A 53,809-nucleotide genomic window follows, 5' to 3' on the forward strand; every position below is an offset into this window, starting at 1 on the left:
CGCGCCCAGCATCGCGCGCGGCACGCCGTCATTGCCGAGGGCGAGCGACAGGTCGTTCTTCACGGTCAGGAAGACAGGCGTCTCCGGCCGCGGCTGCGGCTGCGCGTTGGAGACCGGCAGGTCGACGGCGACGTCCACGGTCGAGAGCGGGGCGGCGACCATGAAGATGATCAGCAGCACAAGGATCACGTCGATGAACGGCGTGACATTGATCTCGCTGACCTCCCCGAGGTCGTCGGCCTGCGAATCCTTGAGCGAAACGGCCATGGCTCACTCCGCCGGGATGCGCGGCGGCAAGGCCGCCTGCGCCGAGGCCGCCTGCGTCGCAGCCACCGCATGCAGCATGGTGCGCCCCGGAGCCGCCGCGACCGCGGCGGGCGGGCGGTGCAGGCGCTCGAGGTCGCGCGAGAGATGCTGCAGGATCTCGGCCGAGGCGTCCGCGAGCAGGGCGCGGTAGCCGGTGATCGAGCGGGCGAAGACATTGTAGATGATCACGGCGGGAATCGCCGCCACCAGGCCGATTGCGGTCGCCAGCAGCGCCTCGGCGATGCCCGGCGCCACGACGGCGAGATTGGTGGTCTTGGCCTGGCTGATGCCGATGAACGAGTTCATGATGCCCCAGACCGTGCCGAACAGGCCCACGAACGGCGCGGTCGAGCCGATCGTGGCGAGCAGCCCGGTCCCCTTGGCCATGGCCCGCCCTGCCCGCGCCTCGATCCGCGACAGCGCGATCGCGACGCGCTCCTTGATCCCCTCCGGCTCCAGATCCGCAGAACGCTTCGTCTCGTCGAGCGCCGCCCCGAGCAGGGCGCCGACGGCCCCACGCATCCGGCCGCCCTGGCCGGCGATCGCGCCGGCGGCGTCCGTCAGGCTCTGCGCCTCCGAGAGCCGTCGCAGCGCCCGCCCCGCCCCGGCCTTGGCGGTGCCGAGTTCCAGCGCCTTGGCCAGCCAGATCGTCCAGGTCACCACCGAGGCGAAGGCCAGCCCGACCATCACCGCCTTCACGACGATGTCGGCGGCCATGAACATGCCCCAGGGCGACAGGTCGTGCGGCATCGCCGGCAAAGCCGCCGGCTGCGCGGCCTGCGCCGGGAGGCTGGGCATCGGTGTCTGCGCGATCGCAGGGGCCGTCGGATGGGCCGCACTCGGCGGCGCGATGCCGAATTGCGGCAGGGTCGGCGGCAGCGCGGTCGTCGGCGCGCCCGGCGCCGCCGCAGCAGGCGGCGGCTCGGCCGGCTGGGCCCGCGAGGGGGTCTGGACCGCAGCCAGGCCGATCACGGCGACGCCGATGGACAGCAGACCGATGCACAGGCGCGATGCTGCCCGACGCAGAAGCTTGGAAGACACCGCCTTCTCCTTGGAATAATTCAAAAAAAGCTTTGAATTCAATGTGATGCGCGGCGTTACGCCTCGTCCAAGCGTCTGCCGATGTCAAGGCGCTCGGCTTGGAGATCGTCGTCGCGGCCCGTGGCCTGCCTGTCTAGCCGTCGCGCTGGGCCAGGCCGCTGCGTGCGGGCTGGTCTGCGTTGTCACAACCATGTTCTGCAGGCATGAGAGGCCCGCGAAGGCTGGCACGGCGGGGCTCGACGATACATGGAACGCGCGACATCGATCGAGTCGGCCGATGCCGCTGCGATTCCGCTGAGGTACCGGCGCTGGAAGAACCATCCTGCGCCGGGCACCGATTTTCCCGACATCACGCCTGCGGCGACCGACGGCGCCACGGTGCGACAGGTGGTCGAGGCGCTGGCCCGGCAGCTGCCGGGCGATACCGAGATCATCGGCGGCATCGATGTCGGGGGTCTGGGCCTCGCAGGCGCGCTGGCCTATCGCAACGCGCTGGGCATGCTCGACATCCGCAAGGTCGGGTCGATCCGGGTCGAGGTCATTCGCACCATCATGGCGAATTACGAACTGGGCGACGGAGTGGCGATCTCCCGCGCGCACGGGATCGCAGGTCGCAGGCTGACGATCGTCGATGATTGCCTGATGACGGGAGGCCACGCCCTGGCCGCGATCAGGTTGATCCGCCGTCTCGGTGGCCACTGCGACACCGCGATGTTCGTCTTCGAACTGGACGGGATGGGGGGGCGCAGCCTGCTGGCGGGCGCCGGCATCCGCGTCCACAGCCTGCGGCCGCTGCCGCAGGCGGAGCCCGAAGCGCCGGAGGGCGGGCTGCCGGGCCCGCCCGCCGCATCCGCCTAGTCCAGAAGCTCTCGGATCCGCACCGCCAGTTCCAGGGCGCTGTAGGGCTTCTTCAGCCAGCTCGCCTCGGCGGCGAGTTCGCGCACCGCGACGCTCGGCTCGGCGAAGCCTGAGGTCAGGATGATCTTGAGGCCGGGCCGCAGGCGGCGCGCCGCGCGGGCCAACTCGTCGCCCGACATCCCCCCCGGCATGACGATATCGGTAAAGAGCAGCGCGATCTGCGGATCCGCCGCCAGCCTCTCCAACGCCTGGGCGGCATTCTCGGCCTCGAGCACGCGGTACCCGGTATCCTCGAGCCTGGCCACCGCGACCCGGCGCACCCTGGCGTCGTCTTCGACCACGAGGATCGTCTCCGACCCGCCCGGCAGGGCCGGCGGCGGCGCAGGCGCGTCGGAAGCAGCCCGCGGGGCCTCGACCGGCGCCATGCTGGCCGCTGGCAGGAACAGGCGCACGCTCGTGCCCTGCCCGACCTCGCTGTAGAGCTGGACATGGCCGCCGGACTGCTTGGTGAAACCATAGACCATGCTCAGCCCGAGGCCTGTGCCCGCCCCCACGCCCTTTGTGGTGAAGAACGGCTCGAAAGCATGCTGCCTGACCTCGGCCGACATGCCGCTGCCGGTGTCGGTGACCGAGATCAGCACATAGCTGCCGGTCCGAACCTCGGGATACATGCTGGCATAGTCCGAATCGAGCTTGGCTGCGGAGATCTCGACCGTCAGCCGGCCGCCGCGCGGCATTGCATCGCGGGCATTGAGCGTGAGGTTGAGCAGGGCGTTCTGCAGCTGCGACGCATCGACCAGCGCCGTGACCGGCGAACCCGACACGATGGTGCGCAGCTCGACCGTCTCCCCCAGCGCCCGGCGCAGCAGCGGCACGAATTGCGACACGAGCTGGCCGACATCGGCGAGCTTGGCGTTCAGCGGCTGCTTGCGCCCGAATGCGAGGAGCTGCGCGGTCAGCTTCGCGCCATCTTCTGCCGCGCTTTGCGCCTCGCGCAGCAGCGCGCGCGACCGGTCGTCGGTCAGGCGCCGCTCGATCATCTCCAGATTGCCGCTGACAACGGTGAGCAGATTGTTGAAATCATGGGCGATTCCGCCCGTCAGCTGGCCGACGGCCTCCATCTTGTGGGCCTGGCGCAGCTCCTCCTCGATGCGGTGGCGGCTGGTCAGGTCGCGGATGAAGCCGGTGAAGATCCGGCGGCCCGCCGCGCGCGCCTCGCCGATCGCCAGCTCCATAGGGAACTGCGTGCCATCCTTCTTCTGCCCCGTCACGACGCGCCCATAGCCGATGATGCGGCGCTCACCGGTGTCGAGGTAGCGCGACATGTAGCCGTCATGGGCGTCGCGGTCGGGCTGCGGCATCAGGATGCGGACATTGCGGCCGACCGCCTCGTTGGCGGCGAAGCCGAAGAGCCGCTCGGCGGCGGCGCTGAAGGAGGTGATCGTGCCCTTGTCGTCGATGACGACCATGGCCTCGGGCACGGTGTCGAGGATCGAGCGCAGATGCGCCTCGCGCGCGACGAGATGCGCCTGCATCGTCCGCAGATCGCTGACGTCGACATTGGTCTCGACGATCGCGAAATCGCCGTCTCCACCGGAATCGGCGACGACCCAGCGGCTGGCGACGAAAATGATGGCGCCATCCTTGCGGCGCTGGGTCAGCTCGCCCGTCCAGACCCCATGTCGGCGCAGATGGGCGGCGATATCGGCCAGGGGTTGGGGGAAAACCGTCTCGAGCAGATCGTAGGCGACTTGGCCGAGGGCTTCCGCCCGTGTCCAGCCATAGAGCGCCTCGGAGCCGCTGGTCCAGCGCGTGATGACACCGTCATAGCCGTGGACGATGATGTTGGCACTGTCGAGAATTCGCGCGAAATCGTCGAGGCTGAACTCGCTGGTAACCGTCACTCCCATGCTCGTTCAGACCTCGGCGCGATGTTGACTATTGCGGCCAGACAGCTTGCTGGACCGCACCGACCCCGGCTGCGCTTTTATCGTCGGCATCGATCTCGCCTGCAAGAGCGGCGAGTTTGCCGAGCTTGCGGACGACCATGGCATGGCGGCTGCTGGGTGCGATGACGCCGCAATTGGTCAGCCGGGTCATCGTCCGCGACACCGTCTCGATCGTCAGGCCGAGATAATCGGCCATGTCCAGGCGGGTCATCGGGATCTCGATCACCGGCTGGCGGGCGTCGTCGCCAAGGCGCCGTGCGATCACCAGCAGGAAGCTGGCGACGCGCTCCTCGGCGCTCTTGCGCGCCAGCAGCACCATCTGGTCCTGGGCTGCGGCCATCTCGTCGCAGAGGCAGGCGAAAAGCTGGGGCCGCAGCTCGGGCGAGCGGTTGATCTCGTCCTGAAAGCGCCCATGCTCATAGCGGCGCAGCTTCGTGCGGGTCACCGCCTCCGCGGTGTAGAGATACTGGTCCTTCAGCGAGACGCCGAGCAGATCGCCGGGATAGATGAACCCGGTGATGATCCGGCGACCGTCGCTCAGGATGCGGAACACCCGCAGGACGCCCTCGACGACCTCGAAGACATGGCGGGCGTCGTCTCCCTCCCAGAAAACGGCTGTGCCGGGCTCGAAGGTTTCGATCGGCTGGCCGCCGAACAGGCTGTTCAGGCTGGCGGGCTGGGGCGGAACCGTCGCGAATGGCCTGACAGCTCCGCGCGGCTGTGACATGGTGGCTTGCGAAAGCATCGGCTTATCATCCCTGATTGATCGACAGGCCGAATTGAAACGATTCCGGTAACGGCCGAACGCCGCCACAGTGACACTCCGTGCGAAGTTGTGACGGTTTGTAACAGCCGCGGTGGCGAGGGAGCTGAACTGCCTGACATGACCGAGCCTGCAGCCCGCAACGAACACATCCTCGTGGTGGATGACGATGTTCGCATTCGGCAGATGCTGATCCGTTATTTCGAGGATGAGGGATATCGCGTCACCGGCGCCGCCGACGGTGCGGCCATGCGCGACTGCCTGCAGCGGACCCCCATCGACATCATCCTGCTCGATCTCGTCCTGCCGGGCGGCGAGGACGGCCTGATGCTGGCGCGCGAGGTTCGCGCCCGCTCCGACGTCCCGATCATCATGCTCACCGGGCGCGACGACGTCGTCGACAGGATCGTGGGTCTCGAGGTCGGCGCCGACGATTACATCCCCAAGCCGTTCCACCTGCGCGAGGTCCTGGCCCGGCTGCGGACCGTGCTGCGCCGACGCCAGCCCGCCCCCGTGCAGCGGGCCGAGGCCGGCGACACGATCCATTTCGACGGCTGGCGGCTGGATCTCGGCTGCCGGCAGCTCATCACCGCCGCCGGGACGGAGATCATCCTCACCACCGGCGAGTTCGAGATGCTGGCGGCGCTGGCGCGCCATCCGGGCCGGGTGTTCTCGCGCGACGTGCTGATGGATCTCACCCATGGCCGCAGTCTCGAAGCGTTCGACCGGACGATCGACGCCCAGATCGCACGGCTGCGCAAGAAGATCGAGCCCGACCCGAAACAACCGACGCTGATCAAATCCGTTCGCGGCGTCGGCTACGTCTTCACCGGCAAGCTGTCGTCCTGAGGGCGCCCCCAGGGCGCGTCGAGGAGCGGACTCGGATCGAGGATCACGACGACGCCCCGGCCATCGCGCCGCTGGGGAGCCCGCAACTGCGGCAGCACCTTCGGCGAGGCCTCGCTGCGGATACGGATGGCCGCGCAATCCATCCGCCCGGCGATCGCGCACAGATCGTCGACGAGCGCAGAGGCGACGCCGGCCTCGTCTGCGGCGCTGGCGACGATGAAGACGGGGACGTCCAGAATCGGCCCATGGACAGCATGACGGCCCCGCGACCACAGGCAGAGGCCCTGGACATGACCGCGCGGATTGGTGGCGACGAGGACCTGCCGCTGCGGCGCATCCCGCTCCTGCCGCTTATGTAGCCCGTCGCAATAAGCCCGCCAGCGCTCGATCTCGAGCCGCGGCGTCAGCGCGCCAACCAACGGGAAAGCCGCATCCACGGTGTCTGGCGTGATCGGCGAAACGGTGTAGACCGCTGGCATGGCGAGGCTCCTCACCTGCGAGGGGACGGCTGCGACGTCACGCAGCCGCCCGGCCGCCGGCCGCCCCCCTGGCCGGGGCCATCGACGTGATCGGCAGCGACAGGTCGAGGACCATCCGCCCCTCGATGGCGCCCTGTTTCAGCCGTTCGAAAATCCGGTTGATGTCGCCGAGCGGGGCGGTGGCGATGCGGGCGGTGACCTTGCCCTCGGCCGCGAATGCGATGGCCTCGTCGAGATCCCGCCGCGTACCGACGATCGAGCCGCGCAGCGTGATGCGCTTGAGTACGACGTCGAAGATCGGGGTCGGGAACTCGCCGGGCGGCAGGCCGACCAGCACGACGGTGCCCTTGCGTCGCCCCATCCGCACGGCCTGCGCGAAGGCAGGCGGCGAAACCGCAGTGACCAGGACGCCCTGGGCGCCGCCGCCGGTCGCCGCGACGACGTCGTCGATCGCGCTCGGCGAGCGGGCGTCGATCACGACATCGGCCCCGGTCTCGCGGGCGAGCGCGAGCTTCTCGGCGGCGATGTCGAGCGCCACGACCTTGAGCCCCATCGCCTTGGCATATTGGATGGCGACCTGGCCGAGACCGCCGATGCCGGAGATCGCGACCCATTCGCCCGGCCGCGCCTCGGTCTCCTTCAGCCCCTTATAGGTGGTGACGCCGGCGCAGAGGATCGGGGCTATCGCCGCGAAATCCACCCCTGCGGGCAGACGGGCGGCGAAGGCGGCGGTGGCGATCGCATATTCGGCGAAGCCGCCATTGCAGCTGTAGCCGGTGTTGTGCTGGTGCTCGCACAAGGTCTCCCAGCCGGTCTCGCAATACTCGCAACGCAGGCAGGAATCATGCAGCCAGGCGACGCCGACCGCATCCCCTGGGACGAAGTCGCTGACGCCGGGCCCGAGCGCGGCGACCACGCCCGCGATCTCGTGACCGGGAATGAAGGGCGGTACCGGCTTCACCGGCCAATCGCCGTCGGCGGCGTGGAGATCGGTGTGGCAGACGCCGCAGGCCAGCACCCTGACGAGCAATTCCCCGGGCCCGGGCACGGGAATCGGCACATCCTCGACGACCAGCGGCTGGCCGAACGCCCGCACCACCGCCGCCTTCATCGTTGTCGCCATGAGCCGCTCCATCTGCCGCGACGCCGATGTTACGGCGTCGCTCGGACCGGACCTTGAGCGAGATCAAGCGATGGGGGGGATCATCGCCCCTGCGACGAGGCGGGCAGGCCCAGATGCCGGCGCGCCTCCTGGCAGACCGCTTCGCGCCCCCCCTCGGCGGCGATCTGCGCCCAGGCGACGCCTTCGGGGCGGTGGAGCGCCTGCGCGCGAACGACGTCGGGCGTCGCGTCGGAGGCATCGCCCGTGCGGGCATCGACGCGCGAAACCAGCGTCTCGATGCCCGCTTCGAGCCAGAGACCCTGGAACGCGGCGCCCGCGGCAGCGCCCACGGCCGCGATCTGCTCCCGGTCGGGCGCGCGGTCGAACACGGCGTCGGCGACGACGCCGTGGCCAAGGCGCAGAATCGCCGCAGCACCTGCCATCAGCTCGGCATAGACCGCCGCCGAGACCTCCGGACGATAGGCCTCGGACGGCAGACGGGTCTCCGCCGCCACGCCGAAGCGGCGCTTGCGCAGCCGGTCGCTGGCCAGGATGCGGGCGCCGGGCACCGGTCCGATAGCGGGCGCAACCGCCGCCGCGACCGTCGATTTGCCCGAGCCGGACAGGCCTCCGACCGCGACCAGCCGGGCCTCGCGCGGCGCCAGACAGGCCAGGGCGAGCCCGAGATAGGACCCGGCTTCGGCCTCGCTGGCCGCGCTCGGCGCGCCGGCGGCCTTGTCCTCTTGCGCCTGGAGCGCCACGACATGCGCCCGGACCGTGGCTCGCACCGCCATGAAGAAGGGCAGGAGCGGCAAACCCGCCTCGTCGCCGGTGGCATCGAGATAGCGGTTGAACAGCGTGTTCGCGAGACTGTCCAGCCCGCGATGCCAGAGGTCCATCAGGACGAAGGCGAGGTCGTAGAGGACATCCGTCGTCGCCAGCGCCTCGTCGAATTCGAGGCCGTCGAACAAGGTCGGCACGCCGTCGATCAGGCAGATGTTGCGCAGATGCAGATCGCCATGGCAGTGGCGGATCTTCCCGGCGCGCCCGCGGGCATCGAGCAGGGCGCCGTGGCGGGCGAGCGCCGCGCGGCAGGCGCCGTTCAGCGCCGCGACCTCGGCCGTGGCGAACAGATCGGTCAGCGCCAGCCCGCGCGCGTTGATGTCCAGGACCGACGCCATCGCCCGGGCGCCCGCCCCGCTGACATCGATCTCGGCCGCCCCGTGGAAGGCTGCGATCTGGCCAGCCAGCGCGGTCATCAGGGCCGGCGTCAGCCGCCCCTCCCCAGCCATCGCCTCGAACAGCCCGTCCGCGTCGAAGCGGGCCATCTCGACCGCCGCCTCGACCAGCGCGCCGGGGCCATCGAGCGCCAGGCGGCCGTCACTTTCGCGCGTGATGCGGCGCACGCCACGGTAGAGCATCGGCGCGGTGCGGCGGTTGAGCCGCAACTCGCGCTCGCAGGCGGCCAGCCGCAGCTGCGGCGTCGAGAAATCGAGATAGGGCAGACGCACCGGCCGTTTCAGCTTGTAGACCCGCCGGCCGAGCAGCAGCACCAGCGAGATATGCGTGCCGATCGTCGTCGCCTCGGCCGGCGCGACGCCGGCCTCCGCGCCCAGCAAGGCGATGATCTCGTCCTGAAAGTCGATCGTCATCGCGGCCGCCGGCATCCCCCGAGCACCCATCATCGGGCGACCGTGCCGCGATCCCGGCGCTGCATCAACCCCGCGGGAAACTCCGACCCGCCGGGCCTGCTCCCCCGGCATCTCCGGGCGGCCCGATGGCCGGAACCGCAACCGCGCCGGCCATCGCGGGAGAGGCTTGCCTAGAACCCTTCTAAATCATTGTTCTTGAACAGGAATTCTGGCTTCGCTATGTCCGGCTGCTCCCGGCGTCGCGGTTCGTCGTAGGCGACCGTTGCCGCCACTTCCCCTTGGCCCCCTCATGTCCCCGCCCCCGATCAACCTCGCGGCTCTCTATGCAGACGAGCAATCGCGCCTGCGCCGGCACCTCGTGCGACGCGGCCTGTCGGCCGCCGCCGCGGCCGATATCGTGCAGGACGCCTTCGTGAAGCTGTTGCGGGCCCCCCGGGACGAGATCCGCGACATCCGCGCCTATCTGCAGCGCGCCGCCGAAACCCTGGCGATCGACGCCTGGCGTCGCCAGAGCCGCAGCACCCTGGTGATCGCCCCGCTCGAACTGGCCGATGACGCCATCGCCGATCCCGGCCCCTCCGCCGACATGGCGATGATGGCGCGCGAAGACATCGACGCTCTCGCGGCCGCCATCGACGCCTTGTCGCCACGCTGCCGCGAGGTCCTGCTGCTGCACCGCTTCGATGGCCTGAGCTATGCCGAGATCGCCGCCAGGCTGGGCATCTCGCGAAACACGGTCATGGTCCATCTGGCCAACGCCATGACGGCGTTGCGGCGCCGCCTGCGCGAGAATGCAGCGGCGACCGGCTAATTCGTTTTGCCGGTCCGATCGTCTACAGAGGCAGGTGCAGGGACGCGACCGCCGTCGCCTCGAACCGCGAACCGGAGCGCGACGCTTGCCGCAGGCGACAGGACCGAGACCATGCCGGCAACGAGCGGGCCGATGACGCCGGAGGCGAACCCGGTCGATGACGCCGCCATCGCCTGGTTCGTCAGACTGCAGGACGAGCAGGCGACGGAGGCCGAGCGCGCCGGCTTCGCCGCCTGGCTCGCGGCGGACCCGGCCCATGCCGAGGCCTGGCGCGAGATCGAGCACCTCTGGGGCAGCCTCGGCCAGATCGCCCGCCCCATGCCGGTGGACGCGCCGGGGCGGGTGAAAGACGGACGCGCGCGCCGGCCTGCGGCCCGCAACTGGCGTCCGCTCGCCGCCGCCGCCGCCATCCTGCTCGCGATCATCGCCGGCTGGCAGTTCGTCCCGCCAGGCCTGATGGCCGATCATCGCACCGCCATCGGCGAGCGGCGCCTGATCGGCCTGACGGATGGATCGACGGTCGAGCTCGGTCCCGACAGCGCCCTCGACATCGCCTTCGCCGCGGATCGCCGGCGGGTCCGGCTGATCGCCGGCGAGGCCTTCTTCACGGTGGCGCCCCAGCCGGGACGCCCCTTTCTGGTCGAGGCAAGGCAAGGCCGGATCGAGGTGCTGGGAACGGCCTTCGACGTCAAGCTGGGGCAGGATGCGGTGTCGGTCGCCGTCGCGCATAACGCCGTTTCGGTCAGCGCGGCGGGCGGCCAGCCGGCCCGCCTCGATCAGGGACAGACCGTGAGCTTTGACGGCGGCGGCCTCTCGGCCATCGGCGCGGTCGATCCCGACAGCGTGGCCGCCTGGCGCCAGGATCTCCTGATCTTCCACGATGCGCCGCTGTCGCAGGTTCTGACCGAGCTTGCCCGCTACCGCCGGGGCCGGGTCCAGCTCCTGGGCACCGATCTCGGCGCCCGTCGCGTCACCGCCGTGTTCGACGCGCGCCGCCCCGACGCCGCGATCGAGACGATCGCCCGCAGCCTCGGGTTGCGGATGCTGCGGGCGACGAACCTCTTCATTGCCCTGGCCGATTGGTGAGCGCGAAAAAAATCGCAGCCCCGGCCTAATGACTCTGCGCCGCGCCAGCGTCTTCAGGACCGGGAGCCGGCTCGCCTGCCGCGTCTCCGCACAGTCTTGGGACAGGGACCAGGTGAACATGAGCGCCGACATCGCTATCGCAACGAGGCCCGCGCGGCCGGCCACGCTGACGCTCATGCTGGCGGGCACCGCGCTGATGGGCTGCATGGCCATGACGCCGGCGCTCGCCCAGTCGCAGCCAGCCGCGGCGGCGCGCGGCATCATCGCCATTCCCTCCCAGCCGCTGAGCGCAGCGCTGATCGCCTTCTCGCGGCAGACCGGCATCGAGATCGTGGTGCCCTCCTCGGTCGCAGCCGGCAAACGCTCGACAGCCGTCAGCGGCCCGCTGACCGCCCAGGCTGCGCTCGGCCAGTTGCTGGCGGGAACCGGCCTGACCTACCGCTTCACCAGCGCCACGGCGGTGACGATCGCCGGCGCCAGCGGCGCTGTGGCTTCCACCGGAGCCATCGAACCGGGCGCCATCGAGCTCGACACGATCACCGTCGCGGGGGGCTCGATGGCCCGCGGCGGCCCCAGCGAGATCCTGATCGGCCCGGCCGACCTCGCGCGCATCAATCCCTCCGATGCCCGCGAGCTCTTCTCGGGCCAGCCCGGCGTCAAGGTCGGCGGTTCGACGCCGATGTCGCAGAAGGTCTATGTCAACGGCGTCGAGGAGACCAATCTCGCGGTCACGATCGATGGCTCGCGCCAGAACAACAAGGTCTTCCACCACAACGGCACGACGCTGATCGACCCCTCCTTCCTGCGGGCGGTGCGCGTCGATGCCGGCGTGGCGCCCGCCGATGCCGGGCCCGGCGCGCTCGGCGGCGCCATCGCCTACGAGACCAAGGATGCGCGCGACTTCCTGCCCGGCGATGGTGTCGGCGGCTTCGCCAAGTCGCAGTTCAACACAAACGGCGCCGTCTTCACCAACAGCCTCTCGGGCTATGGCCGCCAGGGCGGCTTCGACATTCTCGGCTATGGCACGTTCGCCAGGGGCGGCAACTACAAGGCCGGCAATGGCCAGGAGGTGCTCGGCACCAAGAGCGACCTCCTCAGCGGGTTGCTCAAGCTCGGCTGGGAGGCGCCCTCCGGCGACCGCTTCCAGATCAGCCATGAGCGCGTGCGCGACGATGCACTGCGGCCGTTCCGCGGCAATATCGGTTTCATCACCGGGCGCCCCGTCTGGGAGCCGCGCCTGCGCCGCTACGAGATCGATCGCCAGAACACGGTGCTGAGCTACAGCCGCACAACGGCGCTCGGCTGGTGGGACCCCAAGGGCGTGCTCGCCTACAGCCGGACCAATGTCGACACGCCGATCTTCGAGCGCCCGCTCGGCGCCAGCACGGTGCCCGTGACCTATCCCGGCACCGGCACGACCGACAGCTTCAACGGCAAGTTCGAGAACCGCTTCGGCCTCGGCAGCCTCGGCAGCCTCACCGCCGGCGTCGATTTCTACAAGGACAAGGCGCTCTACAAGGACCGCAACTTCCGCGCCGACGAGAAGGCCAGCAATGCCGGCCTCTACGCCCAGGCGAGGCTGACCCCGATCGAGCGGGCCCGGATCTCCTTCGGCCTGCGCGGCGACCGGCAATGGTTCACCGGCACGACCGGCCGGGAATGGGACAATGCCGGCCTCAGCCGCAACATATCCGGCGAATTCGACCTGATCCCCGAGCACCTCACGCTCAAGGCCGGCTATTCGCATGTCTGGGGCGGCATCCAGCTCGCCGAGAACTTCATCATGAACCCGGCCTGGAACTACGGCACGGGCATCAGGCCGGCGACGTCCGACAACGTCACCGCCGGGCTGGTCGCGCGCTGGCAGGGCTTCACCCTCGAAGGCTCGGTGTTCCGCACCGTCCTCGATCACGCCCGCGCCGCCCGCTACGCCGCCGCCAGCGCGACGCTGACCCGCGAGGTCGAGTCGCAAGGCTACGAGATCGGGCTCGGCTATGCCTGGGAAGACGGCTTCGTGCGCGCCAAATACGCCGATGTCGATGTCCGCATCGACAACCAGCGCGCCGATTCCGACACCGGCACCTATCTGGCGACGCCGATCGGCCGGATCTGGACGCTGACCGCAGCCCACACCTTCAAGCCGTATGGCGTCACCATCGGCGCGGATGTCGAGATCGTGCGCGACTACAAGAAGGTCGCGCCGGGCAGCCAGCCGCTCAAGGGCTATGAGGTCGTCAACGCCTTCATCGAGTACAAGCCGCTGCAGCTCCAGAACCTGACCTTCCGCGCCGAGGTCAAGAATCTGCTCGACCAGACCTATGCCGACCGCGCGACCTATGGCCAGGAGTTCGGCACGGTGACGCCGCTCTACCAGCCCGGGCGCAGCTTCGTGCTCACCGCGTCGTCGCGCTTCTGATGGCCGGTCTCCTCCGGGTCGGCCTCGCCGCGCTGTGCCTGCTCTTCGCCCCGGTCCCGACCGAGGCGAAGCAGGTGACTGATATCGCGGGCCGCAGCGTCACGATCCCCGACCGGGTCGAGCGTATCATCATCGGCGAGGGCCGCTACATCCCCGCCCTCGCGATCCTCGACCGCGACGATCCCGTCGGACGCATCGTCGGCATGATGGGCGAGTATGAGGCGGTCGATCCCGCGACCTATGCGAAGTACCGGGCGGCCTTTCCCAAGATCGCGCAGATCGCCCGCATCGGCCGTGCCTCGCGCGAGAGCTTCAGCCTCGAAAGCGCGATCACGGCGCAGCCGCAGGTTGCGATCTTCGGCCTCGACGGCCACGGCCCCGATACGCGCTCGGGCGAGGTCATCCGTGCCCTGGAGGCGACCGGCACCGTCGTCGTCTTCGTCGATTTTCGCAGCGATCCCCTGGTCAACACGCCGAAATCGATGCTGCTGCTCGGCCAGGTCCTGGGCCGCGAGGCGCAGGCCGAGGCCTTCGTCGCCGCGTGGAAGCAGGCGCTCGCCACCGTCACCGACAGGCTGGCCCGCGCCGCCCCCGCACCGACCCGCGTCTTCATCGAGAGCCGCGTCGGCCTAGACGCCGCCTGCTGCGAGACCATGACGCGCGGCATGATGGGCCGCTTCGTCACGGCCGCCGGCGGCGTCAACATCGCCGAGGCGCTGGTTCCCGGCGAGGCCGGTGTCGTCAACCTCGAATGGCTCGTGGCCAACCCGCCCGACGTCTATATCGGCACCGCGATCGGCAACGCCGCCGCCAGCGGCGACAAGCCCTGGCTCGCGCTCGGCGCCGATGTCCCGGCCCCGGTCGCCCGCATGACGCTGCTCCGCTCGCTGACCCGGCCCGGAATCGCCGGTCTACCGCCGGTGCGCGACGGTCGCGCCCACGCGATCTGGCACCATTTCTACAATTCGCCCTTCAACGTCGCCGCCGTCCAGGCCTTCGCGACATGGCTGCACCCGACCCTGTTTGCCGATCTCGACCCGGCGGCGACGCTGCGCGACCTGCATGCGCGCTTCCAGCCTTTCCCGATCGACGGCGCCTACTGGATCTCCGCGAAATGACGCCCGATGCCCCCGCCCCGCCGCGCGACGAATGGCAGCTCGAAGTGGTCGAGGCCTTCGACCTGACGCCGCGCCTGCGCCGCGTCGTCTTCACCGCCGCACATCTCGACGAGCTGCATTACCGGCCCGGCCAGGCCCTGGTGCTGCGCATGCCGCTGCCCGAGGGCGGCACCGGCCGGCGCGACTACACCATCCGCTCGCTCGATCCGGCCGCGCAGGGCCTGGCGATCGACTTCGTGCAGCATGGCGAGGCGCCGGCCTCGACCTGGGCGCGCCGGGCCCGGGCCGGCGACACCCTGTCGGCGGCCGGCCCGCGCGGACGCACTGTGCTGGCAGCGCAAGCCGACTGGCATCTGTTCTGCGCCGACGAGACCGGCCTGCCCGCCGTCGCGCATCTGCTCGAGACGATGTCCCCCGGCGCCCCGGCCTTCGCATGGCTCGAGATCGACGGCGTACGCGACCGGCTTGTGCTGTCGACACAGGCCGCGCTGACGCTGGAATGGGTCCAGCGTGATGGCCAGCGGCCGGGACCGAGTTCGCTCCTGCTCGACTGCCTCGCCCGCTTCACGCTGCCGCCCGGCCGCGGTCAGGCCTATCTCGTCGGCGAAACCAGCAATGTCCGGGCGCTGCGCCACCATCTCGTCGCACGCGGGTTCGAACGCGGGCAGATCGCGTCCGAAGGCTACTGGCGCCCCGGTCGCATCGGCGGGCATGATCACGTCGACGACTAAGCCTCGAGCCACGCGCCGCCGGCCGGCCGCATGCTTCACAGGCTGACGACCTCGCCCGGGGCGACGGCGTCCTTCAACCATCCTCGGGCGGCGGCGCCGGCTGAACGGGCCTGTCGCCGACCCCGGCCGGCAGCGCCGCGAAGACCACCCAGCCCTGGCGCAGCCGGGTCAGCGTGGTGACGAGGCAGGCGGCGGCGAAGACATAGGCGATGAGGGGAAACGACGCGGGGAAGACGCACATCAGGGCCAGCGCGGCGATCGTCTCGGCGCCTTCGGTGAGACCGGTGAGGTAGTAGATCCCCTTCTGCGGATAGACCTCGCTGGTCAGGCCGCGCTTGGCGGCGATGACGGCGAAGGCGAGGAAGCTCGATCCCGTGCCCATGAAGGCCGCGAGCAGGACCGCCGCAGGCAGCGCGTTGCGGGCCGGATCGGCCAGCGCGAAGCCCAGCGGGATGCAGCCATAGAAGGCGAAGTCGAGGCTGATGTCGAGGAAGGCGCCGCGCTCGGTCGGGCCGTTCAGCCGCGCCACCGCCCCGTCCAGCGCATCGAACAGCCGGCTGACCAGGATCGCCACCAGGGCCACCCCGTAGAGCTGGAAGACTAGCGCCGGCACGGCCCCCAGGCCGATGACGAAGCCCGTCACCGTCAGGCCGTCCGCGCCGACACGGCGCCGCGCCAGCGCCGCGGCGACCGGCTGCAGAACGCTTTTGACGATGGGCAGGAGAAGGCGGTCCAGCATGGCTAGCCCCGCCGCCAGCGACGCAAGCCCGCGACCAGCGCCGGCAGCCGGTGCGCGACATCCTTGCAGAGCCAGGCAGAGATCCCGAGCAGAGCCGAGGAGGCGAACACGCCGCCGGAAGCGACGCCCGACGGCCCGTCGATCTCGACAAACAGGGAACCGGCACAGCCGGGGCTCCCGCGGCGATCAGCGGCCGTCCCCTGCAAGGTTCGCGCAGACCTGGTGGCCACCATGAGGCTTCGACGACGCATGCTGCCATGATGCCCCAGCCCCGCGGCGATGTCGTCCTGATCGGTGGCGGCCATGCTCACATTCAGGTCATGACGGCCTTCGGCGCCAGGCCCGAGCCGGGCCTGCGCCTCATCCTGATCATCGATCGACGAGACGCGCCCCATCCCGGCATGTTGTCCGCCCATCCGGCCGGGATTCCCGATGTCAGGCTTGGCGTTCGACACGAAGCGGAAACGTGCCGCGCTTCAGCAGCGGCGCGAAGCCGGCATCGAGACGCCCGAGCCGGACCAGCCCGCTCGAATGGCGGTAACCCGCATGATAGAGCGCGAGATTGCCCCAGGGTGCATAATAGCAGATGTCGCCGGGCGCCTCGTGGCCGAAGGGCCTGGCCCCCTCCATCGTCAGCTTGCGCGGCAGATAGCTGATCTTCTCATTGGTCGAATAGTCCTCGATGGTCAGGTCGAGCGGCAGCAGCGCGGCGAAGTCGCGCGCGGTCGGGTTGTCTTCGAGCGTGGCCGAGAAACGCTGGTCGGCGAAGGCGAAGTGAACCTGCATCAGGGCGGTCTCCTTGGCGACGGGCGGTCTTTGCGCCCCTGCGAGTGTCGGCGCGAGGACGCCGGCCGCGCCGGCTGCCAGCAGCCGGCGGCGCGTCGGCGTCACAATGTCTCGGGTCATCGCACATGCTCCTTTTCGCGAGACGCAGCCCCGGTGAAGATCGAGGACGCCAGCAGCAGCGCGGCCAGATCGAAGGTGGCGGCCCCACCCGCGGCATCGAACAGCCACCCGCCAAGGGCGCTCCAGGCCCTCGCCTCGCCCTTCCGGGTTGCCCCCAAACTGCCATGCATGATGTCGATCCCGTCTGGACGCTGCGCGTGCATCCCCCTAGCGGGCGCAGAGCCATGCGATTAGACAGAATAATTCGCTAGCATTGATCGACAGGAAAACTGAATAAGCCGCGATGGTCGCAGCCGCTCAATGCGGTTGCACGCGCAGCGAATGCCGCGCGCGCCCCGCCGCTGGCAAGCCGCCGCCGTGGCGGCTCGCCACGGCGGCGGCTCACACCAGGTTCAACCGGCCATGCCCTTCAGATCGGTCTTCGACAGCGGCAGGCTGCGGATGCGCTTGCCGGTCAATGCGGCGACCGCATTGGCGACCGCCGGCGGCACGCCGGGCAGCCCCGGCTCGCCGATGCCCCCCATCGGGGCGCCGCTTTCGACGATGCGGACATGCACCTTCGGCATCCGGTCGGGCGGCAGGATCGGGTAGCTGTCGTAATTGCGCGCACGCGGCACGCCGTTCTCGTAGACGACCTCTTCGAACAGGGCCGACGACAGGCCGAGCGCGACCGCCGACTGGACCTGCGCCTCGATCACCGCGGGGTTGACGATGCTGCCGGGATCGATCGCGACCCAGACATCATGCACCACGATATCCCCGCCGTTCAGCGAGACCTCGGCGATCGTCGCCACCTCGCTGCCGAAGGGCGAGGCCATGGCCACGCCGCGGGCGCGCCGGCTGCCATCGGCGGCGGAGAAGGGACCGCGCCGCCAGCCGCCGGACAAGTCGCCGACGGCCTGCAGCAGGGTCTTGTGCCGCGGGCTGTCGCCGAGCAGCCGCAGCCGGAGCGCGAAGGGGTCCTGCTTGCCGGCATCGGCCATTTCGTCGAAGAAGGTCTCGTAGAAATAATCGTTCATCGAATGGCCGACCGAGCGCCAGAAGCCGATGATCGCGGGATCGTCGACCGGCAGCTGCGCGATGCGGCGATGGGGAATCGCATAGGGCTTGCCGGCGATGCCTTCGACCGCGGAGTCGTCGGCCTTGTCGGCCGCACGGCCGAACCAGCGGCCGACCGGCCCCTCGCCGATGGCCACCGCCTGCAGCGCCACCGGCAACCCGTCCGCGTCGAGCCCCGCCTTGAACCTCGCCACGCTCAGGGGGCGCAGCGCGTCGCGCAGGAACTCCTCCTCGCGGCTCCAGATCACCTTGACCGGCCGCCCGACGGCCTTGGCCAGGAGAATGGCCTGGGTGTAGGGCGCCGCCGCCTGATAAAGGAAATGCCGGCCGAAGAACCCGCCCAGCACCGGCGAATGCAGGATCACCTTGTCGGGGGTCAGGCCGGCCACCTTGGCGGCATCGGCCTGGAACATCTCCGGCGCCTGGTTGGGCAGCCACAGTTCCAACCGGCCATCGGCGTTGAAGCGGGCGATCGCCGAGGGCGGCTCGAGCTGGCCATGGGCGAGATACGGCGCGTCATAGGTCGCCTCGACCACCGTCCTGGCGCCCGTCAGCGACGCCGCGACATCGCCCGCCGTCTCGGCGGCAATTCCTTCGCCCGTCGCAGCCGCCAGCGCGGCGCGATGCGCCTCGGAGGAGAAATCGGCCGGCATGACGCGCACGCTCGCCGAAGGCGACGCCGCCCAGGTCACCTGCAGCGCCTCGACGGCGCGTCTCGCCCGCCACCAGCTCGTCGCGACGACAGCGACAGCCCCCGGCAGGCGGTGGATCGACTGCACGCCCGGCATGGCGCGCACCTCGGCCTCGTTGGCGATCGCCGCCGGATCGAGCCCGAGCCGGCTGCCATGCTGCACGGCGGCATGGACCATCCCCTCGACCTTGAGATCGATGGCGTATTGTGTCTTTCCAGTCGCCTTGTCGCGGACGTCAAGGCGCGGCACCGACTTGCCGATCCAGCGGAAATCAGCGCTCGCGCGCAGGCTCACCTGCGTCGGCACGGGCAGCGCCGCCGCCGCCTTGGCGAGCGCGCCATAGGCGAGGCTGCGCCCCGACGCCTTGTGCAGCACGCGGCCCGGTTCGGTCGACAAAGTCGCGACCGGCACCTTCCACTGCGTCGCCGCCGCCTGCATCAGCATCGAGCGCGCCGAGGCGCCGAGCCGGCGCATCGTGTCATAGCTCTTGCGCACCGACATGCTGCCGCCGGTGAAGCGGGCGCCGCCGAGCAGCAGATAATCGGGACCGGGAGGCGCGCCTTCGATGACGAAGCGCGTCGGCTCCACATCGAGCTCCTCGCCGACGATCTGGGCCATGGCGGTGAACACGCCCTGCCCGCCCTCGATGAAGGGGCTGCGGAACAGCACCGTGCTGTCGGGGCGGATTTCGAGGAAGGCGCTCACGCGCGTACCGGGCTTGATGCCGGCTGCGGCGTTCTGTGCGCGCGCGCCCTGCGGCAGCGCGACGCCCAGCACGAGCGCGCCGAGCCCGCCGACGACGCTGCGCCGGGAAGGCTTGAAGGGGTCGGCGGCCGAGGCCTGCGACGGAAGCGGGAAAGAGGCGTTCATCACAATCTCCCTCAGCTTCGGGCGGCGTCGCGCACGGCGGCGGCGATCGCGTTGTAGGTGCCGCAGCGGCAGAGATTGAGCATCGCGCCGGAGATGTCGGCATCGCTCGGCTGCGGCATCTGCTTCAACAGCGCCGTCGCGGCCATCACCTGGCCGGACTGGCAATAGCCGCATTGCGGGACCTGATGGGCGACCCAGGCCTCGACCACCTTGCGGCCGACCGGATCTGCCTCGACGGCCTCGATCGTGGTGATGGCGGCGCCGGTGACGCTTTCGACCGGAGTGACGCAGGACCGCGTCGCCTGGCCGTCGATCATCACGGTGCAGGCCCCGCATTGCGCGACGCCGCAGCCATATTTGGTGCCGGTCAGACCGAGCTCGTCGCGCAGCACCCAGAGCAGCGGGGTGTCCGGCTCGACATCGACGCGGTGCTTCGTTCCATTGATCGTCAGTTCCATCGCCATCTCCTGCGGGCGGACGCGGCACACTCCGCATGGGTCCGCGACAATTTCTGTCCGCTACAATTTTGGATGGGTCCAAACTAGGGCAAGTTGGCCCTATCGCTAAGCCGTCAGATCCACTTACATATATGGCTCAGGCCGATAAATCGGCAGGCGAGGATCCGGCATGCTGCGCGAGGATTTCAACGATCTTCTCTGGTTCCTTGCGGTGGCCGAGGAGCGGAGTTTTACGCGCGCGGCCGCACGCTTGGGTATTACCCAGTCGACGCTCAGCCACACGATCAAGCAACTTGAAGCCCGTCTCGGGATTCGCCTGCTGGCGCGCACCACCCGCAGCGTCGCCACCACCGAGGCGGGCGAGAGATTGCGTCAATCGCTGGCGCCGCGCGTGGCCGAGATCGACGCCGAGATCGCGGCGCTGATGCATTATCGCGACAAGCCGGCCGGCACGATCCGCCTGACCCTGTCGGACCATGCCCTGGACGGGCTGGTCTGGCCCAAGCTGAAGCCGGTCCTGTCGGCTTATCCCGACATCAAGATCGAGTTCAGCATCGACAATGGTCTGCGCAACATCGTCGAGGACAATTTCGACGCCGGCATCCGGCTCGGAGAAAGCGTCGAAAAGGACATGATCGCAGTGCGGATCGGGCCCGACTGGCGCCTCGTCGCAGTCGCATCGCCCGCCTATCTCGCCGCCCATCCCGCCCTGCGGCACCCCCACGAACTCGTTGCGCATAACTGCATCAACATGCGCCAGGCGCGCGCCGGCGGTCTCTACGCCTGGGAGTTCGAGAAGGACGGCCAGGAACTGCGCGTTCGCGTCGATGGCCAGCTCACCTTCAACACCTCGCTGGCGATGATCGACGCGGCACTGAACGGCTATGGCATCGCCTATGTGCCGGAGGATCTGGTGACGGCCCATCTCGCCAGCCGGGCCTTGACGCTGATCCTCGACGACTGGTCTGCGCCGTTCCCGGGCTATTACATCTACTATCCCAGCCGGCGCCAGAACCTGCCGGCCTTCAAGGTGATCGTGGAGGCGCTGCGGCACGGAAGCTCCACGACCGATGCGCCGCAAGGGCGTGCGCCCGACGGTCGGCCCTCCCCGCCGGATCCCGAGCAGGGCGGCGGCGATGCCTGATCAATGGCGATTTGGCTGACGCCTGAGGCATCGCCTGCGGCGGCGGTTTCAACCCCGGCCCGCGCCGGTTTCGAGCCGCTCGAACAGCCATACCGCCACCGCGCCGTAGATGACGTGGCCGACGAAGCTCATATAGGAGAGTTCACCCCCCTCCCCGAGCAGGTAGAAGGACAGCCCGCCGACCGGCGCCATCAGGCCGAGCGCGTTGAACCAGGTGAAATTGCCCCAGCTGATCGCATCCGCGATCAGCGGGCTGCGGTTGATCAGCCGCGTCGCGATCAGCCCGACCGCCGCCGTCCAGAAGATGAAATGGATCGGGGCGAAGGTACCCGCGGCGATCAGCCCGGCGATGCCGGCGCTGAAGGTCACGAAGACGATGGCGTCGAGCACGACCGGCCAACGCGGCACGAAGCGCGAGATCACGAAATAGGCGACCGGATAGCCGACGATGCCGACGCCGTAATGCAGCGCCTCGCGGATCAGATAGGGCACCGACAAGCCGAGCCTGTGCTGGGCGATCGCGTCGATCAGCCCGGCGGGCTCGAGCGGGTAGCCCAGCACGGCCTTGGTCAGCACGCGGGCCCAGACCTCCCAGATCAGCAGGCCCGCCAGCCCGCCGGCGAAGAGGTGAAGGGCCGTTCGGCTCTGGACGGTCGCGGGTTTCGTATCGGCTGCCATCGTCATCATCGGTCTCCACCCATCGGTTCTGCTGGGACATGCGCTGAAGCCGACTTCGTTCGCCGCATCAGCTTGGTTACCGAAGGATCGTCGGACTTTTTGGCGCCGCCGCACCGCCGCACATGGCGCAGGCCCGCGGCGACGCCGACGGGCATCGGCAGCAGGACGGCGCGATGGTCTCAGCAAAGTTTATCTATCAGACAATCTGTCAATCAGTTGACAGAAGCCGGCTGGGCATATCACATCACGATCTGGAATCAGGCCCACAGAAGGCCTGTTGCTCGATGGAGGAATCGATGTCGTATGTGTCGTCAGGTCGCGGTGTCAGCCGCCGCACTCTCATGCTCGGCGCCGCAGGCGTCATTGCCGCGCCCCATGTCATCCGGGACGCGGCCGCCCAGGGCAAAGCCGTCAATGTCGGCGTGATCCTGCCGCTTTCGGGCGCCAACGCCCAGTTCGGCGTGAATTCGCGCAACGGGATCGAGCTCGTCGCCGACGAGATCAACGCCGCTGGCGGCATCAAGTCGCTCGGCGGGGCCCGCATCAATCTCGTCATCGCAGATTCGACCTCGACACCGACGACGGCCGCCAATGTCGCCCAGCGCCTGCTGACGCAGAACGACGTCGTGGCCATCCTCGGCGCCTTCGCCTCGTCGCTCACCATCGCGATCTCCGAGGTCACGGAGCGACGCGGCGTGCCGCTCCTGACCATGTCGTTCTCGGACCAGATCACCGGGCGCGGCTTCGAGAACATCTTCCAGGTCGTCGCCAAGGCCTCAGTCATCGGCAAGGCGCAGTTCGACGGTACGGCCGCGATCGCCGCGAGCGCGGGCCAGAAGCTCGAGCGCATCGCCATCATGTATGAGGACACCGCCTATGGCACGTCGCAGGCCGCGGGCCTGCGCGAGGGCGCCAAGGCGGCCGGCGTCCAGATCGTCATGGACGACGCCTATCCGCTGGGCATCACCGACGTCACGCCGCTGATCAACAAGCTGCGCGCCTCGGGCGCCCAGGCGGTGTTCCCGGTCTCCTATCTCAACGATTCCCTGCAGATCATCCGCGCGATGCGCCAGCAGCGCATCACGATCCCGGCGATCGGCGGTGCGGCCGGCTACGTCATTCCCGATTTCGAGAAGGGACTCGGCGAATTCGCCGAGGGCGTCCTGTCGATCTCCCCGGCCAATTACGACCTCGCCCCGGACCTGACCGAGCGCTTTCGCAAGCGCTTCGGCTATTTCATGGTCCACGAGGCGCTGGAGCATGCCGTCTGCATGGATGTGCTCGCCCAGGCGATGGAGAAGGCCAAGTCCGCCAAGCCCGAGGATTTGCGCAAGGCACTGCAGGGCGCCCGCTTCGAGGGCGGCTGGACCAAGGCCATGACGGGCGGCGCCGTCCAGTTCGACAAGACCGGCCTCAACACGCTCTCCGTCCCCGTCATGGTCCAGTGGCGCAACAAGGAACTCGTCACCGTTTGGCCCGCCGACGTCGCCAAGGCCAAGGCGGTCTGGCCGGGCTGAGGCGACGTCCCGGCAGCGCGGCGAGAGGCGGAGAACGACGATATGGCGGTGGTTCAGGCCATCCTCGATGGATTGATGATCGGCGGGGTCTACGCCGTCATCTCGATCGGACTGACCCTGGTCTTCGGGGTGATGGGCATCGTGAATTTCGCGCAGGCGGAATTCCTGATGCTCGGCATGTTCGTCGCCTATTACGCCTGGGCCTGGCTCGGACTCGATCCGCTGCTGGCGGCGCCGCTCGCCTTCGTCGTGGTCTTCCTGCTCGGCGCCGCGATCCAGCGCGTGCTGATCCGGCGGGTGCTGAAGGCGCCGGAGGTGGCGCAGATCTTCCTGACGGTCGGCCTGCTGATCGTGCTGGAGAATGCCGCGCTGCTGATGTTCGGATCGGGCTTTCGCTCGGTTTCGACACCCTACCAGACGTCGTCGCTGCAGCTCGGACCGCTGTTCATCTCCGTGCCCTATCTCGCCGCCTTCGCGATGTCGGTGGCGTCGGGGCTGGCGCTGTGGCTGTTCCTCAAGTCGAGCTGGTTCGGCCGCGCCATGCGCGCGACCGCCCAAGACCCGATGGCCGCGCGGCTGATAGGGATCGACGCCGACCGCATGCACATGCTGGCCTTCGCGCTCGGCGTCGGGCTGACGGCCTTCGGCGGCGCCGTGATCCTGCCCTATCTGACGGCCTCGCCGACCGTCGGCACACAATTCGCCGTGCTGATGTTCACCGTCGTGGTGCTCGGCGGGCTGGGGTCGGTCGCCGGCGCTGTGGTCGGCGGGCTGGCTGTCGGCATCATCCAGTCGCTCTCGGCGCTGGTCTTTCCGATCCAGCTCCAGAACCTCGTCCTCTTCGTCGTCTTCATCGCGGTTCTGGCCTTCCGGCCCAAGGGCATGCTGGGGGCGGCGCGATGAGCGGCCTCTCGCCCCGGCACTGGGCCGGGCTCGCGCTGCTGGCGGCCTTCGCCATCGCCCTGCCCTTCGCCTTCGAGCCACGCGGCTACGGCATCCGCATCCTCTGTCTCGCGCTGCTCTTCGCCGCGATGGCTCAGTCGTGGAACATTGTCGCCGGGCTCGCCAACCAGATCTCGCTCGGCCATGCCGCCTTCTTCGGCATCGGCGCCTACACCTCGACGCTGCTGCTGATCCATTTCGGCATCACCCCCTGGCTGGGCATGTTTGCAGCCGCGGCTCTCGGCGGCGCCGCCGCGCTGCTGATCAGCCTGCCGACCATGCGCTTGCGCGGCCACTACTTCGCGCTGGCGACGCTCGCCTTCGGCGAGGTGATGCGGGTGATCGGCAACAGCTGGGGCGGGCTGACGGGCGGGCCGGTCGGCATTTCCGTGCCCTTTGCGCAGCCAAGCCTGGCGCTGATGCAGTTCCGCGAGACGCGCTCCTCCTACTGGCTGATGCTCGCGGCGCTCGTCCTGGTGACGCTCGTTTTTGTGGCAATCAAGCGCAGCCGACTTGGCTACCGGCTGCGCGCGATCAAGGAGAACGCCGACGCCGCCGAGGTCATCGGGGTCGACACCACCCGCACCAAGATCATCGCCGCGGTGATCTCGGGCGCGCTGACGGCGGCACTCGGCACGCTCTACGCGCAGTTCCAGTTCTTCTTCGATCCCGACACCGTCTTCGGCGTGGCCTCGGTGTCCGTGCGGATGGCGATGATCGCCATCGTCGGCGGCATCGGCACGGCAGCCGGCCCGATCCTCGGCGCGCTCTTCGTGATCCCGCTGGAGGAACTCGCCAATCAGGTCTTCTCGGCGCAGGCGGCCGGGCTGTCTCAGCTGGTCTTCGGTCTGCTGCTGATCCTGGTGATCCTGATCGAACCGCGTGGCTTCATGGCCATCGGCCCCCGGCTCCAGCGCCTGTTCGGCAAGGGAGATCGCCGATGAGCGCGCCGCTTCTCGAAGTGTCCGGTGTCGGCAAGCGTTTCGGTGGCCTGCAGGCGCTGTCGAATGTCTCGCTCTCGGTCGAGGCCGGTGAAATCGTCGGGCTGATCGGCCCCAACGGCGCCGGCAAGACAACGCTGTTTTCGACCCTTGTCGGTCTGCACCGGCCCGAAAGCGGGGCGATTCGGCTCGATGGCCGCGATCTCGTCGGCCTCAAGCCGCACAAGATCGCCGCCGCCGGGATGGTGAAAACCTTCCAGAACGTCGCGCTGTTTCTCGAGTCCTCGGTTCTCGACAATGTCCTGACCGGCGGGCTGATGCGCCATTCCATCCCGGACGCGCGCGCGCTGGCGCGACGCTGTCTGGAGCGCGTCGGGATCGCCGCGATCGCCGGCAAGCTCGCCCGCGATCTGTCCTTCCCGGAGCGGGCGCGAGTCGAGGTCGCGCGCGCGCTCTGCACCGAGCCGCGGGTGCTGCTGCTCGACGAGGCGATGGCGGCGCTCAACCATGCCGAGATGGACGCGTTCATGGCGCTGCTGCGGCAGCTGCGCGAGGAGGGGCTGACCCTGATCGTCGTCGAGCACCATATGCGCGCCATCATGTCGCTCTGCGACCGGCTCGTCGTGCTGAATTTCGGCCAGATGATCGCCACGGGCACGCCAGAGCAGATCGCGCGGGACCCGGCCGTCGTCGAAGCCTATCTCGGCCGCTCGGCCGCGTGAGGATGCCGGTGATGACGAACCCCTCCGCGCTGTTGTCGATCTCCGGCCTTCACGCCGGTTATGGCGCCATGGACGTGCTGCACGACGTTTCGATCGAGGTCGGCGCCGGCGAATTCGTCTGCGTCATCGGCGCCAATACCGCGGGCAAGAGCACGCTGCTGCGTACGGTGTCGGGCCTTGTCGCCGCCCGCGGCAGCATCCGCTTCGATGGCACGGAGCTCGTTGGCCGGCCTTCGCATGACATCCCCGCGCTCGGCATCGCCCATGTGCCCGAGGGCCGCCACGTCTTCCCCGAGATGACGGTCGAGGAGAACGTCATGCTCGGCGCCTATGCCGTGCGCTCCGCCAGCGATCTCGCCGCGCGCCGCGACCGGGTGCTGACGATGTTTCCGCGGCTGCGCGAGCGGCTGGGCCAGCTCGCGGGCACGCTCTCGGGCGGCGAGCAGCAGATGGTGGCGATCGGCCGGGCCCTGATGCTTCAGCCCCGGTTGCTGCTGCTGGACGAGCCGAGCCATGGCCTGGCGCCCAAGATCGTGGACGAGCTTCACGACACCTTCCTCGCCGTCAGCCGCACGGGGACGTCGATCTTGCTGGTCGAGCAGAACACCACGCTGGCGCTCTCGGTCGCCGGGCGCGGCTATGTGCTGGAAAGCGGCCGGGTCGTGCTCTCCGGCACCAGCGCGGAACTCTCCGGAAACGACGCCGTCCGCAGCGCCTATCTCGGGCTCTGACGGCCCCCTAACACACCACGAAAGGTCAGTCCGATGTCGCACAGCGATCAGTTCAACAAGGGTCTCGAAGTTCGCCGCAAGGTGCTGGGCGCGGACTATGTCGATGGCAGCCTGGCCAAGGCCGACGATTTCATGATGGCGTTCCAGAACATCACCACCGAATGGTGCTGGGGCTATGCCTGGACGCGGCCGGGCCTCGAGCACAAGACGCGCTCGATGCTCAACCTCGCCATGCTGACGGCGCTGGGCAAGCCGGCCGAGCTGAAGCTCCACGTCAAGGGCGCGCTCGCCAATGGCGTCACCGTCGACGAGATCAAGGAGATCCTGCTGCACGCCACGGTCTATTGCGGCATCCCGGCCGGCCTCGACGCGTTCAAGGCGGCCCATGAGGTGCTCAAGGCCGAGGGCGCCGTCCCCAACGACAAGTGAGGTGACGATGCCCGCCTGGGAGGTCTTCGCCCTGCGCTATGCCGTGCATGAGCGCCGGGCCTTCGAGAACTTCATCCGCGCGCCCGATCCGCACGACGCGCCCATGCCCATGGACTATTTCGTCTGGGTGGTGCGGCGCGGCCAGCGGGTCATCGTGGTCGATACGGGCTTCACCCCCGAGGGTGGGGCTAGGCGCGGACGCACGCTGATCAGGCCGGTCGAGGCCGCGCTGCGTCAGCTCGGCGTCGCGCCGGAGACGGTGGAGGACGTGGTCATCACGCATCTCCACTACGACCATGCCGGCAATCTCGATCTCTTCCCGAAGGCCCGCTTCCATCTCCAGGAGGCGGAGATGGGCTTCGCGACGGGCCGGCACATGTGCCAGGCCTGCATCCGCTACCCCTTCGACGTCGAGGACGTGGTAAGGATGGTGCGCGCCGTCTATGCCGACGGCGTGGTCTTCCACGACGGCGATGCCGAGCTGGACGAGGGCCTGAGCCTGCACAAGGTCGGCGGTCACAGCGCCGGCCTGCAGATGGTCCGCGTCGAGACCGCGCGCGGGCCGCTGGTGCTCGCCAGCGACGCCGCGCATTTCATGGCCAATATCGAGCGGCAGAACCCGTTCCCGATCTTCTTCGATCTCGGCGCGCTGGCGCAGGGCTGGCGCGCCGCCCGCCGCCTCGCCGGGGCGGAGGAGCGCATCATCGCCGGTCATGATCCGCTGGTGCGGGAGATTTATCCCGCCGTCGAAGGCTCGGACGGCGAGACGGTCGCGCTGCACTTGCCGCCGCTGCGCTGAAGCGCGGCAAGCCATCCCGGACCCACCCCGTCATTCCGGGGCGGCGCGAAGCGACGAGCCCGGAATCCATGAACACCCGCACGGACTGTTGAATTGGCGGGGGCGAACCTTCTTGTCAGCCGTCATGTTCATGGATTCCGGGCTCGGGCCTTTCGGCCCGCCCCGGAATGACGGTGTGGCTCACCCCTCAGATCAGCCGGCTAACCGACGCCCGACATGGGCCAGCGCCGCCAGCAGATGCGGGCGGAACAGGTCGGGGTGCTCGCACATCGGGAAATGGCCGAGCCCCTCCATGATGCGCAGATCGGCGCCCGGAATGAGCGCGGCGAGCTTGGCCCCGTCCTCGGGAGTCGCCGAATAATCATAGGTACCGCAGAGCAGCGAGACCGGCGTTCGCGCAGCGTCGATGCGTGGCGCGACCTCTGCGCCGTCGAACTCGTCGGAATAGAAGGCGAGGTCGCCGGCATAGATCTCGGGCGCGCCCTGCGAATAGATCCAGGCGGCCCGGCGCCGGCTGTCGAGCGGGCTTGTCGGGCTCATCAGCCCGCGGACGAAGGCGGCGTTGTGCAGCCCGGCATGGACGCCGACATGATGCTGGAACGGATTGCGCCGCCCCTTGGAGCGGAAGGGCGGCTCGATCGCGATGACGCCGGCGACGAGGTCAGGCCGCTCCGCCGCCAGCAGCAGGGCGAGCGCTGCGCCCATCGAGCCACCGGCCACGATCGCTTTCTCGCCGACGACCTGCTCGATGATCGCCGCGCACCAGCCGAGATAGCGCGCGCCCGAGAGCCGGTAGGGCTCGCCCTGCCAGCCTTCGGGCGGCATCGAGCGGCCATGGAAAGGCATGTCCGGCGCGATCAGGCGCCAGTCCGCGGCCAGCGCGATGTCGGCCAGCTGCCCGTGGAACTGGCGGCCGTCCGCGCCGGCCGTGTGCAGGAACAGGATCGATCGCCCGCTTCCGGCGCTCTCGACAAAAATCTCGGCCGCGCCCTCCGGCAGGACGACCTGCTGGTAGCGCCCTTCGATCTGGCTCATCCGCCGTTCGACGGAGGGCGCCTGCGCCACCGGCGACAAGACGACGAGCTCGAACAGCCGTTCGATCACGGCCCGCGCCTGCGCGATCACGAGCGGGTCGCCGGACAGGGTGAAGGCCGGGTTGGCGATGGCCAGCGCGGTGAAAGCCTGGAAACGCGGCGGCGGCGGCACGACCAGCAGCCTCGCCCAGTCCTCTTCGGCCGCCGACAGCACGATGTCCGGCGCCGCCGTGCCCTCGAAGACCACGGCGCCGTCGTCGAGCCGCAGCAGGATGTCGTCGCCGGCGCCTTCGATCCGCAACACCGCAACGAGGCCGGCCCCGAGCCGCCGCAGTTCGGCGTCCCCGGCTGCCGCGGCGATGCGCGCCCGCAGGCCCATCAGCCGCGCGTTCCGGCGGCCAGCGCCTTGAGATAGCGGTGGATCTCGGTGTGGTCGGCCTGCGCGCCGAGCCCGCCCTTGGCCGCCTCCCACAGCGCCGCGACCGACTGGATCTGCGGCAGCGGGAGATCGAGGTGATCGGCGAGATCGGCGGCGATGCGCAGATCCTTCGCCATCAGCGCCAGCGAGAAGCCCGAATTGAAGGCCTCGGAGATGACGAAGGGCTTCATCTTCACTTCGGTCGAGTTGTTACGCCCCGTGGAAGCGTTGAGCACATCGACGATCGTCTCCGGCGCGAGGCCGAAGCGGCCGCCGACAAGCAGGGCCTCGCAGGCCGCGACCAGTCCCGCCGCCGAGACATAGTTGTTCAGCGCCTTCATCGCATGGCCGGAGCCGATCGGCCCCGTCGCGAAGATCGACTTGCCCATCGCCGCAAGCACGGGCCGGGCGCGCTCGACCGCCTCGGCCGGCCCCCCGGCCATGATCGCCAGCGATCCGTCGATCGCGCGCTTGACGCCGCCCGAGACCGGCGCGTCGATCAGCACGAGCCCCAGCGGTTCCAGATCGGCGGCGAGACTGACCGTATCGGTCGGCGCCGACGAACTCATGTCGATCACCAGCGCGTCTTTCGCCAGGGCGCGCGCAGCGCCTGCCCCCAGCAGCGCATCGCGCACGATGGCGCCATTGGGCAGCATGGTGATCAGGATGTCGGCGCCATTGGCCGCCTCAGCGGCGCCCGCGAAAGTCGAGGCGCCCGCCTCGGCCAACGCCTGCCGCGGTGCCTCCGCCGGGTCAGCCCCGCGCACGGCGAAGCCCGCCTGGATCAGGCGTCGCGCCATCGGCAGGCCCATCTGGCCGAGACCGATGAAGGCGATGGTGGCGGGGGTGCCGGATGCGTCAGACATGCTTGTTTCCTCCAACGCGGCAACGGCGCCGCGTCGGGCGGATTTCTGATCCCTATCAGACAATCTGTCAATTCGCGGGGCGGCCGGGGCTCGGTTCCCGCGCCAGGACGGCGAGAGCGACCTTCGCCGCCATGGCGATGTGATGCTTGCAGGCCAGCTCGGCGCGGGCGCCGTCATGCGCGGCGATGGCGTCATAAATCGCCTCGATCTCGGCGACGCTGTCGGCGAGGCGGCCCTGCTGCGTCATCGAGGTGAAGCGCAGCAGGGTGATGCGATTGTGCAGCATCGTCAGCGACTGCTTGACGAAGACGTTGCCGGCGCCCTCCATCAGCACGCTGTAGAAGCGGGTCTTGGCGGCGACGAGCTGGGCACGGTCGCCGTTTTGCGCGGCGAGCCGGAAGCCGGCCACCGCCTGCTTCAGCTCCGCGACGGCCGCTTCGCTCCCCTGCTCCGCAAAAGCGCGACCCGCGAAGCCTTCCAGCAGCGCCCGCACGTCATAAAGCTGCCGGGCCTCGTCGAAGTTGATCGACGACACTTCGGGTCCGCGATGGGGAACCGTGACGACGAGGCCCTCGGCCTCGAGCTGGCGGAGCGCCTCGCGCACCGAGGTGCGGCCGACGCCGATCTGCTCGCAGAGCTCGCGCTCGACGAGGCGCTGGCCCGGGCGGAAATGCCCGGAGGCGATCGCTTCCCGGATCCGGTCCTCGACCAGGAGACGCAACGTGGCCGCCTGGCGCGGGATGCGGAGATTCGTTTCGGTCATGGACAAACACATTGCCGGCCCGATTGCCGCCGTCAATCTCGGCGCTTGACCTCCCGACTGGCAGATTGTCTGATAGCAGGCAATACACCAAGAGAATCCCGGAGGAATGATGAAAACGCTTCTGCTCGGCCTCGCGGCCGCTGCGGTGCTGGCTGTCGCGCCGTCCACGGCCCAGACCTATCCGAGCCGGCCCATCACCATGCTGGTGCCGTTCGCCGCGGGCGGCACCACCGACGTCCTGGCCCGCATCCTCGCCGAGGACATGGGGAAAACGCTCGGTCAGAACATCATCGTCGAGAATGTCGGCGGGGCTGGCGGCCGGAGCGGGACGGAGCGCGTCATCAGGGGCGAGCCGGATGGCTACACGATCCTGTTCGGCAATATGGGCCCCATGGCCGCCAGCAAGGCGCTGTTCAAGGACCAGCGCTATGATCCCCGCACGGACCTCGCGCCCATCGGCCTCGTCGCCGACGTGCCGATGGTGATCGCAGCCAGCAGGAAGAGCGGGGTCACGGACCTCAAAGCCTTCATGGCGAAGATCAAGACCGAAGGCGACAAGGTGACGTTCGGCACGGCCGGCTTTGGCGCGACGTCCGATCTCGCTCCCCGTCTCCTGCTGCATCTGACGGGACTGAAATCCACCGTCGTGCCCTACAAGGGCGCGGGGCCGGCGATCCAGGATCTGATCGGCGGCTTCGTCGACGGGGTCATCGACCAGACGGCGACCCTTCTGCCCCTGCACAGCGGCGGCTCGGTCACGGCGCTCGCCGTCACCGGCGACAGCCGCCTGCCCCAGGCGCCGGATGTGCCGACCTTCGCCGAAGCCGGATTTCCGGAGTTCGGCATGAAGGTCTGGAATGCGCTCGCGGTTCACAAGGACACCAGCCCCGCCGTCGTTGCGCGGCTGGTGGCGGCACTCGATACGAGCCTTTCGTCCGAATTCGTCGGCAAGCGGTTCGAAAGCCTGGCGGTACCCGTCCCGCCGGCCGCCATCCGCGGGCCGGGACATCTCGGCACGCTGGTGGCTGCGGAGGTGAGCCGCTGGGAGGCCGTCCTGAAAGACGTGCCGAAACAGTGACCATGGCTGGGCCTGCGCCAGAGGCTCGCTTGCGCCCACCGCGCTGGCAATCCGTCCGCTCCTCCTCTTAGGACGAGCAGGCGGAGCCTCGGGGGCGGCATCCGCCCCCTTGGTCGGTCACTGACCGCCGGCGGCTTTGGCCAGACCGGCGAGCGCGCCGGCCATCGCGGTCAGTGGCTCGTCCTGTCCGGTGATCTGATAGCGCTCCTTCAGCGCCGATGGCGGCGTATAGCCGATCATGACCTTCCCGGTCCCGTCCTGCCAGACCAGCATCTTCATCGGCAGTTCGATGGCGACCGATGGCTGGGCCAGCATCAACGGTGTGCCGAGGCGCGGATTCCCGAACATGATCACCTCGGTCGGCAGCATCTCCAGCCCGGCGGCCTTGGCCGCGGCAGCGTGGTCGATCCGCGCGGCGATGCGGATGCCGCGCTTCTCGAGTTCGGCCGCCAGCCGGTCCGAGGTCTCCTTCACGGCGAACCGACTTTCGACCGTGGCGAGGGGCTGCGACAGCGCCGTCGCGGTCGTTAGCAGCAGGGCGGCAAGACTCATGGCCAATGCGCGTGTCATCTGGTGAACTCCGACTGCGAGGTTTTGGGGATCAGGACTTCTTCACGCCGCAGGCCGCGCCGCCCAGGACACAGAAGGTCGCGCAGGAGCGATGGTTCAGCGGCACCGCGACCTCCGCCTGCTTCAGCGTGCGGCCAAGCTCGAACCGCTCGTCATAGGCGATCAGGGTGCAGGCCACGACCGCCGGCGCATCGGCGCCCTTGCGCCGAACGACCATTCGCGAGGTCGCGCACATGACGTCGTCCGGGCTCTTGTTCAGAATGCCCCAGCACGCCTCGGTGATCTCCGGCGGGTTGCCGTCGGGGGTCATCTCCGGAAAGATCACGAGTTGGACCGGGTCGTCGCAGTCGACCGCGATCGCCTCGCGATCGAACAGCTCGCGATAACCCGCACGCGCGACCGCCTCCGGCTCGCCGTCCAGATGCCGACCGGCGATCTCGATCTGGAATCCTTCCCGTGACAGGAAGCGCAGGCCCTCCATCGCCTTGGCGAAGGAGCCAACGCCCCGCTCCGCGTCGTGGATGGCGGCATGATGGCTGTCGAGCGAGACGCGAAAGCGCAGCAACCCGCCATGCGCCTCGCGCAGCCGCCTGAGGTGCTCCTGGCGCCGCATAATCGGCCGCATCGCATTGGTGAGCACGAGCGTCTCGAACCCGCGCTCCAGCGTCTCCGTCAGGATGGCGATCATGTCGCGGTTCATGAACGGTTCGCCGCCGGTGAAGCCGATCATCCGGACCGGCAGCCGCTCGACCCGCACTTCATCGAGATAGGTCGTGACATCGGCGAGCGAGAGGTAGACCAGCCGGTCGTTGCTGGGGGAACTCTCGATGTAACAGTTCTGGCAGGTGATGTTGCACAGCGTGCCCGTATTGAACCAGAGCGTCTCCAGCCGCTTGAGATGGACGCGCGCGCGCCGCTCGCCCTTGGCGGTCCGCACAGGATCGACAAACTTGGCCGTGATAAAGGTTGGCGCGTTCACAATCTGGCTCCGACGTAATTCATGTGAAGATACGCGCAAGGCGGCCGCTTCGTTACGGCGTCCCCGAACTTTTTGTCGTGACGCTCGGCGCGCAGCGCCTCGGCGGAGCGGAGGGCGGGCCGCCCCGGCTCGCCCGGCCCCACACGCCCGCCTCACGCAAAGCTGTTTTGCGGAGTGGCGCAGCCGCTTGTAACAAAACAGCAGTCCGGCCCGAATGAATGGATGAGGCGTGCACGAACGCAAGCCAGAACGCGAAGACGAATGGAGCCGCCTGATGCGACTGGCGCTCGATGGCGATCAGGTCGCCTACAAGACGCTGTTGGCCGCCCTCGTTCCGCATGTACGCGGCAGGGTGCGGCATGTTCTGGCGCGCTCGGGACGCGGGCAGGCGGAGGTCGAGGACATCGTCCAGGAGACGCTTCTCGCCGTCCATCTGAAGCGCGCGACCTGGGACTGGTCGATGCCGCTGACGCCCTGGCTGAACGCCGTGACGCGTCACAAGACGATCGACCTCCTGCGCCGCGTAGGCGCGCGCGGCGAGGTCGATCTCGACGACGCCGTCGAGACCCTCGCCGCGCCTGACGACGGCGGCGAGAGCCAGCTCGATGTGCAGCGCATGCTGTCGGTCCTCGACGGGCGCCAGCGTCAGATCGTGGAGCAGGTGTCGCTCGCCGGCCGGAGCGCAGCCGAGGTCGGCGGTCAACTCGGCATGAGCGAGGGTGCGGTGCGGGTCGCGCTGCATCGGGCCCTGAAACAGCTGGCCCGGACCTTCAAGGGGAGAGCCGATGCGGACTGACGACATGATCGACGTGCTGGTCCGGGATCTGCCGAACCAGCCGAAGCCCGTCAGCACGATCCTGCTGCGCTGGTGGCCGGCCGCGGCCGCGCTCACAGGCGCCGGCTTCCTTGCGCTCACCGGCGTGCGCCCCGATCTCGTCACGGCGGGCCTGGCGCCGACGCTGGTGAAGCTGATGCTCGGTGCGCTGATCGCCCTGACCGCGATCTTGGGCGCGCTCGATCTCTCGCGGCCGGAGGTGCAGGCTTCGGCAGCCTCGAAATGGCTCCTCGCCGTCGTCGGGTTCCTCGGCCTCGTCGTGGCGACCGATCTCCTGCGCCACGGTCTCGACGGCTGGTGGGCGCGGCTCTTCGGCAAGGGCATCGTCACCTGCCTCACGATCGTTCCGGCCCTGGCGGCCCTGCCGCTGATCGCCTGTCTCACGATACTCCGGCGCGGAGCCACGTCCGAGCCCATGGCCGCCGGCGCGCTGGCCGGCCTCGCCTCCGCCGGCCTCGCGATCCTCGCCTACGGCCTGTTCTGCAACGAGGACAGCCCGCTCTTCATCGCGACCTGGTACAGCCTCGCCGCCCTGATCGTCGGCCTGGCGGGGGCAGCGCTTGGCCGCGCCATGCTGCGGTGGTGACGCGCCGTCCTGCTGTCGCGCCCCTCTTCACGGAACGAGACATGACGGCGCGGCAGGAGCGATGCTCCGGCGAGGGTTAGCGCCGGAACGCTGAAAAGTGCTGCATGAAGCGTCTGTCGATCCAGTCCTTCCAGCGCCAGACCCACCGGCCTTCGACCGCAAACCAGCCGCTGCGGCCGGCGATGGCGGACCCGTCGCCGGTCATCAGGATCGTCAGATAGTTCCGGTCCGGCCGATGCGGCGCCAGCGCCTCGCCGCGCGCCCTGCGGCGCAGGTTTCCGGTGAGCGCCGCCCCCTGCCGGACGGCGAAGACACCGGCTTTCGGCGTCGGATCCTCGACGACGGTCGCGCAGTCACCGACAGCGAAGACCGCGGGATCATCGATGCAGGTCAAAGACCGCGTCGTCTGCACGAAGCCATGGCGGTCCGTGGGGAGCCCGGTCGTGGCAAGCCAGGAGGGAGCACGCGCCGCGGTCGACACGAGCACCGCATCGGCCGTGATGAAACGCTTGTCCTGCGCCCGCAGACCTTGCGCGTTGATCTCGACGACCCGGAAATCGTCCAGCAGGGTCACGCCATGACGGGCCAGCGCGGCTCTCGCCCGCCGGCGCACGCCGTCATTGAGCGTGGCGACGAGCCCGTTGCTCGCGGCGAGGCCGATCCAGAACGGCCGGCCCTTCGGATCGAGCCCCTTCAGCCGCGCCTTCAACGCCAGCGCAAGCTCCACCCCGGCCGCGCCCCCGCCGACCAGGACGATGCGGCGCGGTCCGTCGGGGCGGGCGGCCGCCTCCAGAAGCGCGTCCAGACGCGAGATGAAGCTGCTGATGGGCTTGACCGGGATGCCGTGCTCCTCGGCCCCGGCGATGCCCGACAGATCCGGCGTGATGCCGACATTGAGGGAGAGCGTGTCGTAGGGAACGCTGTCACCGTTCTCCGTGGTCACAGTCCGCCGGGCGCGGTCGATCGCGGCGGCCGCGGAGCGGACCAGCGTCACGCCGCAGACCTCGGCCAGCCGGCCGAGATCGATATGCATCTCGGCATGGCTGTAGAGCCCCGCGACATGACCGGGCAGCATGCCCGAATAGGGCGTCAGCAACCGGTCGGTCACCAGCGTGATCGTCATGCCGGGCTCGGGCCGCTGCGCCAGCGCGCGGATCACCTGCACATGGGCGTGCCCCCCGCCGACGAGAACGAGCCGGTGCCCGGTCATGGCCGCGCCTCCGCCATGCCGGCCAGAGCGGCGCGGGTGAACGCCGCCGCTTCGTCGCCGCTCGCCAGGCTGGCGCGCAGCCAGTCGAGATCGGCGGCCTCGTCGATGTCGCGTTGCGGCGGCAGCATCTGCACGTTCAGGCCGGCGGCGTCGGCGCGGTTCAGCGTCTCGCGTAGCACGCCCGAGGTGCTCCATGGCATCGGTGCGAAGAGGGAGCCTGCCGCCTGCAGCGAGCGCAGGCCGATCAGGCAATAGCCGCCATCGACGCTCGGGATGAGCACGATCCGGCGGTCATCGCCCTCGCGAAGGCTGCGCGCGGAGGCGGCGATGACCTCGCCGGTGATCAGCGGAACATCCGCGCCCATGATGATCGCGCCACCCGGGCAGCGCTGCAGCAGCCGGGCAAGGACGTCGCGCATCGTCGCACCGAGGTCGCCGGCGTCGGCGAAGTCCAGGGGCCATCCCGGCCCGAGGATCGCGCCGATCTCGGTCGCGGCATCGGCCGGGCGAAAAAACGCCGCGCGGTCGAGCCGCTGCAGGCGCGCCGCCGCGACGGCGGCCGCGGCGCAATCCTCGAGGAAGGCGCGCGCCAGGCGCGCCGCCCTGTCGGGACCAATGGCCGCGGCCAGCCGGGTCTTGGCCGCCCCGGGGCGCGGCGGCTTGCACATCAGGCCGAACCCGATCGGCGCCTCGCTCAGCATCACGGCGCCCCTTGACGCGTCGGGCGCAGGGCCTCGCGGCCGATGACCCAGAGAATCTTGACCCCCGCCCTGACCGCACCGCCGAGCGTTCCCGAGACCTTGGAGACCCCGATCCGGCGCCTGTAGTCGACAGGGATCTCGATCGTCCTGAGGCGCTTGCGCGCCGCCTTGATCTGCATCTCGACCGTCCAGCCGAAATTGAGGTCGGCCATCCCCAGCCGCTCGAACTCGCACCACGAGACAGCGCGGAACGGCCCGAGATCGGTGAAGCGCTCGCCCCAGACCAGCCGGATCAGCGAACAGGCGAGCCAGTTGCCGAAGACCTGCTGGGGCGTCAGCGCGCCGCTTTCGCGCCGCCCCAAGACGCGCGAACCCAGCGTGAAGTCGGCCCGTCCGTCGACGATGGGCTCGACGAGGCGGATCATGGCGGAGAGATCGTCGGCGGCGTCGCCGTCGACGAAAACGATGACATCGACGGGCGGCAACGCCGCGATCGCGGCCAGGCAGGCCCGGCCATAGCCGGGGCCGTCGACCTCGACCACGATGGCGCCGTGATCGCGCCCGATCTGGGCCGTCCCGTCGGTCGAGCGATGGTCGCCGATCGCGACCGCGTCGACGAAAGCGGGCATGGCCCGCAGCACCACGGGCAAGGCCTGCGCTTCGTTGCGGGTCGGTATGACCACGCCGATCCGTGCGTCCTTGAGGCTCATGCCGACGCTCCGGCGGCTGACGACCGGCGGATCAGGAGAGCAACCAGCAGCGCCGGTACGAGATGCAGGAAGGCGAGGCCGTAGCCATGCAGGTCACGCAGGCCGGCCGCCGCGAGCGGAAAGAACAGGTAGTAGACCGGCAGCCCGATCGACGCGGCCACGAATGGCCATGCCCCGCTGGCCGACGCCAGCGGCAGGAACCAGGCGGCATACCAGGGGAACTGGGCCGGCGAGAGGTAGAACAGGGCGGCCGCGAGGATCGCAGCGCGGGCGACCAGGGACTCCAGGCCTGCGGATCGGGGCGCCGCGACCGCGAGGCTCGCGGCTCCCGCCGTCAGGACGACCAGAGCGCGCAGCAGAACCTCGCCCGTGCCCGGCCCGACAAGCTGGAGGAAGAGATAGGAGGCCCAGGCGTAAGGCGCATTGTTGACGGACCAACCGCCGGCATAGGCCGTCAGCCCTGCATGGGCGGAGAGACTGGCCCAGAACAGCGGTGCGCAGAGGGCCAGGGTCGTCGCTCCGAGCGCCAGCGTGAAGACCGCCAGCGCCCGACGGTCGGGCCACAGCGCCCGCGCGACCAGCGGCGCGAGCAGGATCGGCCACAGCTTGACGCCCGCCGCGATCCCGAGGCCGAGGCCCGCCCATGCGGCCGCGCGACGATGGGCGGCGATCAGCGCGGCGAGGATCGGGAGCGCAAGCACGGCATCGACATGGGCCTGCCCGGTCAGGCAGAAGGCCATCAGCGGATTGCACCAGACGAGCGCGACCAGCAGCGGCGAGCGCCCGGTCGAAACCAGAACCCGCCAGATCAGAACCGCCGCCAGCGCCTCCGTGCCGAAGAACACGACGCGCAGCCCGTCCAGGCTCCAGGGCGCGATCAGGTGGGCCAGCGCGAACGCCGCTTGCGCCCCGCCCGGATACATCGAGCGCAACTCGGGGAAATTGATCGACGTGATCGCAGCCCGCCCCGCCCCGACCAGTGGCGCCAGGGCTCCCTCCGCTCCCTGCAGCAGCGCCTCGGGAGCGTGGGCATAGGAGCTCAGGCCATGCGCCACCATAGCTCCGTCGAGCAGATAGCGGAAATGATCGTCCTCCAGCATCGGCCCCGCGCCGAAATAGGGCACGCGCATCAGGACGCCGGCTGCCGCGATGGCAAGGCCGAGTACCAGGCCGGTTGGCATGTCGCGCGCCCGCCAGACCGCCCAGAGCAGCCCCGCGGACGACAGGGACAGCATGAGGCCAAGCGACAGCGCGACCGGCCAGGCATCTCGCCGTGAGCCGGGCGCCGCGCCCCAGACCATCGCGATCACCGTCTGCATCATGATGCAGACGCCGAGCATGGCGAGCAGCGTCGATCCGCGGCGATCCCAGGCGGATCGACCGGCCACGGAGGCGTCCGGACCCGTTGCGGCCGTCAACGGCGTGTCGTCCTGGCCAGCAACTGGCCCCAGTTTTCGTCAAAGTGATGCGCCTCGCCGGGCCCCTCGCCCTTCACCAGGGCGCGGCCATCCGCCGTCCAACGAAAAATCCCGCCGCGCAGATTGTAGACGCCCGCGCTGGCGTGGGGGGCGATCTGCTTCAGCGTTGCCGTCATCATCTGCGAGGATCGTACGCCGACGGCGCAGTAGAACACGACCGGCCCATCGTCGAGCCGATCGCGGTGAAGGCTGAGGATTTCGGCGGCCGAGCTGCCGGGTTCGATCCGGATCGCGCCCGGCAGGTGGCCGGCATCGAACTCCTCCTGCGTGCGCACGTCGAACAGCGTCGCCTCGCCGCGCCCCAGCATGGCGGCCAGGCCCGCGGGTGCGACGTCCGGAACGGGATGGCGCCGGGCCACCTCTCGCTCGACATCATCCAGCGATACGCGCGGATCGGTCGGATCGAGCGTCCAGGGAGCCAGCCGAGGCTGGGTCGTCACGACAAAGATGGCTGCGCCCGCCACCAGGACCGCAGCCGTCACGGCTCCGGCCAGCAGCCGTCTCGTGTTCAGGCGTGGCGTCATGGACCGGACCGTCATCTGCGGGCTCAGCCGCGCGGCGCCGGGACGGGGCGGAGCCCGTTCAACGACCAGTCATAGTCGTCGTCGGCGATCCGCGGCGAGCCGGTGAGGCGCTGGGCCAGCGCCGGCTCGGCATATTGGCGGAAATGCGCGATCAGCCCGGCGTCATTGCCGCCGAAATCCGCGATGAACCATTTGTAGATCGACGAGACCCGGAGCGCGCCATCGGCCAGCACCGTGACGCCCCGCGGATGGTTGACGAAGGCGCGCGCCGCGGCATCCAGATCGGCCTCCAGCGTCGCGGCGCGCCAGACCCGGTTCATCAGGTTGGGGCAGCCATAGGAGGCGCAATTGACGATGTAATGTACCCGCGGGTCCTTGAAGGTCGGGCGCATGATCTCGTGCTCGATGTCGTCGAGCGACAGCCGCCTGCCCTCCACGGTCACGCGCGGCTGGCGCCAGGGACCCGTATAGGCTTTCGGATCGAGCCAGTTGTCGCTCTTGATGTCGCGGATCGAGGCGACCGGGTAGCGGTCGAGGATGACCTTCAGCGTCACCGCATTGTAGAGGTTGCCCCAGAAGGAGAAGGCGTCGGCCCGGGCCATGGCGGAGGGCTTCAGCCGCGAAAGCTCGGTGATGTAGCCGTCCAGCGCGGTGCGATCGGCCGAATTGGCCCGCCAGCCGGCATAGTCGACTCGGTTGACGCCGTCAGGGCTGGCGCTGACATAGCGCGTCAGGAGCCGGTCATACACGGCGTCGGCATCCCCCGCCTGGGCCCATGCCGGGCCCGCGAGGGCCATGAGGCCGAGGCCGAGCGTGGCGCGCCGGGTCAGCCCGTGAGATCGGATGTCGACGGTCATCATGGCTCTCCTTACGGATGGACGCAGGCGGACGTTACGCCCCGGTCTGGTTTTCTCGGGCCGCGAGGCGCTTCCTGATCGGGATCGCGGCCAGCGACAGCGCAGCGAGCCCCACGAGGCCGCCGATGATCTGTGGCGTGAGGATGGAGCCGGGCGAGACCGCGCCGCCCTGGTCGAGAACCGAGCCGAGCCCCGCGCCCGCCAGCGAGAACACCGCCGTCCCCGGCATGATCCCGAAGAATGTGGTCAGCACATAGGTCGCGAGCGGCACGCCGACAAAGGCCGGCACCAGATTGACCAGAAAGAACGGGAACAGCGGCACCAGCCTCAGCACGAGCAGATAGGAGGCGGCGTTCTGGCGGATGCCCTCCGCCAGCCTGGCGGCCGGCGCACCGAACCGGTCGAGCGCATTCTCGCCGAAGAGGGTCTTGGCGAACAGGAAGATCAGCGTCGCCCCGATCGTGGCACCGATCACGGTCAGCAGCGTGCCGAACACCGCTCCGAACAGAAACCCTCCCGACAACGTCAGGAAGATCGCGCCGGGCATCGAGAAGGCGACAGCGGCGACATAGACGGCGACATAGGCAAGCGCGGCGACCAGGTGGTTCGCCTCGACCCAGTTCGTCAGCGTCACGCGATGGGTCCTGAGCGTGTCCAGCGAGAGATAGCTCGCAACCCCCGTCTGCCGGACGATGAGGATCAGGGCGAGCGCGGCCAGGGCGAGCCAGAGGCGCCGATCGGTGAGAAGGCGGTTCATCATGGGCTGTCTCTCCGGATCAGCGCAGGAAACGCTGGACGAAACCGACGATGCGGCGCGTGGTGGAGCCGAAGAGCTTCGGCGTGTAGTAACTGCCGGCGGCGCGCTTCGAGATCTCCGACAGCGTCGGATAGGGCAGCACGGCGCTCGCCACGGCCCCGATCCGGAGGCGGGACGAGATGGCCAGGGCCCAGGTGCCGATCAGTTCTCCCGCGCGCGGCCCGACGATCGTGGCGCCGAGGATTCGGCCCTTGCGACCCAGCACGACCTTGGCCAGCCCCTCGGTGGCACGCTCCGCCTGGGCCCGGTCATTGAGCGCGAAGGACCAGGTCAGGATCTGGACGTCATGGCCGCCCTTGCGCGCCTCCGCCTCGGTGAGGCCGGCATGGGCGAGTTCGGGGTCGGCGTAGGTTACCCAGGGCAAGGCCGTGTAGTCGACCTTGGCGGGCAAGCCGAACAGGGCGTTCCGGATGACGATGCCGGCATGATAGCCCGCGATATGAGTGAATTGCGGGCCGCCCGAAACGTCGCCGATGGCGAAGATCCGGCGATTGCTGGTGAGAAGGCGCGCGTCGACCGTAATCCCCTTCGGCGTGAAAGCGACACCGGCCGCGTCGAGGGCGAGGTTTTCGACGTTCGGGCGCCGGCCCGCCGCGATGAGCAGGTGGCTGCCCGCGACGCTGCGTCCGACCGCGCTGTCGCCATCGAGCGTGACCGTCACGACCGCGCCGTCGCGCCTGACTTCGCTGATGCCGACCTTCTCGAGCAGCGTCACGCCGTCCCGGAGGAGCGCGGCGCGGACGACCTCGACAGCCTCCGGCTCATCCCTGGCGAGGATGCCGAACTTCTCGATCACCGTCACCCGCGAACCCAGACGACGGAAGGACTGCGCCATCTCGATCCCGATGGGTCCGCCACCGACGACGATGAGATGCTCGGGACGCTCCCGCAGCTCGAAGACGCTCTCATTGGTGAGATAGCCGGCGTCAGACAGGCCGGGGATCGGCGGCACGGCGGCGCGCGAGCCGGTCGCGATCACGAAGCGGCGCGCCGCGATCGTTTCCCCGCCGGCCTCGACCGTATCCCGGTCGAGGAAGCGCGCCGCCGCCTTGATGACATGGACGCCGAGCTGTTCAAACCGCTCGACGCTGTCATGCGGCGCGATCGCCCCGATCACGCCATGCACATGGGCGTGAACCTCTTCGAAGCGAATCTCGGGCTCGGCGGCATGAACGCCGAAGCGCCAGCCGTCACGCACGGCATGGGCGGCATGGGCCGCGGCGATCAGCGCCTTGGAGGGCACGCAGCCGGTGTTGAGGCAATCGCCGCCCATCTCGCCCTTTTCGATCAGGACGACCGAAGCGCCCATCTGCACGGCGCCGGCCGCGACCGACAGCCCGCCAGAGCCCGCACCGATGATGCAGAGGTCGGCTTTCAGGACTCCGTCCTGCCGCAAGGGGCGCTTCGGCGGGAGCGAGGGAGGTGCAGGATCGGCCATGGGGGTCGCTTCGGGACGGAGGCTTTGGGTTCGACAGCGTGTTCGCGCCGCAGCCGCGCAACGTTACGCGGTTCACGGTTTCGTGTGGCGTCCGCCATGGTTTCAGCCCTGTGCGGCAGATCGCTCGGTAGATTTTCTCACGTCAACAAGATGTGAATTGCGCGAGGCCGTCTTCCGGCAATGGTCTGGTGATCATCAGGACCATAGCCCATGGACCATTCGTCACCACGCCTCAATCGCCGACAACTCATGGCCGCCGGTGCGAGCGTTGCGGCAGCATGGCCCTTACCCATCCGCGCGGACGAGATCAGGCGATACCATTCCGACTATTTTTCCTTCGTCGGCGCGGATGCGCAGGGTGCAGTCTATCTGGCGCACGACAACAACCGTGGCCAGACGGGGGACCGGTTCTTCGCGGATCATTGGATCATGATGTATGCGCAAGGCGAAGGCGTCGTGCCCATCGTCGGCAGCGCGCATTATCCCAATCCGGGCAAGATCCTGGAGACCATCCCCGACTCCGCGCATTTCCAGTTTCGCGGCACGGTCGGCGGCGGCATGCGGATGGTGAGCGCCGTCAACGACATCGACATGGCGGTGGAGGGGCTGACGCCGATCCTCCGACGCCAGACGCCGGGCAACGACTACTGGATCGGTGCTGCGTCTGCGACGCTGCGCTGGAAGGGGCGCCAGCTTGCCGGCCGGGTCATCTTCGAATTCATCGCGCGGACGGGTTACAACCGCTTCACCAGCGATTTCGGGGCGAACTGGAGCAATTTCAACGGCCTTTACCTCCTGACGGAGGATGGCCGCGATCTGTATCTGCGCTATCACGAGCGCGTCCAGCCGGGCACGCCGCGGGAGAGCGGCATGGCCACCTTCGACGGCGACGGCACGCTGTCGGACATCGCATTCGCCATTGACGAGAGCCGCCCGACACCGGACCGAACCTATCGCTGGCCCACGCGCTGGCAGGCCGGGTTCAGCCATCGCGGCACACGCTGGACGCTTCACGCTACGACGGATGCGCTCGAGGAGGTGGCCGACTGGAAGAGCGGGGGTTTCGCCATGTCGGTGATCAGCGGCGAGGTGGTGCGGGCCGACGGTTCCGGCCGCCGCCGCTTCAAGGGCTGGGCCGAGCTGCTGATCTGAAGGGCTCGCCTGCTTGTTTCGTGAGGTTGACCTGACCCCTGTGCTTGCCGGATCAGGGGGCGCGGCAGGTGCAGGGCGCGCGCCCATCACTCTGCGAGCGTTGTAACGAGACGATGTGCGGCGTCGTATCAAAGGGCCCTCGTCGGGCGTTGCGGACATCGACATTGGGTGCTGGTCTATGATGCACGATACCGTGACACTGGATGTCCGTCCGCCCGAACCGCGCGCCGAGGGCGCGCTCGTCTCGGTGGTCATCCCATTGGCCGAGCATGAGGCCATTCCCGAAGCGCTGCTCGCAATGCTTCCCAAAACCTTCGAGATCGTTCTCGCCCGCGGCGGAAGCCGCGCCTCCAGCATGAACCATGCGGCCTCGGTCGCCCAAGGTCGCCATCTCTGGTTCGTGCATGCCGACACGACTCTCGGCGCCGACGCCGTGCCGCGGCTGCTGGAGCGGCTGCAGGAGCCGCGCGCCGCGGTGCGCTATTTCGACCTGCGGTTCGACGGCGGCGCCCTGATGCGTCTCACCGAAGGCGGAGTCAGCTTCCGCTCACGGGTGATCGGCCTGCCCTTCGGTGATCAGGCGCTTTGCCTCCCTGCCGAGATGTTTCACGCCCTCGGTGGTTACGACGAGACCGCAGCCCATGGCGAGGACCACCAGCTGGTCCGCGACGCGCGGCGCGCAGGCCTGGCGATTCAGCCGGTCGGCGCGACGATCACGACCAGCGCCAGGAAGTATCGCGACAAGGGCTGGTTCCGGACCACCTTCCTGCATTTGAGACTCACCCTGCTGCAGAGCCTGCGGGCGTCCTGAAACCGGTCAGACCGCCTGGAGCGCCCGGGCGGGCTGGCGCGCCGGCCAGAGCGTCGACGCCTCCGTGATCGGCCGTCCCGTCTCGGCGCATTCGCGCTCGGGCAGGACGTCGAGACTGGGCCAGAGCCCGGTCGCGAGCGCCTTGCGGTAGCTTTCCGGAAGCCCAGCGCTGCGCATGGCCGCCTGTGCGCCTTCATGGTCATAGGACAGCGCCCGGTGCTCGATGGCGAGCCCGGCCTCGGTCTCCCGGACGATGCTGAACCAGACACGCGGCGTGCCGTCATTGGCCGGCATCCCGATGACGCCCGGGTTGTGCCAAAGTCGCCCTCCGAGCAATTGGGTGAACGGCAGGCCCGAATGGCCGCCGACGGCGCCATCGCCGCCGAGGGCGTCGAGACTGCGGCGCTTCTCGCCCTCGGGCGTGCCCGCGAAAATGAAGCTGTTGATGGAGTGGGCCGAGCCGTGGATCGCCGCGAGGCTCCGCCCGCCGATCCGCAGGTCGACGCGGCCCGGCAATGAGGCCAGCCATCGACGCTGGTCGGGCCTGACGACACTGTCGGCGAAGGCGTACCAGGCGGCCGATAATCTGGCGCAGGCGCTGTCAGGCTCGAACCCGCAGCCGCAGTCGCTCGCGCTCGCGCCCAGCTGCTCGTCGCAATTGCCACCGACGACGGCCATGCCGCTGTCGCGGATCAGATCGATCGTCTCGACCGGATTGCCGCAATAGGCCACGAGATCGCCCGTGCAGAGCATCCTGTCCGGGGCGATGTCCAGCCGCCTGGCCTCCGCCAGCAGTGCCTGCGTGGCCTGCAGGTTTCCATAGGGGCCGCCGAAGAGCAGCCATGTCCGATCGCGCGTCATGTCATCCCTGTCCGTCACGATCCGATATTCGCTCCACCGCCGCGTAACGTTACAGGCCCCGCGCCCGTAACGTCTCTGTGCCCGCCAGGCCGGCCGCAGACGGCCCTCCAGGGCCGCCGGTCTGGTCCGGCGCCATCTGAGGATGATCGATGTTGAACCGCCGCTCCTTGATTCTGGCCGGCTCGGCCGCCATCGCTGCGCCCGCGATCTCGCTGGCGCAGGGCAGCCGCCTTCGCTTCGCCGTCGGCCCGTTCCAGCCGTCGCCGAGCGATACGCGCAAGGCGTTCGAGCCGTTCTTCCGGCATCTGGCCGAGCGCCTCGGGCAGCCCTACGACCTCGTGGTGACCAATGACTGGGCCGGCATCTCGGTCGCGCTCGCGAACGGGCAGGCCGACATCGCCTGGATGGGGCCGTGGGGTTATGTCCTGGCCCATCACGCGGGCGCAGCGCGCGCCATCGCCACCGTCGGATATGACGGGCTGCCCTCCTACCACGCCATCATCCTGGCGCGGCCGGGCCTCGCGATCGGCTCATGGCCGGAGGGAGCCAGGGGGCTGCAGATTTCCTTCGCCGATGTGGGCTCCACCTCCGGCTGGCTGATCCCGACGCATTATTTCCAGAGCCGCGGCATCGACCCGAAGACCTTCTTCCGGTACCGCGACGGGGCATCGCATCCGGCCAATGTCATCGCCGTCGCCAATGGCCAGGTCGATCTCGCAACCGATTTCGACCGGAACTTCAACGGCATGGCGGAGCGTGGCCTGGTCCGACGCGACGAGGTCCGGATCGTCTGGACATCCGAGCCGCTGCCGAACGACCCGCTGGTCGTCCGCGCCGGCTTCGATCCTGCCGCCACCGCTCGCATCCAGGAGATCGTGACCACCCTCACGCCGGAGGAAGCGCGCGCCATCATGCCGCCGCGCTACACCGGCTGGGTGAAAGCCGATCACGAGAGTTACCGGCCGATCGAGGCGGCCGGCATCGCGGTCGGCCGCCTGAAGGCGAAGTCCTGAAGCCCATGGACATCGTAAAGGATGCGGATGGCCCTGCCCGGCCGCCGAGTGCGCAAGCCGATCTGGTTCCGACAGCGGCGAGTCGGACGGCTTTCGTTCCGCTGCTGGGTCTCGGCGTCGCCTTCTATGCGCTGTGCCTGCATGTGGCCGAAGTCGACGTCCTGCGCCTCTTTGAAGGCCTGCCTCGCCTGGCCGGCTGGATCGCGCGGTCATGGCCGCCCGACCTCAGCGAGATCGATGTGCTCGCCCGGCGCGGGCTGGAAACCGTGGCGATGGCGACGGTCGGTGTATCGTTCGGCGCCATCATCGCCGCTCCGCTCTGCCTGCTGGCGGCCCGGAACATCGGCGTGACGCCGCTGCTGGCGCTGCCGGCGCGCTGGCTGCTCAACGCCTTGCGGGGCATCGATTCCTTCGTGTTCGCGCTGATCTTCGTCGCGGCTGTCGGGCTCGGTCCCTTCGCCGGCGTGCTCGGCGTGGCGCTGCATACGGCCGGTTCGATCGCCAAGCTCTGGGCTGAGACGATCGAGACGACGGAGCCCGGACCGGTCGAGGCGGCCCGCATGAGCGGCGCGGGACGGCTGCGGGTCTTCCTGCATGCCCAATTGCCGGACGCGCTGCCCCAGCTTTCGTCCATCCTGCTCTACATGTGGGAGTTCAACGTTCGCGCCTCGACCGTCCTGGGGGTCGTCGGAGCCGGTGGCATCGGTCAGGAACTCAAGAACAGCGTCGACCTCTTGCAGTTCGACCGCGTGCTGACCATCCTGCTGCTTATCCTGGCCATGGTGACCGCCATCGACCAGTTGAGCGCCTGGTTGCGGCGGCGGCTGTCATGACGCCGACGCTCGCCGTCTCGGGCCTGTCGAAGCGCTTCGACAATGTGATCGCCCTGTCGGACGTGACGCTTGACGTCGCGGCTGGCGAGGTGGTGGCCGTGCTGGGCCCCAGCGGTTCGGGGAAATCGACATTGTTCCGCTGCATCACCCGGCTGACCGAGCCCGATGCGGGCAGGATTCGGGTCGACGGACAGGCGATCGATGCGCTGGCGTCCGCGACTTTGCGGCGCGCCCGCGGCGAGATCGGCGTCGTCTTCCAGCAGTTCAATCTCGTCCGCCGGCGGTCCGCCCTGGCGAATGTGATGACGGCCCGGCTGCCATCGCTGCCGCTGTGGCGGGTGGCGCTGGGGCGCTATCCGCAGGCGCTGCGGGAGCAGGCCGCAGAGGCGCTGCGCGCTGTCGATCTCGATCCGCAACGTGACCAGCGAGCAGACACGCTCTCGGGCGGACAGCAGCAGCGGGTGGCGATTGCACGCGCCCTGATGCAGGAGAGCCGCGTCCTTCTCGCCGATGAACCGGTGGCGAGTCTTGACCCGCACGCCGCGCGGATGGTGCTCGGTTTGATCCGGACGCTCGCGAGATCGAGGGGGCTCGCCGTGCTCTGCACCCTGCATCAGCCCGACCTAGCCGCCGAGTTCGCCGACCGGACCCTTCACATGCGATCGGGCCGGATCGTCTCCGGTGCAGACGAAGCCTGAGATCCCCCGCCTGGCGCCCTGCCCTCCCGAAGCCAGCGAGAGAGCTGTGCACCCCGAATGACTGGCCGCCTTGCACCCGCGATTGAATTCGATACATTCCTATCTAACGATATAAAATGGGAGGGTTCGATGATCGATCGGCGCCGCGTTCTTGCGGCCGGGGCGGCTTTTCTCTTGCCCGCGGCTTCCGTTCCCACCTCGGCGCAAGTCGTCGCCCGAACCGGAGGTGGCGATGCCGCCGTGACCGTCCTCAGCGATGGCGGCTTCGAAATGCCGGCCGCGATGCTGGCGCGCGATGTCGAGCCGGAGACGATCCGCTCCGTCGCGCGACTGTCGGGCCCGCTGACGACGGTGCTGAACGTCACCTGCCTGCGCCGGGGCGACCAGACGATCGTCTTCGACTGCGGCTCGGGCGCGAACTTCCTGCCCGGAACGGGCAAGCTCGCCGCCAGCCTGGAGGCGGCCGGCATCGCGCCCGACAGCGTCACCCATGTGCTCTTCACCCATCTGCACCCGGACCATCTCTGGGGTGCGCTGGACGATTTCGATACGCCGCTCTTTCCCAATGCGCGCTGGCTCGCCGCCGCCGAGGAGGTCGCCTACTGGACGAACCCCAAGGTCTATGAGGGTTTGCCGGAGGACCGGCACGCCTTCGCGGCGGGCGCGCAACGGGTGCTGAAGGAACTCGGCGACCGGCTGGAGACGCGCACCGCCGGGCAGGACTGGGCGCCCGGCGTCACCGCTTTCAGCACGGCCGGCCATACGCCCGGCCATGTCTCCTTCGCCTTCAGCGATGCGCAGGGGCCGGTCTTCGTGCTCGGCGACGCGCTGACGCACCCCGTGATCTCGTTTGCGCATCCCGACTGGCGGCCGGCCTCCGACCATGACCCCGACAGAGCGGTTGCGACGCGGCGCGCCCTGCTGGAGCGCGCCGTCGCCGAGAAGGCCCGCATCATCGGCTACCATCTGCCGGGCGCGATCGGCCGCGTCGAGAAGCAGGGCGCGGCCTATCGCTTCGTCCAGCCGGCCTGAGGCGCGGCTGGCGGCAGGGACTCAGAGCTTCTTGCCATCCTTGCCGAACTGCTTGAGGAAGGCCGTCAGATCGGCGATTTCCTTCTCGTTCTTGATGCCGGCGAAGACCATCTTGGTGCCCGGGATCTTGGCGCGCGGATCCTTGATGTAGTCGGCGAAGACCGCTTCGTCCCAGGTGATGCCGGAGTTCTTGTTCGCGGCCGAGTAGCTGTAGCCCTCGACCGTACCGGCGGTGCGCCCGAACATCCCGTTGAGCTGCGGGCCGACGCCGTTCTTCGCGGTCTCGCCGACCTGGTGGCAGGCGCGGCACTTGTTCCAGGAGCGCTCGCCGGCGGCGATGTCCTGCGCCGCTGCGGGCGAGGCGGCCGCGAAGGCCGAGGCGACGAGGAGGGCGCGGGTCAGCACGTGCATGAGGTGTCCTTCATTCGACGGGAAAAAAAGGGCCGCGCCCCGGGGCGCGGCCAGGGGGGTCGCACCGCGCGGGAGGGCACGGTGCGGGGGGACGCTCAGCCGAACATGTCGGCGGTGATGGCGGCATACCAGCCCATGTTCTCGGCCTGGTTTTCCTTGCGCAGCGCGTCGCTCTCGCCCGGCTGCGAGACGAAGGTCTCGGTCGCCGTGATCTTGCCGTCCTTGGGCTCGTAGCGGCCGCCGACCTTGATGGTGTCGTCGGTGTCGACCAGCGACCAGCAGGTGTTGACGTAGCGTGCCGGGAAGGTGCGCGCAGCCGTCAACTCGCCGCGGATCGCCATCGCCGCGACCTTGGCCTGGCTGTTGGCCGAGAAGGCGGATTTGGGCATGTCGCCGGCGATGCAGGCATCACCGAGGACGAAGATGTTGGCATCGACGGTGGACTTCATCGTCGCGGCGTCGATGGCGCAATAGCCACCGGCCGGAGCGAGGCCGGCGCTGCGGGCGATCTCGCCCGCCATCTGGGCGGGGATGACGTTGACGAAGGCGCAGTCCTTGTAGGTCTCGAAGCCGGTGACGACGCTGTTGGTCTTCGGATCGACCGATTTGATGCCGTCATGCACCTTCGGGCCGAGCCATTCGATCATCCCGCCATAGCGCTTCTCCCAGTCCGCCTGGAACACGCCCTGCTTGGAGAAGGCCTCCTTCGGATCGAGAATGATGATCTTGGCGTCGGTCTTGCCGGCCTTCTTCAGCGCATGGGCGAACATCGAGGCGCGCTCATAGGGGCCGGGCGGACAGCGGAAGGGGTTGGGCGGGGCGATCATCACGATCAGCCCGCCATTGGGCACCGCGTCGAGCTTCTGCTTGATGAGCTGCGTCTGGCGGCCGGGCTTCCAGCCATGCGGCATGGTCTCCTCGGCCTCCTTCGACCAGCCCGGCACGGAATCGTATTTCAGGTCGATGCCCGGCGAGACCACGAGCCGGTCGTAAGGCAGGCGCTGACCGGTCGAGAGCACGACCTCCTTCCTGTCGCGGTCGATCTGGGTGGCGCGGGCGCGGGCGATCGCGATGCCATGGGTCTTCGCCAGCGCGTCATAGCGATGGACGATCTCGTCATACGTCTTGAACCCGCCGACATAGAGGTTGGAATGGAAGCAGGTCTGGTAGGTCTCGTTCTCCTCGACCAGCGTCACGGAGATCCCGCCCTGGCTGTCCTTGGCGAGGTAGCGTGCCGCGGTGGCGCCGCCGGCGCCACCGCCGATGACGACGACGCGCGGCTTGGCCTGGCCGAGGACGGCCGGCGCGCCCAGACCCAGCGTCGCCGCCGCTGACAGGCCCGACAATGTGAATGCACGACGATCGATCTTCATGTCTCTCTCCCGGATTTTTCTTGTTGGTTGTTCGCTCGCTGATATCCCCGGCGGCCTCTTTGCGGGCCTTTGGCGGGCCTATCCGATCTTCATGTAGGCGAAGCCCTTGGACTGGAGCGCGGCGACCGTCGCCACGCCCGACGGCACGAAGGAGATGAAGGGGGCGTTGCGCGCCTTGGCCTTGTCGAGCTTGAGGCGGCTGAAGGTGATCTCGCAGAGATGAACCTTGAGCCCGTTCTTCGCGACATCCTCGACCCGCTCGAAGATCTTGGGAACCATGACCTCGTCGCGCCAGGTCGTCTCCTCCAGCGATTCGAGGAAGAACTTGACGCCCTGGCCATGGGCCACGATCGCCAGTTGCAGCGCGAAGGGGTCTGCGCCGTAGGCGGAATAGTGGTTGGCGATGTTGGTCAGCATCTGGACGAAGCGCGGCGGTTCCCCGAAGTCGCAATGGTAGACGCAGGCGACGTCGGCTTCCTTCCGGAGATCAGCGAGCTTCAGGTCGCGCGGCGCCGCCAGCGCGGGGGCCGCCAGGCCGGCCAGCCCCGCGACGGCCGCGGCCATCACCGTCCGGCGTGACGTCTCGTCGCTTGCGCTGGTCATCTCGACCTCCCTTCGCCTCTCTCCGGAGGCTGGCCTCATCGGGCCGGTTTCAGGCTCTCGTAATAGGCGGCCAAGGCGAGCAACTCCTCGCGGGTCAGGCGGCCTGCGATCGTCTGCATGATCTGGTTCTCGCGATGCTTGTCGCGGTAGGCATCCATCAGCGCGACGAACTGATCGGCCGGATGGCCGACGATCGCCGGGATGCCGCCGACCTGCCGGCCGCTGGTCTGGTGGCAGGCCGTGCACTCGGAGGAGAGGTACTCCCCGAGTGCGATGTCACCCGAGGCCAGGGCGGGGCCGCCGGACAGCGCGGCCGCGACGGCGACGAAGCTGATCCAGCCGGGCGACTGCCGGGAACTCCGCATCAGTCGACCTTCGGCGCCGATTTCGAATCGGGCGTGACGTCGAGCACAGCGGCGCGCCCCGTGATCTTCACCTCCGGTTTGCAGTTCGTCATGCAGGGCTCCTTGCCCCAGAACGCCTTTTCGGCCGTCTCGCGATCATCGTCATAGAAGGCGCCGGCATTGGGAAGCTTCACCGATGTGAAGTTCTTGTCCGACAATTCGAAGTCCTCGTCCTTCACGATGTCGTTGAGGAAGAGCAGATAGGCCGTCAGCGCGTAGGTGTCGTCGGGGCTCAGCGACTGGGCGTTGCCGAACGGCATGGCGCGGTGAATGTAGTCGTAGACCGTCGAGAGATCCGGCCAGAACGAGCCGATCGTCTTCTCGGGCCGGTCGGCGGTGAGCGTGCCCTGCCCACCCGCCAGCACCGGCCAGCGGCCATTGCCCTGGCCGAATTCGCCATGGCAGCTGGCGCACTGCGCCTGGAAGAGCTCGTCGCCCTGCCGGACCGTGCCCTTGCCCGGCGGCAGGCCGACGCCGTCGGGGCGGACGTCGATGTCCCAGGCCTTGATCTCGGCCGGCAGCGCGAGGCGGCCCAGCCCGAGCGGCGCGGGTTTTGCCGGGGCGGCAGGCGTGGCCGCCGGAGCCTGGGCCCTGGCGGCCGGGGCCGCCTTCTCCGCCGGAGGCGTTTTGGCGGTCTGGGCGATCAGCGGGCCGGCGCCGATGATGGCGAGAGCGGCCAGGCCTGACAGCAGGACGGGCTTAAGCGATCTCGACATTCTCGGTCTCCCCGTTGGGCCGGACATGCCAGGTCTGGATGCCGTTGTTGTGGTAGATGGAGTTGACGCCGCGGACCTTTCGCAGCTCGTCCTTGGTCGGCTGGACATAGCCGGTCGAATCCATGGCGCGGGACTGGATCAGCAGTTCCTGCCCGGCCCAGTCGAAATCGACATAGAAGCGCGTCAGCGACTTCTCGAGCACCGGCCCGTCGATGCGGGCGGACTGCCAGTTCTTGCCGCCGTCGAGCGTGACGTCGACCCGCTTGATCGTGCCGCGGCCCGACCAGGCGAGCCCCGAGAGCACGTTGCGGCCCTTGTGCTTGAGCGGCGCCTGCGGCGAGGGATTCGTCACCACCGACTTGGCGTCCATGATGAAGGTGTAGCGGCGCGAGCGGCCGTCAGCCAGGAGATCGGTGTATTTCGAGGTTTCCTCGCGCGCCTGCCAGGGCTTGTCGCCGGCCTCGATGCGGCGCAGCCACTTCACCCAGATATTGCCCTCCCAACCGGGAACCACGGCCCGCAGCGGATAGCCCTGCTCGGGGCGCAGCGCCTCGCCATTCATGGCAAAGGCGATCAGCACGTCGTCGAGCGCCTTCTCGATCGGCAGCGAGCGGTTCATGCCGGAGGCGTCGGCGCCCTCCAGCATCAGCCATTTGGCGCTGGGCTTGAGCCCGGCCTCGGCGAGCAGCAGCTTCAGCGGCACGCCCGTATACATGACGTTATGGATCATGCCGTGGGTGAACTGGCAGCCGTTGAGCTGCGCGCCGCGCCACTCCATGCCGGAATTGGCGGCGCATTCGAGAAAGTAGACATGGTTCTGGCGCGGCATCCGCCGGATGTCTTCCATCGTGAAGACCAGCGGCTTGTCGACCAGGCCATGGATCATGAGCCGGTGATTGGCCGGGTCGATCTCGGCGATGCCGCCGTGATGGCGCTCGAAGCACAGGCCCGACGGGGTGATGATGCCGTCGAGTTCATGCAGCGGCGTGAAATTCACAGAGGAATCCGGCGAGGCCGTCAGCCAGGAGACATCGCGGCGGACGATGTGCTTCTCGAAAGGCGACGGCGTGCCATAGGGGCGCTTGTCGACGCCCTCGCCGAGATAGCGGTTCCAGTCCTGGACCTCGGTGATCAGCGGGTCGGGCTTGGCCTCCTGCGCCCGCAGCGGCAGCGCGGAGGCGGCGAGCCCCGCGCCGGCGAGGCCGGCGGCGCCGAGAAAGCGCCTGCGGTCGAGCGGTTCGGTCTTTGGG

58 protein-coding genes (2 of these 58 only partly in view) are annotated in these 53,809 nt (G+C 68.9%); 24 read left to right on the forward strand and 34 right to left on the reverse strand.

The genetic code is table 11. The features are described 5' to 3' along the window. Nucleotides 1-267, reverse strand: partial view of a TonB system transport protein ExbD gene (gene exbD / locus Q8S38_RS19295; RefSeq protein ID WP_305681959.1) — the 5' portion only. Its footprint begins 210 nt before the window's first position; the window shows 267 of its 477 coding nt (coding positions 1-267); it begins with the start codon at nt 265-267; its stop codon lies off the left edge, out of view. 3 nt (nt 268-270) lie between these two features. After that, entirely contained in the window at nt 271-1,347 is a 1,077-nt protein-coding gene (gene exbB / locus Q8S38_RS19300) for a tonB-system energizer ExbB (protein WP_305681960.1), read from the reverse strand. A 246-nt stretch (nt 1,348-1,593) separates the two neighbouring features. On the opposite strand from exbB, the gene Q8S38_RS19305 reads away from it, so the two are divergent. Further along, a complete protein-coding gene (locus Q8S38_RS19305) occupies nt 1,594-2,205 on the forward strand; it encodes a type I phosphoribosyltransferase (RefSeq protein WP_305681961.1) in 612 nt (203 codons plus the stop codon). Here the strand turns inward: Q8S38_RS19305 and Q8S38_RS19310 are convergent. Further along, the gene (locus Q8S38_RS19310; RefSeq protein ID WP_305681962.1) at nt 2,202-4,109 is read right to left on the reverse strand and encodes a hybrid sensor histidine kinase/response regulator; all 1,908 of its coding nucleotides are present in this window, start codon (nt 4,107-4,109) and stop codon (nt 2,202-2,204) included. The genes Q8S38_RS19305 and Q8S38_RS19310 overlap by 4 nt on opposite strands. A gap of 34 nt (nt 4,110-4,143) precedes the next feature. Then, the gene (locus Q8S38_RS19315; RefSeq protein WP_305681963.1) at nt 4,144-4,899 is read right to left on the reverse strand and encodes a helix-turn-helix domain-containing protein; all 756 of its coding nucleotides are present in this window, start codon (nt 4,897-4,899) and stop codon (nt 4,144-4,146) included. Nucleotides 4,900-5,037: 138 nt separating this feature from the next. Between Q8S38_RS19315 and Q8S38_RS19320 the strand changes: the two genes are divergently transcribed. Beyond that, nucleotides 5,038-5,766, forward strand: coding sequence for a response regulator (locus tag Q8S38_RS19320; RefSeq protein ID WP_305681964.1), 729 nt, complete (start codon nt 5,038-5,040; stop codon nt 5,764-5,766). Here Q8S38_RS19320 and Q8S38_RS19325 read toward each other — a convergent pair. From Q8S38_RS19325 to Q8S38_RS19335, 3 genes are all read right to left on the reverse strand, one after another. Further along, the gene (locus Q8S38_RS19325) at nt 5,736-6,245 is read right to left on the reverse strand and encodes a hypothetical protein (RefSeq protein ID WP_305681965.1); all 510 of its coding nucleotides are present in this window, start codon (nt 6,243-6,245) and stop codon (nt 5,736-5,738) included. The two genes, Q8S38_RS19320 and Q8S38_RS19325, sit on opposite strands and share 31 nt — an antisense overlap. A 37-nt stretch (nt 6,246-6,282) precedes the next feature. Continuing rightward, the gene (adhP, locus tag Q8S38_RS19330) at nt 6,283-7,368 is read right to left on the reverse strand and encodes an alcohol dehydrogenase AdhP (RefSeq protein ID WP_305681966.1); all 1,086 of its coding nucleotides are present in this window, start codon (nt 7,366-7,368) and stop codon (nt 6,283-6,285) included. Nucleotides 7,369-7,448: 80 nt separating this feature from the next. Next, complete coding sequence (locus Q8S38_RS19335; protein ID WP_305681967.1) at nt 7,449-8,999, reverse strand: bifunctional aminoglycoside phosphotransferase/ATP-binding protein; 1,551 nt, start codon at nt 8,997-8,999, stop codon at nt 7,449-7,451. Nucleotides 9,000-9,288: 289 nt separating this feature from the next. Between Q8S38_RS19335 and Q8S38_RS19340 the strand changes: the two genes are divergently transcribed. The 5 genes from Q8S38_RS19340 to Q8S38_RS19360 all read left to right on the forward strand — a co-directional run bounded on the left by Q8S38_RS19340 (nt 9,289) and on the right by Q8S38_RS19360 (nt 15,161). Beyond that, complete coding sequence (locus Q8S38_RS19340) at nt 9,289-9,810, forward strand: RNA polymerase sigma factor (protein WP_305681968.1); 522 nt, start codon at nt 9,289-9,291, stop codon at nt 9,808-9,810. Nucleotides 9,811-9,921: 111 nt separating this feature from the next. Then, entirely contained in the window at nt 9,922-10,896 is a 975-nt protein-coding gene (locus Q8S38_RS19345) for a FecR family protein (protein WP_305681969.1), read from the forward strand. 118 nt (nt 10,897-11,014) lie between these two features. Continuing rightward, nucleotides 11,015-13,312 (forward strand): TonB-dependent receptor, encoded by a 2,298-nt coding sequence (locus Q8S38_RS19350; protein WP_305681970.1) that lies wholly within the window; start codon nt 11,015-11,017, stop codon nt 13,310-13,312. Further along, nucleotides 13,312-14,430: an ABC transporter substrate-binding protein gene (locus Q8S38_RS19355; protein ID WP_305681971.1), complete on the forward strand. Its 1,119-nt coding sequence runs from the start codon at nt 13,312-13,314 to the stop codon at nt 14,428-14,430. Before Q8S38_RS19350 ends, Q8S38_RS19355 begins: the two co-directional genes overlap by 1 nt. Further along, entirely contained in the window at nt 14,427-15,161 is a 735-nt protein-coding gene (locus Q8S38_RS19360; RefSeq protein WP_305681972.1) for a siderophore-interacting protein, read from the forward strand. The genes Q8S38_RS19355 and Q8S38_RS19360 overlap by 4 nt, the downstream gene beginning before the upstream one ends. A gap of 73 nt (nt 15,162-15,234) precedes the next feature. On the opposite strand, the gene Q8S38_RS19365 is transcribed toward Q8S38_RS19360, so the two are convergent. The 6 genes from Q8S38_RS19365 to Q8S38_RS19390 all read right to left on the reverse strand — a co-directional run bounded on the left by Q8S38_RS19365 (nt 15,235) and on the right by Q8S38_RS19390 (nt 19,885). Further along, nucleotides 15,235-15,900 (reverse strand): CDP-alcohol phosphatidyltransferase family protein, encoded by a 666-nt coding sequence (locus Q8S38_RS19365; protein ID WP_305681973.1) that lies wholly within the window; start codon nt 15,898-15,900, stop codon nt 15,235-15,237. 2 nt (nt 15,901-15,902) lie between these two features. Then, a complete protein-coding gene (locus tag Q8S38_RS19370; RefSeq protein ID WP_305681974.1) occupies nt 15,903-16,355 on the reverse strand; it encodes a hypothetical protein in 453 nt (150 codons plus the stop codon). Further along, complete coding sequence (locus tag Q8S38_RS19375; protein ID WP_305681975.1) at nt 16,336-16,806, reverse strand: cyclophilin-like fold protein; 471 nt, start codon at nt 16,804-16,806, stop codon at nt 16,336-16,338. The genes Q8S38_RS19370 and Q8S38_RS19375 overlap by 20 nt, the downstream gene beginning before the upstream one ends. Continuing rightward, entirely contained in the window at nt 16,803-16,976 is a 174-nt protein-coding gene (locus Q8S38_RS19380; protein ID WP_305681976.1) for a hypothetical protein, read from the reverse strand. Before Q8S38_RS19380 ends, Q8S38_RS19375 begins: the two co-directional genes overlap by 4 nt. Nucleotides 16,977-17,198: 222 nt before the next feature. After that, nucleotides 17,199-19,427 carry a xanthine dehydrogenase family protein molybdopterin-binding subunit gene (locus Q8S38_RS19385; protein ID WP_305681977.1) on the reverse strand — a complete coding sequence of 743 codons (2,229 nt, stop codon included), beginning with the start codon at nt 19,425-19,427 and terminating at the stop codon, nt 17,199-17,201. Between the two features lie 11 nt (nt 19,428-19,438). Further along, on the reverse strand, nt 19,439-19,885 hold the full coding sequence (locus Q8S38_RS19390) for a (2Fe-2S)-binding protein (protein ID WP_305681978.1): 447 nt from the start codon (nt 19,883-19,885) through the stop codon (nt 19,439-19,441). A 169-nt stretch (nt 19,886-20,054) separates the two neighbouring features. On the opposite strand from Q8S38_RS19390, the gene Q8S38_RS19395 reads away from it, so the two are divergent. Next, nucleotides 20,055-21,029 (forward strand): LysR family transcriptional regulator, encoded by a 975-nt coding sequence (locus Q8S38_RS19395; protein ID WP_305681979.1) that lies wholly within the window; start codon nt 20,055-20,057, stop codon nt 21,027-21,029. A gap of 48 nt (nt 21,030-21,077) precedes the next feature. Here Q8S38_RS19395 and Q8S38_RS19400 read toward each other — a convergent pair whose 3' ends face one another. Then, nucleotides 21,078-21,713 carry a hypothetical protein gene (locus Q8S38_RS19400; protein WP_305681980.1) on the reverse strand — a complete coding sequence of 212 codons (636 nt, stop codon included), beginning with the start codon at nt 21,711-21,713 and terminating at the stop codon, nt 21,078-21,080. A gap of 290 nt (nt 21,714-22,003) precedes the next feature. On the opposite strand from Q8S38_RS19400, the gene Q8S38_RS19405 reads away from it, so the two are divergent. From Q8S38_RS19405 to Q8S38_RS19435, 7 genes are read left to right on the forward strand one after another with little or no spacing between them, the layout of a single operon-like run. Further along, nucleotides 22,004-23,224, forward strand: a complete 1,221-nt coding sequence (locus tag Q8S38_RS19405) for an ABC transporter substrate-binding protein (protein WP_305681981.1) — start codon at nt 22,004-22,006, stop codon at nt 23,222-23,224. A gap of 42 nt (nt 23,225-23,266) precedes the next feature. Beyond that, the gene (locus Q8S38_RS19410) at nt 23,267-24,127 is read left to right on the forward strand and encodes a branched-chain amino acid ABC transporter permease (protein WP_305681982.1); all 861 of its coding nucleotides are present in this window, start codon (nt 23,267-23,269) and stop codon (nt 24,125-24,127) included. Further along, a complete protein-coding gene (locus Q8S38_RS19415) occupies nt 24,124-25,110 on the forward strand; it encodes a branched-chain amino acid ABC transporter permease (RefSeq protein ID WP_305681983.1) in 987 nt (328 codons plus the stop codon). The genes Q8S38_RS19410 and Q8S38_RS19415 overlap by 4 nt, the downstream gene beginning before the upstream one ends. Then, complete coding sequence (locus Q8S38_RS19420) at nt 25,107-25,829, forward strand: ABC transporter ATP-binding protein (protein ID WP_305681984.1); 723 nt, start codon at nt 25,107-25,109, stop codon at nt 25,827-25,829. Before Q8S38_RS19415 ends, Q8S38_RS19420 begins: the two co-directional genes overlap by 4 nt. 29 nt (nt 25,830-25,858) lie before the next feature. Then, nucleotides 25,859-26,560 (forward strand): ABC transporter ATP-binding protein, encoded by a 702-nt coding sequence (locus Q8S38_RS19425; protein ID WP_371125924.1) that lies wholly within the window; start codon nt 25,859-25,861, stop codon nt 26,558-26,560. A gap of 33 nt (nt 26,561-26,593) precedes the next feature. Further along, entirely contained in the window at nt 26,594-26,989 is a 396-nt protein-coding gene (locus tag Q8S38_RS19430; protein WP_305681986.1) for a carboxymuconolactone decarboxylase family protein, read from the forward strand. Nucleotides 26,990-26,996: 7 nt separating this feature from the next. After that, nucleotides 26,997-27,788, forward strand: coding sequence for an N-acyl homoserine lactonase family protein (locus Q8S38_RS19435; RefSeq protein ID WP_305682039.1), 792 nt, complete (start codon nt 26,997-26,999; stop codon nt 27,786-27,788). Between the two features lie 192 nt (nt 27,789-27,980). Here the strand turns inward: Q8S38_RS19435 and Q8S38_RS19440 are convergent, their stop codons facing one another. From Q8S38_RS19440 to Q8S38_RS19450, 3 genes are all read right to left on the reverse strand, one after another. Further along, entirely contained in the window at nt 27,981-29,201 is a 1,221-nt protein-coding gene (locus Q8S38_RS19440) for an alpha/beta fold hydrolase (RefSeq protein WP_305681987.1), read from the reverse strand. After that, on the reverse strand, nt 29,201-30,106 hold the full coding sequence (locus Q8S38_RS19445; RefSeq protein WP_305681988.1) for an NAD(P)-dependent oxidoreductase: 906 nt from the start codon (nt 30,104-30,106) through the stop codon (nt 29,201-29,203). Before Q8S38_RS19445 ends, Q8S38_RS19440 begins: the two co-directional genes overlap by 1 nt. 67 nt (nt 30,107-30,173) lie before the next feature. After that, a complete protein-coding gene (locus Q8S38_RS19450; protein ID WP_305681989.1) occupies nt 30,174-30,869 on the reverse strand; it encodes a GntR family transcriptional regulator in 696 nt (231 codons plus the stop codon). Nucleotides 30,870-30,978: 109 nt separating this feature from the next. On the opposite strand from Q8S38_RS19450, the gene Q8S38_RS19455 reads away from it, so the two are divergent. Further along, nucleotides 30,979-31,947 (forward strand): tripartite tricarboxylate transporter substrate-binding protein, encoded by a 969-nt coding sequence (locus Q8S38_RS19455; protein ID WP_305681990.1) that lies wholly within the window; start codon nt 30,979-30,981, stop codon nt 31,945-31,947. A 117-nt stretch (nt 31,948-32,064) separates the two neighbouring features. On the opposite strand, the gene Q8S38_RS19460 is transcribed toward Q8S38_RS19455, so the two are convergent. Next, nucleotides 32,065-32,517: a DUF302 domain-containing protein gene (locus tag Q8S38_RS19460; RefSeq protein WP_305681991.1), complete on the reverse strand. Its 453-nt coding sequence runs from the start codon at nt 32,515-32,517 to the stop codon at nt 32,065-32,067. A 31-nt stretch (nt 32,518-32,548) separates the two neighbouring features. Further along, the gene (locus Q8S38_RS19465) at nt 32,549-33,496 is read right to left on the reverse strand and encodes a radical SAM protein (RefSeq protein WP_305681992.1); all 948 of its coding nucleotides are present in this window, start codon (nt 33,494-33,496) and stop codon (nt 32,549-32,551) included. A 229-nt stretch (nt 33,497-33,725) separates the two neighbouring features. Between Q8S38_RS19465 and Q8S38_RS19470 the strand changes: the two genes are divergently transcribed. Both Q8S38_RS19470 and Q8S38_RS19475 read left to right on the forward strand, forming a co-directional pair. Further along, complete coding sequence (locus Q8S38_RS19470; protein WP_305681993.1) at nt 33,726-34,292, forward strand: sigma-70 family RNA polymerase sigma factor; 567 nt, start codon at nt 33,726-33,728, stop codon at nt 34,290-34,292. Further along, nucleotides 34,282-34,917, forward strand: a complete 636-nt coding sequence (locus Q8S38_RS19475) for a DUF1109 domain-containing protein (protein WP_305681994.1) — start codon at nt 34,282-34,284, stop codon at nt 34,915-34,917. The genes Q8S38_RS19470 and Q8S38_RS19475 overlap by 11 nt, the downstream gene beginning before the upstream one ends. 76 nt (nt 34,918-34,993) lie before the next feature. Here the strand turns inward: Q8S38_RS19475 and Q8S38_RS19480 are convergent, their stop codons facing one another. From Q8S38_RS19480 to Q8S38_RS19515, 8 genes are read right to left on the reverse strand one after another with little or no spacing between them, the layout of a single operon-like run. Then, complete coding sequence (locus tag Q8S38_RS19480; RefSeq protein ID WP_305681995.1) at nt 34,994-36,127, reverse strand: FAD-dependent oxidoreductase; 1,134 nt, start codon at nt 36,125-36,127, stop codon at nt 34,994-34,996. Continuing rightward, nucleotides 36,124-36,828, reverse strand: a complete 705-nt coding sequence (locus Q8S38_RS19485) for a TIGR04282 family arsenosugar biosynthesis glycosyltransferase (RefSeq protein WP_305681996.1) — start codon at nt 36,826-36,828, stop codon at nt 36,124-36,126. The genes Q8S38_RS19480 and Q8S38_RS19485 overlap by 4 nt, the downstream gene beginning before the upstream one ends. Beyond that, on the reverse strand, nt 36,828-37,538 hold the full coding sequence (locus Q8S38_RS19490) for a glycosyltransferase family 2 protein (protein ID WP_305681997.1): 711 nt from the start codon (nt 37,536-37,538) through the stop codon (nt 36,828-36,830). The genes Q8S38_RS19485 and Q8S38_RS19490 overlap by 1 nt, the downstream gene beginning before the upstream one ends. After that, nucleotides 37,535-38,926 carry a glycosyltransferase 87 family protein gene (locus tag Q8S38_RS19495; protein ID WP_305681998.1) on the reverse strand — a complete coding sequence of 464 codons (1,392 nt, stop codon included), beginning with the start codon at nt 38,924-38,926 and terminating at the stop codon, nt 37,535-37,537. Before Q8S38_RS19495 ends, Q8S38_RS19490 begins: the two co-directional genes overlap by 4 nt. Before the next feature lie 26 nt (nt 38,927-38,952). After that, on the reverse strand, nt 38,953-39,540 hold the full coding sequence (locus Q8S38_RS19500; RefSeq protein ID WP_305681999.1) for a rhodanese-like domain-containing protein: 588 nt from the start codon (nt 39,538-39,540) through the stop codon (nt 38,953-38,955). Nucleotides 39,541-39,563: 23 nt separating this feature from the next. Next, nucleotides 39,564-40,397: a DUF547 domain-containing protein gene (locus Q8S38_RS19505; RefSeq protein ID WP_305682000.1), complete on the reverse strand. Its 834-nt coding sequence runs from the start codon at nt 40,395-40,397 to the stop codon at nt 39,564-39,566. Between the two features lie 34 nt (nt 40,398-40,431). Further along, nucleotides 40,432-41,157 carry a TVP38/TMEM64 family protein gene (locus tag Q8S38_RS19510; RefSeq protein ID WP_305682001.1) on the reverse strand — a complete coding sequence of 242 codons (726 nt, stop codon included), beginning with the start codon at nt 41,155-41,157 and terminating at the stop codon, nt 40,432-40,434. Nucleotides 41,158-41,173: 16 nt separating this feature from the next. Further along, nucleotides 41,174-42,652 carry a dihydrolipoyl dehydrogenase family protein gene (locus Q8S38_RS19515; RefSeq protein ID WP_305682002.1) on the reverse strand — a complete coding sequence of 493 codons (1,479 nt, stop codon included), beginning with the start codon at nt 42,650-42,652 and terminating at the stop codon, nt 41,174-41,176. A gap of 429 nt (nt 42,653-43,081) precedes the next feature. Between Q8S38_RS19515 and Q8S38_RS19520 the strand changes: the two genes are divergently transcribed. Then, on the forward strand, nt 43,082-43,804 hold the full coding sequence (locus Q8S38_RS19520; RefSeq protein WP_305682003.1) for a hypothetical protein: 723 nt from the start codon (nt 43,082-43,084) through the stop codon (nt 43,802-43,804). 178 nt (nt 43,805-43,982) lie between these two features. Next, nucleotides 43,983-44,615, forward strand: coding sequence for a glycosyltransferase (locus Q8S38_RS19525; RefSeq protein WP_305682004.1), 633 nt, complete (start codon nt 43,983-43,985; stop codon nt 44,613-44,615). A 6-nt stretch (nt 44,616-44,621) separates the two neighbouring features. Here the strand turns inward: Q8S38_RS19525 and Q8S38_RS19530 are convergent, their stop codons facing one another. After that, entirely contained in the window at nt 44,622-45,476 is an 855-nt protein-coding gene (locus Q8S38_RS19530) for a metallophosphoesterase family protein (RefSeq protein ID WP_305682005.1), read from the reverse strand. A gap of 149 nt (nt 45,477-45,625) precedes the next feature. Between Q8S38_RS19530 and Q8S38_RS19535 the strand changes: the two genes are divergently transcribed. The 4 genes from Q8S38_RS19535 to Q8S38_RS19550 all read left to right on the forward strand — a co-directional run bounded on the left by Q8S38_RS19535 (nt 45,626) and on the right by Q8S38_RS19550 (nt 49,052). Then, complete coding sequence (locus Q8S38_RS19535; protein WP_305682006.1) at nt 45,626-46,489, forward strand: phosphate/phosphite/phosphonate ABC transporter substrate-binding protein; 864 nt, start codon at nt 45,626-45,628, stop codon at nt 46,487-46,489. A gap of 5 nt (nt 46,490-46,494) precedes the next feature. Beyond that, on the forward strand, nt 46,495-47,322 hold the full coding sequence (phnE, locus tag Q8S38_RS19540) for a phosphonate ABC transporter, permease protein PhnE (RefSeq protein WP_305682007.1): 828 nt from the start codon (nt 46,495-46,497) through the stop codon (nt 47,320-47,322). Between the two features lie 44 nt (nt 47,323-47,366). Then, nucleotides 47,367-48,020, forward strand: a complete 654-nt coding sequence (locus tag Q8S38_RS19545; protein WP_305682008.1) for a phosphonate ABC transporter ATP-binding protein — start codon at nt 47,367-47,369, stop codon at nt 48,018-48,020. 240 nt (nt 48,021-48,260) lie between these two features. After that, nucleotides 48,261-49,052: an MBL fold metallo-hydrolase gene (locus Q8S38_RS19550; RefSeq protein WP_305682009.1), complete on the forward strand. Its 792-nt coding sequence runs from the start codon at nt 48,261-48,263 to the stop codon at nt 49,050-49,052. Between the two features lie 21 nt (nt 49,053-49,073). Here the strand turns inward: Q8S38_RS19550 and Q8S38_RS19555 are convergent, their stop codons facing one another. The 6 genes from Q8S38_RS19555 to soxC form a co-directional block, all read right to left on the reverse strand. Next, entirely contained in the window at nt 49,074-49,463 is a 390-nt protein-coding gene (locus Q8S38_RS19555; RefSeq protein ID WP_305682010.1) for a c-type cytochrome, read from the reverse strand. Between the two features lie 95 nt (nt 49,464-49,558). Further along, nucleotides 49,559-50,836, reverse strand: a complete 1,278-nt coding sequence (locus Q8S38_RS19560) for an NAD(P)/FAD-dependent oxidoreductase (protein WP_305682011.1) — start codon at nt 50,834-50,836, stop codon at nt 49,559-49,561. A 78-nt stretch (nt 50,837-50,914) separates the two neighbouring features. After that, complete coding sequence (locus tag Q8S38_RS19565) at nt 50,915-51,439, reverse strand: DsrE family protein (RefSeq protein WP_305682012.1); 525 nt, start codon at nt 51,437-51,439, stop codon at nt 50,915-50,917. 35 nt (nt 51,440-51,474) lie between these two features. Next, nucleotides 51,475-51,804, reverse strand: a complete 330-nt coding sequence (locus tag Q8S38_RS19570; protein ID WP_305682013.1) for a c-type cytochrome — start codon at nt 51,802-51,804, stop codon at nt 51,475-51,477. Then, nucleotides 51,804-52,559, reverse strand: coding sequence for a c-type cytochrome (locus tag Q8S38_RS19575; protein WP_305682014.1), 756 nt, complete (start codon nt 52,557-52,559; stop codon nt 51,804-51,806). Before Q8S38_RS19575 ends, Q8S38_RS19570 begins: the two co-directional genes overlap by 1 nt. After that, nucleotides 52,543-53,809, reverse strand: the 3' portion of a protein-coding gene (gene soxC / locus Q8S38_RS19580; protein WP_305682015.1) for a sulfite dehydrogenase. It continues 11 nt past the right edge of the window; 1,267 of the gene's 1,278 nt are visible here — the last part of the coding sequence; the start codon falls outside the window, past its right edge — the gene reads right to left on this strand; it ends in the stop codon at nt 52,543-52,545. Before soxC ends, Q8S38_RS19575 begins: the two co-directional genes overlap by 17 nt.

Source organism: Allobosea sp. (assembly GCF_030695125.1).
Classification (GTDB): domain Bacteria; phylum Pseudomonadota; class Alphaproteobacteria; order Rhizobiales; family Beijerinckiaceae; genus Allobosea.

Bases quoted from the DNA above. Each gene is read 5' to 3' on its own strand.
- phnE (WP_305682007.1), top strand. From the start codon at position 46,495: ATGGACATCGTAAAGGATGCGGATGGCCCTGCCCGGCCGCCGAGTGCG.
- Q8S38_RS19510 (WP_305682001.1), bottom strand. From the start codon at position 41,157: ATGATGAACCGCCTTCTCACCGATCGGCGCCTCTGGCTCGCCCTGGCC.
- Q8S38_RS19565 (WP_305682012.1), bottom strand. From the start codon at position 51,439: ATGACCAGCGCAAGCGACGAGACGTCACGCCGGACGGTGATGGCCGCG.
- Q8S38_RS19345 (WP_305681969.1), top strand. From the start codon at position 9,922: ATGCCGGCAACGAGCGGGCCGATGACGCCGGAGGCGAACCCGGTCGAT.
- Q8S38_RS19390 (WP_305681978.1), bottom strand. From the start codon at position 19,885: ATGGAACTGACGATCAATGGAACGAAGCACCGCGTCGATGTCGAGCCG.
- Q8S38_RS19340 (WP_305681968.1), top strand. From the start codon at position 9,289: ATGTCCCCGCCCCCGATCAACCTCGCGGCTCTCTATGCAGACGAGCAA.
- Q8S38_RS19435 (WP_305682039.1), top strand. From the start codon at position 26,997: ATGCCCGCCTGGGAGGTCTTCGCCCTGCGCTATGCCGTGCATGAGCGC.
- Q8S38_RS19415 (WP_305681983.1), top strand. From the start codon at position 24,124: ATGAGCGGCCTCTCGCCCCGGCACTGGGCCGGGCTCGCGCTGCTGGCG.
- Q8S38_RS19450 (WP_305681989.1), bottom strand. From the start codon at position 30,869: ATGACCGAAACGAATCTCCGCATCCCGCGCCAGGCGGCCACGTTGCGT.
- Q8S38_RS19335 (WP_305681967.1), bottom strand. From the start codon at position 8,999: ATGACGATCGACTTTCAGGACGAGATCATCGCCTTGCTGGGCGCGGAG.
- Q8S38_RS19445 (WP_305681988.1), bottom strand. From the start codon at position 30,106: ATGTCTGACGCATCCGGCACCCCCGCCACCATCGCCTTCATCGGTCTC.
- Q8S38_RS19420 (WP_305681984.1), top strand. From the start codon at position 25,107: ATGAGCGCGCCGCTTCTCGAAGTGTCCGGTGTCGGCAAGCGTTTCGGT.
- Q8S38_RS19515 (WP_305682002.1), bottom strand. From the start codon at position 42,652: ATGGCCGATCCTGCACCTCCCTCGCTCCCGCCGAAGCGCCCCTTGCGG.
- Q8S38_RS19455 (WP_305681990.1), top strand. From the start codon at position 30,979: ATGAAAACGCTTCTGCTCGGCCTCGCGGCCGCTGCGGTGCTGGCTGTC.
- Q8S38_RS19365 (WP_305681973.1), bottom strand. From the start codon at position 15,900: ATGCTGGACCGCCTTCTCCTGCCCATCGTCAAAAGCGTTCTGCAGCCG.
- Q8S38_RS19395 (WP_305681979.1), top strand. From the start codon at position 20,055: ATGCTGCGCGAGGATTTCAACGATCTTCTCTGGTTCCTTGCGGTGGCC.
- Q8S38_RS19485 (WP_305681996.1), bottom strand. From the start codon at position 36,828: ATGCTGAGCGAGGCGCCGATCGGGTTCGGCCTGATGTGCAAGCCGCCG.
- Q8S38_RS19505 (WP_305682000.1), bottom strand. From the start codon at position 40,397: ATGACCGTCGACATCCGATCTCACGGGCTGACCCGGCGCGCCACGCTC.
- Q8S38_RS19535 (WP_305682006.1), top strand. From the start codon at position 45,626: ATGTTGAACCGCCGCTCCTTGATTCTGGCCGGCTCGGCCGCCATCGCT.
- Q8S38_RS19400 (WP_305681980.1), bottom strand. From the start codon at position 21,713: ATGACGATGGCAGCCGATACGAAACCCGCGACCGTCCAGAGCCGAACG.
- Q8S38_RS19525 (WP_305682004.1), top strand. From the start codon at position 43,983: ATGATGCACGATACCGTGACACTGGATGTCCGTCCGCCCGAACCGCGC.
- Q8S38_RS19575 (WP_305682014.1), bottom strand. From the start codon at position 52,559: ATGTCGAGATCGCTTAAGCCCGTCCTGCTGTCAGGCCTGGCCGCTCTC.
- Q8S38_RS19500 (WP_305681999.1), bottom strand. From the start codon at position 39,540: ATGACGCCACGCCTGAACACGAGACGGCTGCTGGCCGGAGCCGTGACG.
- Q8S38_RS19360 (WP_305681972.1), top strand. From the start codon at position 14,427: ATGACGCCCGATGCCCCCGCCCCGCCGCGCGACGAATGGCAGCTCGAA.
- Q8S38_RS19480 (WP_305681995.1), bottom strand. From the start codon at position 36,127: ATGACCGGGCACCGGCTCGTTCTCGTCGGCGGGGGGCACGCCCATGTG.
- Q8S38_RS19490 (WP_305681997.1), bottom strand. From the start codon at position 37,538: ATGAGCCTCAAGGACGCACGGATCGGCGTGGTCATACCGACCCGCAAC.
- Q8S38_RS19385 (WP_305681977.1), bottom strand. From the start codon at position 19,427: ATGAACGCCTCTTTCCCGCTTCCGTCGCAGGCCTCGGCCGCCGACCCC.
- Q8S38_RS19410 (WP_305681982.1), top strand. From the start codon at position 23,267: ATGGCGGTGGTTCAGGCCATCCTCGATGGATTGATGATCGGCGGGGTC.
- Q8S38_RS19375 (WP_305681975.1), bottom strand. From the start codon at position 16,806: ATGACCCGAGACATTGTGACGCCGACGCGCCGCCGGCTGCTGGCAGCC.
- Q8S38_RS19430 (WP_305681986.1), top strand. From the start codon at position 26,594: ATGTCGCACAGCGATCAGTTCAACAAGGGTCTCGAAGTTCGCCGCAAG.
- Q8S38_RS19305 (WP_305681961.1), top strand. From the start codon at position 1,594: ATGGAACGCGCGACATCGATCGAGTCGGCCGATGCCGCTGCGATTCCG.
- Q8S38_RS19570 (WP_305682013.1), bottom strand. From the start codon at position 51,804: ATGCGGAGTTCCCGGCAGTCGCCCGGCTGGATCAGCTTCGTCGCCGTC.
- Q8S38_RS19555 (WP_305682010.1), bottom strand. From the start codon at position 49,463: ATGCACGTGCTGACCCGCGCCCTCCTCGTCGCCTCGGCCTTCGCGGCC.
- Q8S38_RS19440 (WP_305681987.1), bottom strand. From the start codon at position 29,201: ATGGGCCTGCGGGCGCGCATCGCCGCGGCAGCCGGGGACGCCGAACTG.
- Q8S38_RS19405 (WP_305681981.1), top strand. From the start codon at position 22,004: ATGTCGTATGTGTCGTCAGGTCGCGGTGTCAGCCGCCGCACTCTCATG.
- Q8S38_RS19325 (WP_305681965.1), bottom strand. From the start codon at position 6,245: ATGCCAGCGGTCTACACCGTTTCGCCGATCACGCCAGACACCGTGGAT.
- Q8S38_RS19530 (WP_305682005.1), bottom strand. From the start codon at position 45,476: ATGACGCGCGATCGGACATGGCTGCTCTTCGGCGGCCCCTATGGAAAC.
- Q8S38_RS19355 (WP_305681971.1), top strand. From the start codon at position 13,312: ATGGCCGGTCTCCTCCGGGTCGGCCTCGCCGCGCTGTGCCTGCTCTTC.
- Q8S38_RS19560 (WP_305682011.1), bottom strand. From the start codon at position 50,836: ATGAAGATCGATCGTCGTGCATTCACATTGTCGGGCCTGTCAGCGGCG.
- Q8S38_RS19350 (WP_305681970.1), top strand. From the start codon at position 11,015: ATGAGCGCCGACATCGCTATCGCAACGAGGCCCGCGCGGCCGGCCACG.
- Q8S38_RS19315 (WP_305681963.1), bottom strand. From the start codon at position 4,899: ATGCTTTCGCAAGCCACCATGTCACAGCCGCGCGGAGCTGTCAGGCCA.
- Q8S38_RS19475 (WP_305681994.1), top strand. From the start codon at position 34,282: ATGCGGACTGACGACATGATCGACGTGCTGGTCCGGGATCTGCCGAAC.
- Q8S38_RS19320 (WP_305681964.1), top strand. From the start codon at position 5,038: ATGACCGAGCCTGCAGCCCGCAACGAACACATCCTCGTGGTGGATGAC.
- Q8S38_RS19380 (WP_305681976.1), bottom strand. From the start codon at position 16,976: ATGCATGGCAGTTTGGGGGCAACCCGGAAGGGCGAGGCGAGGGCCTGG.
- Q8S38_RS19460 (WP_305681991.1), bottom strand. From the start codon at position 32,517: ATGACACGCGCATTGGCCATGAGTCTTGCCGCCCTGCTGCTAACGACC.
- Q8S38_RS19520 (WP_305682003.1), top strand. From the start codon at position 43,082: ATGATGTATGCGCAAGGCGAAGGCGTCGTGCCCATCGTCGGCAGCGCG.
- adhP (WP_305681966.1), bottom strand. From the start codon at position 7,368: ATGGCGACAACGATGAAGGCGGCGGTGGTGCGGGCGTTCGGCCAGCCG.